The organism is Nitrospirota bacterium (genome assembly GCA_030684575.1).
GTDB lineage: Bacteria > Nitrospirota > Nitrospiria > Nitrospirales > Nitrospiraceae > Palsa-1315.
On record JAUXVD010000008.1, the window covers coordinates 917,694 to 975,364 of the forward strand.

Genomic DNA, 57,671 nt, shown 5'->3' on the forward strand with positions numbered 1-57,671 from the left:
CTCCTGGCTGTTTTTGCAAGTGATCGTCTGGGTCCGCAGGGGGTTGTGTTGCTGCATGATATCTCCGGTCGAGCGCGTGGCGTGGCGGTGCTCTGTGAGGCCATTGCAAGTGCCTATGGATACACATGGGCGGTAGTGGAGGAGGTCCCAGAGGGTCTTGCCGTGTTACGAAGTCGGGGCTGGGACAGTAGGGAATATCACAGGTTCTCGAGGAAGATTCGACGAGGAGTTGTCAGGGTTTTGGTCGGTATCCAACGTCTTGTCGGTCTGGCTCGCGAAGTTCTGCGGAGCGCTAAGCGAAAGGTTACGTCGGCTTGAGTAAGGTGGATTTGGGGGGAAGTGACTCGAGCCATTGTCCTTGTTGCACGCAATGAGATTATCTCGCCTCATACCGGTTCTTTGGCATCGAAGCCTTCAGCCAATTCAAGCCGCCGTCGGTTTGCCGTATAGCAAACCATATTCCTTTCTTTCGATTCATTCAGACCTTTCAGGCTGGGTTCTGGAAGAAGAAGCTGTCGAGTTTCGTCGTATTGCTGAGCGTTTAGGCATTCGAGCGAGATGTAATTATGGTTTGGGTGTCAATGCGGGACAATGTATTCACTATACCTCACAATTTGTGCTTCGCGATCCGCGATACTTCAATACCCGTAACAGAATATCGGTAGACTACTTTCACGGGCTCCCGTCAAGTGCACCTATATTTGCGGAAGTGGTCGCTGCTTTTCGCCGTCATCATCAGGCGCTCACGCGTGTGCGGGTATCCCATTCCCGCATGGAGGAAGTTGTCTTAGCGGCGGGGGTTGAGCCTTCGAAAGTGCATCGCATCCCGATCGGCATCAATCTGTCTTATTTCTCAGTTTCAACGTCGGATCAACGGGTTGCAGCTCGTGACCAGTTGCGATTGCCTGGTTCGGCGGTAGTTGTCGGTTCCTTCCAAAAGGATGGGGTGGGATGGGGCGAAGGAATGGAACCAAAGCTCATCAAAGGACCTGACGTATTTCTCAAGGTGATCGAACGACTGAAATCCAAAGTTCCAGAGCTCCATGTGGTGCTCTCAGGTCCCTCACGGGGCTATATGAAGGCCGGCCTGGAAAAGCTTGGGGTGCCGTACCGTCATCTCCAACTTAAACAGTATGCGGATGTGGGTTTGCTGTATCGGGCGTTGGATCTTTACTTGATAACGTCACGCGACGAAGGCGGACCTAAGGCTATCCTGGAGTCGATGGCCAGCGGTGTGCCCCTGGTCACATCGCAAGTTGGTCAGGCGATTGATCTTGTCCGGCATGGCGAGAACGCTTGGATGGTTGAGGTGGATGACGTGGAGGGGCTGACACATTGGGCTGAGTACGTTATCGCCCACCGTGGATCGCCGCAGGTCTCGCGAGTGCTGGAGTTGGCGCGGCAGACTGCTGCGTCTAACAGCTATGAGCAGCAAATCCCATTGTGGCGCAAGTTCATGACAGGCTTTCTTGCGGGACCTTTGAAAGACAGCTAAATGGTTTCTTGCAAGGGGCACTATTCGTGATGTTTCGACAATGGCCTGAGATCTGTGGAGATGTTCCCTTATCCCTGGCAAAGCAGGGGCGATATCTTGCCCATGGGTTCTGCGAGATTGTTCAATCTATGGGGCAGGGGATTCCAGTCGATCCGGCATCTCTGGACCTTGTGCGGGGAGATATACAAGCTAAGATGAGCGAGGGTGCCTCGCCACTGCGCGTGTATACGTACGCTGTGGCTAGGCAGGTTTTGGCGGATGTCCACGTTGTACCTGGTCCCGTCTGTGATCTTGGTTGTGGTTCTGGAGGACAGAATCGGTTGTTTGAAATAGCAGGTAGGGACTCGTTTTACGTCGGTGTCGATATCGCGCGGCACGCAGCCTGGACATCACAGATGAGTTCGGCGCACTCGTGCCAGTTTATTCAGATGGCAGCAGAAGATCTTGGGCTGGCGTCGGATAGCCTTGCATTTACGTTTTCTTCCAGCGCGTTGGAGCACGTGCCTGACATTCACCGGACGAGTAGGGAGTTAGCCAGAACGATGCGGCCTGGTGCACAGGGACTCCATATCGTCCCCGGCGTGTGGTCGTTGATGTTGTACCTCTTCCATGGCTATCGTCGGTTTTCTGCCGGTGGATTAGTTGATCTGTTTCAGCGCGCCGGTTTGCAGGTCGAACATATTTGGTCACTTGGCGGAATTCCCTCGTTCCTACTTCATGCGCTTTGGATCACCGGGGTAGAAACGATTCTTGTACAGCGGGTGTTTCATCTGAAGATTCAGCTGCGGAAAGGCCGCCCGCTTCGCTTCTATCGCTGGCTGCTGGCCTGGGCTCTCCGCCTGGACCCTTTCCTGCCCTTTGCCCCAGCGGGGTATGCCGTTCTGGTGCGTAAATTGTGAGCATAAGCTGAATGTCGTGGATTTCGATTCTTAAGAGGGTGATTCCCCCGGCCGTTCGACGTCGCTTAGATTGGTTGCTGCGGCCACTCTGGGCCCTGCCGCGGTGCATTGTTATTCTCCTGGGGGAGTGTCCTCGGGGGGGAAGGGCTCAGGTCTTTTACGGGCATGGGCGAATCCCCGACCCGCACGACCAGATCCATGGCGGGTTAGTCAAGTTCCAGCGCATGCAGGATGAGTTTCCTAACTCTCCGCGCCGATTCAACGTCCTGTATATGGTGAGCAGTCGCATGCCCTATGGGGGCGAGTATGTGGCTTGGTGTGCGAGAAAGAAAGGCATGCGGATAGTGTGGAACCAGAATGGTGTGGCCTATCCCAGCTGGTATGGCCCTGGATGGGAACAGATCAATGCTCCGATGGCTCGCCTGCATGCGGATGCGGATTACGTGTTTTACCAAAGCCAGTTCTGCAAGCTTAGCGCGGATCGTTTCCTTGGTGAGCGCCGGGGGCCATGGGAGATTCTCTATAACTCGGTGGATACGAAATTGTTTGCACCGGCTGCGTCGGACCCAGACCCTGACCAGTTGGTCTTGCTACTGGGCGGCACCCAGTATCAATACTACCGGCTTGATTGTGCACTCCGCGTATTGGCGTCCCTTATTCGGCACGGAATAAAGGCGCGGCTACTAGTTACCGGTCGATTGAGTTGGATGCTGAATGAAGAGGAGGCAGGTCGTCAGGCGGAGGAGCTCGTCAAGCGCCTTGGATTGCAAGGGCGAGTCCGTTTTCTAGGTCCGTACACCCAGGTGGATGCGCCGTCAATTTTCAGGCAAGCTCATATCTTGCTGCACACCAAGGTCAACGATCCGTGCCCGGGGTTGGTGGTGGAGGCCATGGCCTGTGGGCTTCCGGTCGTCTATTCGAGTAGCGGTGGGCTCCCAGAGCTTGTGGGAGATCAAGCTGGGGTCGGTGTGTCGGCTGAGTTGGATTGGAATCGGGATGTTCCTCCAGATTCCGAGAGTATGGCCAACGCAGTTGTGCATGTTGTGCGAAATCGGGATCGCTATGCTCAAGCAGCGCGCCGACGGGCGATGGAGCGATTCGACCTGCAGCCGTGGCTGGCCCGCCATCGCGAAGTATTTGCTACGGTCCTCAGATGAAGAAAATCACTCGAATCGCCATGCGCATCTTGTTGATGCTTGACAATGTTGTGAGTAAATTGATCAACCGTCTGGCAATTCCGTATGACGGCGGGGTACACGTGAAACATCGCTTGATGCGATATCATGACTTTTTCGTCAACAGGATTACACCGGGCGAGCGGGTCTTGGATATTGGCTGCGGATATGGAGCCGTAGCCTACTCTCTTGCAACGAGGGCCGGAGCTCTTGTCACGGGGATCGATCTCAATGAGGTAAATGTTGCGAAGGCCAAGGGCCGGTTCCATCATCCCAATCTTACGTTTGTTCACGGCGACGCCAGGACGAACTTGCCGTCTGGTCCGTGGGATGTCCTTGTGCTCTCTAACATTCTCGAGCATATCGATCAGAGGGTCTCTTTTCTGAGGGAATTGCAACAGGGGTTGCGCCCGAATCGAATGCTCATTCGCGTGCCGATGATCGATCGGGACTGGCGGGTTCCGCTTCGAGAAGAACTCGGAATGTTTCACTTTGGTGACGCAACGCATTTCACTGAGTACACAGCTGAAAGTTTCGAGAAAGAAGTGATTGTGGCTGGGCTCTCAATTCATCATGTGCAATACAATTGGGGAGAGATTTGGGCTGAAGTTGTACCATCGACATTTCCCGATGCCCTTAGCTCGAGGCCAATCTGATGCCCGGTGTGACAGTTCTTATGCCTGTTTATAATGGTGAACGTTTCCTCCGTGAGGCGATCGAGAGTATTCTCCGGCAAACGCATCGGGACTTTGAATTGCTCATCATCAATGATGGTTCGACGGATCGGTCTCGAGAGATCGTTCTGAGTTATGACGATCCGCGAATCACTTTCGCTGAGAATGCCAAGAACCTTGGACTTGCGTTGACTTTGAATGTCGGGCTTGGGTTGGCTACGTATGAATTAGTTGCCCGGCAGGATGCCGATGATATTTCTCTTCCAGAGCGGCTTGCCGTGCAGGTCCATTTTCTCGAGAAGAACCCTGACGTGGTGCTAGTGGGAACACAAGCGATGATTATCGATCAGCAAGGTTTTCGCAAGGGGCGAGTGCTGGACCGTGCCTGCACGCATGATAGTATCCGGTGGGACTTGCTATTCGATAACAGTTTTACGCATTCCTCAGTTATGTTCAGGCGCTCGACGATCGTCCAATTGGAGGGGTACGACAGTGCTTTCCGCTATTGCCAAGATTATGCGCTCTGGACGCAGGTCGCGCGCCATCACCGCGTCGCCAACATAGACCGATGCTTAGTGCAGTATCGTGTCCATCCGTTCGACCGCATGTCCGACAAGTTGAGAGATTTGATCGCGGACGAGAATCGTCTCATTATGCGCGGGTACATCGCCGATATCCTGGGCAATGGTTCGGTGTCAGAATTGGAGCTGGATGCCATGGTGAACATGCGGCTCGCCTTTGAGCGCCGATGGATTCGATCATTTCTCATTCTCATTGCGCGCTTTATCGATGCATATCAATCAATGAGCCCTTCTTCGAGCTTTAGCTCGGACTTTAAGCGGACGGTTGCGCGCCGGTATGTGAGGGCAGCCTACAAGGCGTGGGCTTCACGCCCCTGGTATGTCTTGGCCGTACTTGCGCCAGCATTGGGGCGATATCCTGTGATGAGGGTGACCGCCCGTTGGTTTGCCAATTTGCTGTGGAGTAAGGCAGGTGATGTTTGTAGGTATCTTGTAGGGAAGCCCCGCGTGGCATGCGTCCCTAATTGCAGACCGGGTGCGGTTGAGCTTTGATAGGTGCAAGGAAATTTAGTCGAACGATTCAGGGACGTACTCTATGATGAAAAGAGCGCTGATTACGGGGATCACCGGCCAGGATGGATCGTACTTAGCCGAACTTCTGCTTGATAAGGGATATGAAGTCCATGGCATCGTAAGGCGAGTTGCCATTGAGGATCCCGTTCACCGTCTGTGGCGGATTGCCCACATTAAAGATCGCCTTCATCTTCATCCGGCATCGCTGGAAAGCCTGCCAAGTCTCTATCGAGCACTTGAGGAGGTTCAGCCTCACGAATGTTATCATCTCGCTGCACAAAGCTATGTGGCCTATTCGTTTGAGGACGAATTTTCAACGCTTAATGCCAATATCAATGGGACACACTATCTCTTATCTGCGATTCGTGACCGAGTCCCGAGCTGTCGATTTTACTTTGCCGCTTCTAGTGAAATGTTTGGAAAGGTTCAGCAAACTCCGCAATCTGAGGACACACCGTTTTATCCTCGTTCGGCATACGGGATTTCAAAAGTTGCAGGGTTCCATCTGACGAGAAATTATCGAGAGGCCTACGGTATCCGTGCCTCTTGTGGAATTCTTTATAATCATGAATCTCCGAGGAGGGGATTTGAGTTCGTCACGCGAAAAATCACCTCACATGCGGCGAGAATAAAGCTTGGTCTCGCCAAGGAATTGCACCTTGGGAATTTGGATGCCAGGCGCGATTGGGGGCATGCTCGGGAGTACGTGCGGGCCATGTGGCTGATGCTTCAGAGAGACGAACCCTCGGATTATGTGATTGCAACAGGTCAACAGCATTCAGTAAGAGAATTTGCTGAAATGGCTTTTGCTTTGGTAGGCCTCGATTATAGGGACTGTGTGAAAGTAGATCCTCAATTTCTTAGGCCGGTTGATGTGGAAACGCTTCTTGGAAATCCTGCAAAGGCCAAAAAAGACTTGGGCTGGTCTTCTGAGTGCTCTTTCCAGGAATTGGTTCGTGAGATGGTAGAGGCAGACGTTAAGTTGGTTCAACGGGAAGGTACAGCAATGTAGGGTTTGTGTCCCACCGAGAGCTTCCGTTTTTGTTCGGGCGTTGAGCCCGATGCTCCCCCCCCATCATCCAATAGGATAATCCTCAGATACTTCATATTTCGCTGTTTATTATGTGTGGAATAGTAGGAATAATTGGGCCGCCTTCTAGTAATCCAAAATCTGCGGTGATTGGGATGAACAAAGTTATCCGGTATCGTGGGCCTAACGATGCCGGAGTCTGGTGCGATGCTGTCTGTGGTGTGGCACTTGGGCATGTAAGGCTCGCTGTCTTAGATTTGTCACCTGAGGGACGTCAACCGATGGTGTCTTCCAGCGGACGCTATGTCCTTTCCTACAATGGCGAGGTTTATAACTTCGCTACTCTACGGTTTGAGCTGGAGTTAGCCGGCTCGAAGTTTCGCGGACGTTCGGACACGGAAGTCATGCTCGCCGCTTTCGAGGAGTGGGGCCTTGAGAAGTCCTTACGGCGATTCGACGGCATGTTTGCCTTCGCCCTCTGGGACCGCGTTGATCGGCAACTGACCTTGGCGCGCGACCGTTTGGGCGAGAAGCCGCTGTATTACGGCTGGTGCGGTGAATCCTTCCTGTTTGGATCAGAACTCAAGGCCCTGTGTGCTCATCCATCGTGGCGCGGGGATATCAACCGGGAGGTGCTTGCCAGCTACATGCGATATGGCTATGTGCCATTACCCCATTCAATTTACCTTGGAATCTCTAAACTATTACCGGGGACGTGGTTCAGAATTTCCGCTGATGATCCGCCCGGGCATATGCCCTTGCCCGTAACGTATTGGTCGGCGCGTGAAGTCGCAATGCAGGAGCCGCTTGCTGATCTTTCTGATGCATCGGCAGCGGATGCGCTCGATGCCCTGCTGCGCCAGGCAGTGGGCAGACAGATGATTTCCGATGTGCCCATCGGGGCGTTCCTGTCTGGAGGGATTGACTCGTCTACCGTCGTCGCCTTGATGCAGTGCCAGTCTCCACGTCCTGTCCGGACATTCTCTATCGGGTTCAGTGCGTCTGATTATGACGAGGCGCGCTACGCGAAGTTGGTCGCGGCGCATCTGGGTACGGATCACACGGAGCTGTATCTGTCTGCAACAGAAGCGTTGGACGTGATTCCGCGACTGCCGGAAATCTACGATGAGCCGTTCGGCGATTCATCTCAAATCCCGACTCATCTTGTGGCCGCGCTCGCACGCAAGCATGTGACCGTCGCTCTTTCTGGCGATGGCGGAGACGAACTATTCGGTGGCTATAACCGCTACTTTTGGGGACGATCGATCTGGAACCGCATCGGTCCGGTGCCACAAGGCATGAGGTCCGGAGCCAGCAGGCTGATGACGACCTTGAGCCCTGTGGCATGGGATCGTGTCGGCAAGTTACTCCCGAGGGGCCTGCGACAACCGACGTTGGGGGACCGTATCCACAAGCTGGCGAGCGTGATGGATGTCGATGGCCCGGACGAGCTATATCGTCGACTCGTGTCCCTGCACCGGGAACCAGGCTCGTTGATCGTCGGTGCCAATGAGTCGCCAATTTGGGCTGATGCAGAGGCTGCCGCCTTCACCCGAGGCGACTTCACCGAGCGGATGATGTTTCACGACCTTGTGGGGTACCTCACCGACGACATACTGACCAAGGTGGATAGGGCTGCCATGGCAGTGAGCCTGGAAACCCGCGTGCCAATGTTAGACCATCACCTTGTCGAGTTTGCGTGGCGTCTGCCGTTATCTATGAAGATTCGCGATGGACAGGGTAAGTGGCTACTACGCCAAGTGCTTGACCGTTATGTGCCGCGCGAGTTGATCGATCGGCCCAAACAGGGCTTCGGAGTTCCACTCGATGCATGGCTGCGCGGACCCTTGCGGGAGTGGGCCGAAGAATTGCTGGATGAGCACCGCCTGCGTCGCGAGGGGTACTTGCATCCTGCACCCATTCGAGAAAAGTGGAACGAGCATCTTTCAGGTAGACGGAATTGGCAGTATTGGCTATGGAACGTTCTGATGTTTCAGGCTTGGCTCCCCGCAAAGTAATCGTCGTGAATAATCTTTCTATAAAAAGACAGCTGACGAAGTATCAGCGCCTGATCGTTATGGGCATGGTTTCAGCCCTGCTGCTGTTAATGGCCTTCTCGATGTCCGGCATCGAGAATGTCTTGCAGCGGCTGATCAGTATTTCTCCAGCGGCCTTAGCCGGCATCCTGGTCCTATTGATCGCCAACTTGTTTCAGGTGACCTTCCGGCTATGGAGGGTACTGGCTCATTTTGGGTTTCCACTGTCCTGGAATGTCGCCTTCCGTGCCAGTATTTCTGGCCACCTGGCTGGGTTGTTCGTTATCTCGTTGTTCGGGCAGGTGTTGGGGCGTCAGGCAATATTGCGAAAATATGGTGTGCTGCCAGTAGTCATTGCCAGTTTGTCCGCTTACGAGCGTGCGTTGTTAGCCCTCATCAGCGGGATCCTGGCAATGTTCGGAGAGACCTTCTTACTGGGGCCATCGGTTGTTGCTGATTTTTTTCGCCTGATGCCATTCGGTGAGATCGCTATTGTTGCAGTGGGTGGGGTGGCCCTGAGTTGGTGGCTTGGACGCTCAGGATTCGAGAGGAGGGTTGCCGCACGTATTCGGTCCTGGTCGGCATTCTCGTGTTTGTTGGAAAGTGCGGGGATAACGCTAATCAGTCAATCCCTGGTGCTGGGATCTTTTGTTGTTGGAATACAGGCGGTCCACCCAGGACTCGATATCCTGCCGTTGTTCGCCGCCGCTGCCGTGATCAGCTTTGCCGCCAGCATTCCCATCACCGTAAACGGCTGGGGGATACGGGAAGTGGCGGCCGTATACGTGCTTGGAGGGTTAGGGATTTCTGCTGCCGATGCTGTCGCGGTTTCGGTATTAATTGGGCTTTGTTCCACCATAGTCATTGTTGCTGCCTCGCCCTTTGTCTTGAAGAAGAGGACCGATACGGATTCAAGTGTCGCCGAGTCTTTGCCGATGATTGAGCCGGCGCATGAAGTCGAGAAAGCGTCTGCCTGGATTCTGGCTATGGCAACGGCGGTGTTGGTGTTCTTCCAGGTGCATGCTGAGCTTCCCGGATCGCTAGGACCCATCAATTTCAACTTAGCGGATCCTTTCGCAGTTCTTGCTCTGGCTGCCGTCAGCATTCATGCCCTATTCGTTCGTCACGCTCCTGTGTGGCGGGTTCAGAGCTTCAACGTTATTCTGGTCTTAATCAGCGCAGCATTGCTCGTAGCTTTTCTGCGAGGGGCATTAGAAATCGGTGTGACGCAGTGGGCACTTGCCGGTCGGGTATTTGGCTGGCTGGTGTTGCTAGGCTATATTTCTGCAGGCTATTTGATGGTGGTGTATGCCGGTGCTCATGGATTGCGTCGCTTGAGCGAAACTATGATTGCAACAGGGGTTGTGGTCGTAGTGCTGCAAATCATCTTGCGTCTTCTGGTGCAGGGTGGCTGGCTTGAAAAAAATTCTTCCGCGGGAAATTTTGAAGGTTATGCTGCCAATCGTAATGCATTTGTTTTTCAGATGCTGGTATGCGTTGCGCTCGTTCTTGCATATTCGTCTGTGCGTGCCAGGCATCGAACTATAGGGTACGCCCCCCAATGTATATCTAGCCCTATGTGTAGGTGGTCCTTCTCACATCTGTTCCCCTCGCTTCTTGGCGTAGTACTGGTGGGTGTCATTTTGAGCGGTTCGCGGGCAGGATGGCTTGTCTGCGTGGTCATGCTTCTTGCTGCGTGGATTGGTCGGCTCGCAGACCGCCACGTGATGGTCTGGGGGCTGATATGCGCCATAGTCTTCTGGGGCATGATGTTGATCGGTGGCGCGATTCAGGGGGGAGCATTCATGGATATTATACTCAAGGGTAGTGCGATCCAAAGCGCGATCTCAAGTGAAGGCAGCGGGCAAGAGCACCGGGAGAGTATGGCTCGAGCATTGGAGTTGTGGCTACAGTCACCGGTTATGGGTGCAGGGTTGGGTATCTTTATTGAAAAGAGTCCCGTCTGGTTCGGGCATCCTCTTGTGGTCCATAGCACACCTCTCTGGATACTAGCCGAATTTGGGATGGTTGGCGCGTCGGTATTCGGTTGGGCGTTCTTTATGGTGGCGAGATCCGCCTTCAAATTTGATGCAAAGTCGTCTGCCCACCGGGCCTTAGGGCTGCTCCTGCTTAGTTTTGCCGGATTCTGTTTAGTGCATGAGATTTTCTACCAGAGAATATTCTGGTTGGTACTCGGAGCGATGCTGGCGTATCCAGGCAGGATGGGCGGATTGCCACAGGAGCTTAAACGTCAAGGAATTCATATTGGTACTCGAGAAGAGGCAGCTTTGTTTTCACCAGGTTTTGATGCTCAGGCGGGACGGGTTAGTGTCGGAGTGGACCAAGGAACTATTCTGCGAGAATCGTCTGTGCTCGAGGGTTAGCTATACCTGGAACCAGTTTGCGAAATATGGAGCAAGAATTTCTGATGGCGGCGGAATTGAGAGTATCCGCTAGAGATCACTCCGATGCTTCAAGCGGGAACCGTCGCTAATGTCACGCACGACTCGTCTTTTATTTCTTGTTACAGAAGACTGGACCTTCTGGGAGATTCGTCGTGATCTCGCCCGCATCGCGCTCGATGCTGGGTACGAGGTGACGATTGCCACGCGCGTGACTGCCCATGCCGAGCGTATTCGACAAGAAGGCTTTTGCCTTGTCCCAATCAGAATGCTGAGGGAGAGTCGAAACCCGCTCAGGGAGTTGTTGACGTTTCTTGAATTGGTACGGATCTATCGCCGAGTCCGTCCGCAGATTGTCCAGCATGTAGCGATGAAGCCTGTGCTCTATGGCTCGTTCGCTGCGTGGGTGACTCGTATTCCCGCCGTGATCAATGTCTTTGGGGGGTTGGGCTACGCGTTTACCGATCGGCCACAGGAAACCTCCCTTCTTCGTTCCATCTTGCAGCGGGGACTCAGGTGGGCTATTGCACTGAGTCGATCCATCGTGATCGTGCAGAATCCTGACGATCGAGATATGTTGGTGCAGGAGAATGTTGTAACTTCGTCACAAGTTCGTCTGATAGTTGGGTCTGGCGTCGATGTTCAGCGATTTGTGCCGGTCGATCCCCCAGCCGGTGATCCCATTGTCATGCTGGTGGGGCGGATGTTGTGGGATAAGGGAGTCGGAGAGTTCGTCGACGCAGTGGTTAGGTTGAAACAGCAAGCCGTGCGGGCGCGCTTTGTGTTGGTCGGACGATGTGATCAGGGGAATCCCACCGCGATTGCGGAGGCGCAGCTTTACCGATGGGCGCAGGATCACGGCATTGAATGGTGGGGGCATTGCGAGGATCTTCCAGATGTGATCGGTCGTGCGACGTTGGTGGTCTTGCCGTCGTATCGCGAAGGCCTTCCCAAGGTATTATTGGAGGCGGCCGCATGCGGGAAAGCGGTCATCGCGACGGATGTGCCAGGTTGTCGTGAGGTTGTTCAACATCAGAAAACTGGCCTGTTAGTCCCAGTGCGAGACCCTGTGGCGCTCGCGAACGCGATCGCGAGTCTTCTCACCAACCACGAGCTACGAGCTGCCATGGGTGCCTCCGGGCGCGAATTCGTTGTGCGGGAGTTCTCGAATGAGAAAATCGGGCGACAGTTTCTTGATCTGTATAAAGAATGTCTTGGCCTACAGGGGGCGCGTCAGTAATCCGGATGAAGAAATTTGTCTAATACAATGATGATTGCATTTTTTTCTGTGACGGTGATCGTTGGTTTCTTTTCGTGGTGGTTGACCGGATGGCTTGCCGGGCCTGATTCCCCTATAGTGTCACTGGATCATCCAAACCAGCGGTCACTCCATCTGACGCCAATACCAAGGACTGGCGGGGTCGCCATCATGGGGGCTCTCTACCTTGGGGTGCTGACTTTGGGACTATGGGGATGGATCCGCTCGTCACCCGACGAGTCTATGCCGAGACTCGTCTCGACCGGGTGGCCTATCGTCATGACGACAGGTGTGATCAGCCTTGTGTCATTCATGGACGACCGGCGTGGTCTTCCGATTGTGATACGGCTTGGGGTTCACCTCCTGGTTGCAGCTCTCCTCGTGATCGGTGCAGGGTTGGTGATTCCCTCTATAGCCGTTCCCTCCCTCGGGTTCATCAAGCTGGGATGGATCGCAGCTCCCTTTACGGTTGTGTTTCTCGTCTGGATGGCTAATTTATACAACTTTATGGATGGAATGGACGGGTTTGCCGGCGGTATGACGGTGATCGGCTGTGGCTTACTCGGGTATTTGGGCTGGCAGGCCCACCATCCTTTGGTTTCTGTGCTTGCAACCGTGCATTCTGTGGCGGCGGCGGGATTTCTTGTCCATAATTTTCCTCCGGCGAAGATTTTCATGGGCGATGTCGGGAGTGTGTCCACAGGCTTTCTTGTGGCGGCATTGACTGTTCTCGGATGGCGCGACGGAGTTTTTGATCTCTGGGTTCCGCTTATCGTATTCTCACCCTTTATCCTTGATGCTACCGTGACGTTGGTACGGCGGGCCCTTCGTCATGAAAAAGTATGGGAGGCCCATCGGGATCACTATTATCAGCGATTGGTATTGATTGGGTGGGGCCATCGACGGACGGTCTTAGCAGAATATGGATTGATGGCTCTGTGCGGAGGCTTGGCGCTCTGCTATCAGTATGCATCGGAAGAGTGGCGGCTCGTCGTTTTGGGGTTCTGGGCGATGTTATTTTTCTCCCTAGCCCTTGCGGTGCAGGGCGTTGAGCAACGGAGACAACCGCTCGGATTTTGAAAGCATATCGGTGCTAGTGAATTCATTATTTGCCATGCCGGCATCCGGGCGCGTACCGAAGCTGGATGCCATTCTCCGTTTCGTGTTGGTCGTGTATATTGCAGTCCTTCCGTTCACGCCACTCTTCCGCGTGGAGCGAACCGGATTTCTTGTCCTCCTGGGTTTGCTGGTTTGGTGGTGTGTTACGAATCGGCATCTATTCTATTCCCGGACACCGTACGATATGCTCCTGCTCGCGTTTGTTGCCTGGGTCGGGCTTACGATCCCGTTTTCCGTCTCTCCGTTTTATAGTGTGCAGGAGTACGGAAAGTTACTCCAGCAGATGCTGGTCTTTTACGCGGTGATCTATTTCTTCAAGGGGCGATTCTATCGACAGGTTCTTTTAGGTCTGGTCGGGGTCATGGCCATCATTGTCGCCGGATATGGACTTTCTCAGTTCAATCTCAATGATGCTCAGTTGGTGCATTCTTTTCTTCCTGCTGAAGTATGGCTGACCACATTTCTAATCATGGTCATTCCTTTTGGGTTAGCGCTGGCTTTAGGCGAGGGGCCTCCAGAAATACGAATAGGCAGTGCCGTTGTTGTCGGAATGATGACGGCCTGCTTGCTCGCCACTCAATCTCGCGCAGGGCTGGTTGCCTTTGTGGCTGAGCTTTGGGTCATTGTTTGGTTCATTCGATCGACTCCCGCCAAGGTCGTCACAGCGTTGACGACGGGTTGTGCGATTGCCGTTGTCCTGATAGTTTTCAACGCAAACACAATCCCCTCGGCCGATATAAGCGCCGATATCACAAGCTCGATTCCTGTTAAAAAAGGTTTTTCATCTGTGTTTCACCGGTTTGATATTTGGGGCTTCACCTTGTCTGAGATCGCCAAGAATTGGTTGGTTGGGATTGGATATGGGAACCATAGTTATCTTTTGCTCTATGGCCAAGACAACGAAGTTGTCCTGCCTGGGCATGCTGCCATCACACAGTCAGGGACACACAATATATTTCTTTATCTGGCGCTTCATGTCGGGCTCCCAGGGATGTTGCTGTTTGGGTGGTTCTTTGTTCGGGTCGTTCAGACGACTGCTGCAGAATACCGACAAGCTCAGGATTGGCTGTCGAAATCCATTCTTGTGGGGTCAGTTGTCAGTGGCCTGGGGTTGATTGTCCGTCTACAGTTCGATCAAATGTTTATTGGGACGTTGGCCATGCTCTTCTGGGTGCTTTTGGCGATGGCAGTTCTGAGTTACCCGTCATACAATCAAGTAACTGAAGAGATTCGAGCCTGAAGGCGTGAAGCGTCAACGGAGGTCTCGTTGGCGAATCGCATGCTTAAGGTGAAGAAGAGGCTATGCAAAAACTCGTGATCGCGCTATTCCATCGTCTCGTCGGTCGCTATGGGCTATTTATGCAGCGGTATCGATCAGTTCTTGTGGTCTGTACTCAGCTCGGGCTTATTGCTGTGGCGAATGTGGCAGCCTTTGCCCTCCGATTCGAAGGGGATATTCCCCTCGACCAAGTGCGACTGTTCTACAGTGGCCTCCCCCTCGTGTTGGCCATATATTCGATTGGTCTTGCCGTATTTGGTATTCAGCAAGGGCTGTGGCGTTATGTCGGCCTCCATGATTTAGCCCGCATTTTCTGGGCCTCCGTCATCAGCGCAGTAGTGTTCTTCGGTGTTGTTCATGGTCTACTCGGGTGGGTGGCGTATCCCCGCTCGGTCATTATTTTGACGAGCGTGCTGAGTGGACTCTTTCTCGCCGGCATCCGGCTGGCTGTTCGCTGGTTCCGTGAATGGCTTCGAGTCTTAAGCCCCTCGGCTAGAAGAGTCTTGATTGTTGGAGCGGGCCATGCCGGAGAGTTGTTGGTGCGGGATATGTTGAGCGACGGGAACTCGCAGTACCGGCCGGTAGGTTTGGTGGACGATGATCCGATCAAGCGCAAGATGAAGATTCATGGCGTATCGGTGGTGGGGGCTATTGAAGATATTGCCGGCCTGACGCGAGGGCTTGTTGCGCATGAGATCATTGTGGCGATTCCATCGGCGTCGACCGCCCTGAAGCAGCGGATTCTTGCCGCAGCAGAAGGGTGTAAGGTTCCCATCAAACTTTTGCCGAGTGTGAAGCAGCTGTTGGCGAACCCTGAGGCACTGAGGCAGGTTCGACCGATGAGCCTGGAGGATCTTCTCCAACGTGAACCTATTCAGATGGATCGGCAGGAGTTGAATCCCTTGCTCGAAGGGAAACGAGTACTTGTGACCGGTGCAGGGGGGTCGATCGGGTCTGAGCTCTGCAGGCAGATCGCTCGATATCATCCATCGACATTGATCCTCTTTGAGCGTTATGAGAATGGGCTGTACGCATTAGATCTTGAATTGCGAAGGCAGTTTCCGACACTCACGATTATTGCGGCGGTGGGAGATGTCACCGTCCACGACCGGGTGATCGAGGTGTTGCGGCAGACGGACCCGGAGCTTGTCTTTCATGCTGCTGCGCATAAGCATGTGCCCTTGATGGAGCTGAATCCGAAGGAGGCCGTCCGCAATAACATTTTTGGAACCAAAGTTGTGGCTGAGGCTGCTTTGGCTTGTGGCGTGGATCGATTTGTGCTGATTTCCACCGACAAGGCGGTGAATCCGACCAGTGTCATGGGCGCCACAAAACGGGTAGCCGAAGACCTGCTGCAGAGACTGAGTTATAGCGGACAGACAAAATTTACGGTGGTCAGGTTTGGGAATGTGCTGGGCAGTAACGGCAGTGTGGTCCCTTTGTTTACGGACCAGATCCGAAGAGGTGGGCCGGTTACGGTGACCCATCCTGAGATCAAACGTTTCTTCATGACGATTCCTGAGGCGGTGCAATTGGTGCTACAGGCCAGCCTGTTGGGTCGGGGCGGTGAAGTGTTTGTGCTGGATATGGGGGAGCAGGTCAAAGTAGTCGATTTGGCTAGAAATATGATTGTGTTGTCCGGTCTTGTGCCTGACCAGGATATTCAGATTGAGTTTAGCGGGTTACGGCCTGGGGAAAAATTATACGAAGAGCTCTTTGACGCAACTGAGCAAGTGGAGCCTACGTCGCACGCAAAGATCCGGCGTGCCATCAGTCCACAGGCGATTCAGTCTGATCGTCTCGATCGAGCGATGGCTCATCTCGAAGCTGCCCTGAGTCATGGCGATGACGATGAATTGATTCGCCGACTCAATGAGGCTGTCCCAACCTATACTCCAATGTCGGCTCGCAACGCTGTACATATTCATTGATCTGCGCTGCCCTGTCTCTCGATTTTTCCGGTTGGGGACAGATATGGGGACAGATATATGTGGTGCGGTTCATCTCTGCGCCTACTCCAGGATGAGGGCGGCGGTCATATTTGCTGACTTATTTGTTTTCTTTTATCTCGGTTTTTGGTGTGCAGAGTTAGGCAAGGTTAGTAAGATGGCACAGGTCAATAGATAGGACTCATACAATGGTGCAACGGACATCAACGAAAAAAATAGCTCAGCCTCGGAAGGTCTCACGTACGTTGCTCAGGCAGATCCGTCTCTTTGCCACCGATGTCGATGGTGTCCTGACTGATGCAGGCATGTACTATGCTGAGTCCGGCGATGAGTGGAAGAAGTTTAATACGCGTGACGGTATGGGGATCAAGCTGCTGCAAAAGGCCGGGATCATCACCGCTATTGTCACGCAGGAGCGGACGAAGTTAGTCGCACGGCGTGCTGAGAAGCTCACGATCCCCGAGCTGCACCAAGGGGTGCTGGATAAGTTGTCGCTCGTCCGCGAGATGGCGTCACGTTATGGACTCACGCTCAGCCAGGTTGCTTACATCGGGGACGATATTAACGATCTCGAGACGCTCAAGGCGGTGGGATTTTCTGCCACACCGGCCGATGGAATGCCCCAAGTTGCTGCAGTGGTTGACTATATATGTCAGAAGAAGGGTGGTGAGGGGGCGGTTCGGGAAATCATTGAGATGATTTTAGCAGCTCAAGGCTCAACGTCCAAAGTTACAGCATCAGGAAAGCGCACATAGGGCAGGAGATTCAGGGTATGGCTTCTCTCACACGGCGAACATCGAACCTCGAACAGGATAACCACCTCTATCCCGTGATCATGGCAGGTGGAAGCGGCACCAGGTTTTGGCCGCTCAGCCGACAATTGTTTCCCAAACAGTTGCTGCGAATTATGGGAGATGAAACGCTGATTCAGCAGACCATGCGCCGGGTGGTCTGTGCGTCGGCACCCAACCGGGTGATGATCTCCACGAATCCGGCTCAAGCAGAGTCCATTCGCGGCCAGTTGGGTGAATGGAAAGATGCGCTTGCAGATAATTTTGTACTTGAGCCGGAAGGGCGCAATACCGCTCCGGCCATTGCCTTGGTCGCCTTAGAACTGGTTCGTCGGGACCCTGACGCGATTATGCTAGTGGTTCCTGCTGATCATATCGTGAAGGGTCAGCGAGCATTTGATGCGGCGGTCTCGTTGGCGGCGACGCTGGCGAAGCAGGACTATTTGGTGACATTCGGTATCAAGCCGATTCGTCCTGAGACTGGTTACGGCTATATCAAGCCCAACCGGAATGTCACATTGGAAAAACAGGGCATACTCAAGGGGCACCCGGTCAGCCGGTTCGTTGAAAAGCCTAATGCCGCCAAGGCGGCACAATATCTCAAGGCGGGGGACTATTATTGGAACAGCGGCATGTTCATTTGGCGTGCGGCAGCGATTCTTGACGAGATTAAGCGTCACCAACCGGCCCTCTATCGTGGGATCGAGCAGATCGGCCAATTGATCCAGACCGGAGCATCGAGGCAGGCGATCGACGATGCCTACCGGATGCTCAAACCGGTCTCGATCGATAACGGTGTGATGGAGCAGTCGAAGAGAGCCGCGATCGTGCCCGTGGCTTTTCAATGGTCTGACGTCGGGAGTTGGGGAAGTTTGGATGAAGTAGCGTCGAAGGATAAGGCCGGCAATGTCCTGGTCGGTCGTGTCGTCGACATCGATAGCCATCGGTCGATTGTGTACGGGGATCGCCGCCTCGTGGCAACGATCGGGCTCACCGACATGGTGGTGGTGGATACGCCTGACGCCACATTAGTCTGTCCGAAATCCCGTGCGCAAGATGTGAAACAGCTGGTTGAGATTCTCAAGAAGCAGAAAGCGCCGGAACATCTGGAGCATCTCACCGTGCATCGGCCCTGGGGGTCTTATACGATCCTGGAAGAGGGATCGGGTTATAAAGTGAAGCGGGTGACGGTGAAGCCGGGAGGTCGTCTCTCGTTGCAGATGCATCATCAACGAAGCGAACATTGGGTGGTGATCACGGGGACGGCACGAGTGACGAGGGGTGACGAGGTGTTCGATCTCAAAGTTGGACATAGTACAGAAATCCCTGTTGAAACCCGTCATCGTTTGGAAAACCCCGGTCAAGAGACCCTGCATATCATTGAAGTGCAGAACGGGCCTTACCTTGGGGAAGACGACATTGTCCGGTTTCAGGATGATTATGGGCGGACGCCAACATCGTGATGCGTGGAGCGCCAGTGTCGCGCATCTCTTGATCCTCATCACCCATCACTGATTACACATCACAGAGGTATACATGGGACTCTTTCGCGAATATGATTTGCGCGGCATCGTGGGGCAGGAGCTCACCGATTCGATTGCGGAGCAGGTCGGACGTGCCTATTGCACTTATGTCAAAGACCGTGGGGTCAAGACGATTTCAGTCGGGCGCGATGGTCGACTCAGTTCGCCTGGTCTCTTCGCGTCCCTTGTGCGCGGGCTCCTCGCCGGTGGCCTGAACGTCGTCGATATTGGTATTTGCCCCTCGCCGCTGGTGTATTTCTCGCTGTTTCAGCTGCCGGTTGACGGCGGTATCATGATCACCGGGAGCCACAATGCGGCTGAATACAACGGATTCAAGATTTGCGTCGGGAAAGAAGCGATTCATGGAGAAGAGATCCAGGCGCTGCGAGTAGTGATGGAGGCAGGCGCGTTTGTCTCAGGCGTCGGAACCTTGTCGGAACATGCCATCATTCCTGACTATCTGGCCTATCTTAAGAAGAGTTTCGCGCATGTCAACGCCAAGCGCCTGCATGTCGTCATCGACTGCGGAAACGGTGTCGCGGCGTTGGTGGCCAAGGAGGCGTTGGAGCTCTTGGGCTGCCGCGTCACTGGGCTCTATTGCGACCTTGATGGGAGATTCCCGAATCATCATCCCGACCCCACAGTCTTAGAGAATCTTGACGATTTGATTCAGGCGGTCAAGCAGCACAAGGCCGATGTCGGGATCGGCTACGACGGAGATGCCGATCGTATCGGGACCATCGATGAGCAGGGGAACGTGTTATGGGGCGATCGCCTGATGGTGGTCTACTCGCGCGATATTTTGGCTGAAAAACCCGGGAGTACCATCATCTCCGAGGTCAAATCGTCGCAGAGTCTCTATGACGATATCGCAAAACGAGGGGGACGCCCGATCATGTGGAAAACTGGTCATTCCCTGATCAAAGCGAAGATGAAAACCGAACAGGCGGTGTTGGCCGGTGAAATGTCCGGGCACATGTTTTTTGCCGATCGGTATTTCGGGTATGACGATGCAATTTACGCCTCCTGCCGACTGGTGGAGATTCTGGCCAAGACGACTCAGCCACTCTCTGCCTTGGTCGCGGATCTTCCGAAGACGTCTGTTACTCCAGAGATTCGAGACGATGTGTCCGACTCCATCAAGTTTCAGTTAGTCAAACATGTGCAAGATCGCTTGGCAGCCTGTATGAAGAGCCGTGAGCCCCTTGGCCCTGCCAAGTTGGTGATTCGCGATGTGGTCACCATCGATGGGGTCCGCGCCATATTCGAGGATGGATGGGGGCTGATCAGAGCTTCGAATACCCAGCCTGCCCTCGTGTTGCGTTTTGAAGCTACCTCGCCGGAGCGGTTGGCCACGATCCGCGCAGTCGTCGAAGGCGAGCTTAAGGCGGCCAAGCAAGCTCTTGGCTGTTAGCAGGATGCTGAACCCCCCCCGCCAGCTTCGTTCTCGGCTCATCGAAATCCTCAACGTACCCCTGAGGGTACACCTCCGGTTTCGATTCGCCTGCGGCCTTGCCGGACGGGCTTTTTGAGCATCCTGGAGGGCGTTTTCTTCCTGCAGCGTATCGACCACGAGACGTAATGACTTCGCATCAACCTCCACGGGCTCATCAGCGGGGTGATTTGCTGCTCCAAGCTACTTTCTTGCGTGTCTGGATTTTCCTCGCCTGCCTGATCCTGGGAGCCATGAGCAGCGTAGTCTCCTGGGCTGGGACTGGCGATCTGCCTACAGTACGACCCTTCCAAGTCGGAGAACAGCTCACCTTCGACATCTCTTGGCTGAATATCACCGCAGGCACAGCCGTGATGGCAGTCAGTGGTGCCGGCACGGAAGGGGATCAATCGCTGGTGAAATTGGTTACCACGGCGCAGTCGAGGCCGGCGATCACCAAGTTCTTCCCGGTAGACAATCGGGTGGAGTCATTACTGGATCCCGCCAGGCTACTGCCGGAGCATCTGACGTTTAAGCGACGAGAAGGGAAAAAGAAAGAAGATATCGAGTACACCTTTCACCAGAAAGAGGGGAAGGTCACGGTAGTCAAAGGGGGGACTACCGAAATCTTGGACATGCCCCCTGGCACACAAGACGTCATTTCCTGCCTCTACAATACGCGCAGTGCATTGTCGCTGCAGCCAGGTACATCGCTGACGATGAACGTTTATCACGATAAGAAGAACCGCAAGGTGGAGGTACGGGTCGAGGAGATCGAAACAGTCAGCGGACCCTGGGGTACGGTTGAAACGGCCCGTCTGTTGGTCGTCATGCCGTTCCAAGGCCTTTTTCTTAACCAGGGCAACATACGGGTCTGGTTGACTAACGATGCACGGCGCATTCCGGTTCGAATGAAGGCCAAAGTTGTCATCGGGTCGATTGTGGCGGATCTCATCAGTGGATGGCAGGCCTCGGAAGCAGCCCCATAAAGAGAACCAGCCTTTCGTTGCCCGCCCTCTTCAAAACGGTTATACTCGCCTCGACTATGGGACAGTTTCCTCTTACTTTAAGCAGCTTTATCAGTCAGCACCCGATTGAGTCTTCTGGGGCTACGGGAGATTTCTCCTGTCTCCTGGGCCAGATCGGCTTGGTGGGAAAACTGATTACCCGAGACCTTCGACGTGCAGGGCTGATCAATATCCTGGGAACGACCGGCGAAGTGAATGTGCAGGGGGAGACGGTTAAAAAACTGGATGAGATTGCGAACGAGACATTCCTGCAGGCCTTTCGCCAGAGTGATGTGGTCTGCGCATTGGCGTCGGAGGAGATGGAAAAGCCAGTCCTGCTCCCTGGGAATTGGCCGCAGGCCCAGTACATGGTGTTGTTCGATCCGCTCGATGGCTCATCCAACACGGACTGCAACATGCCGATGGGTGCGATTTTCTCCATCGTGAAATGTGCAGATAAAGATCGGATGCCGACGGAGGATGACCTCGTCCGCAAGGGAACAGAACAGGTGGCTGCCGGCTATCTCCTGTTCGGCTCAAGCACCATGTTGGTCTATACGGTTGGACAGGGGGTTCACGGGTTTACATTAGAGCCTGGCATCGGCGAATATCTCTTGTCTCACGAACAGATCCGTATTCCTGCCAGGGGCAAGGTCTATGGCGCAAATGAAGGCAATTATCATAAGTGGACGACGGGGACGAAGAAGTACCTGGACCATGTGAAGGTTCAGGATAAAGCCACGGGGCGGCCCTACAGCGTCCGGTATTCCGCCTGTTTGGTCGCCGATGTACACCGGATTCTCCTCGGGGGAGGCATCTATCTTTATCCAGGCGAGCTGGACAAGCCGGAAGGGAAGCTCCGATTATTGTACGAAGCCAATCCGTTGGCATGGGTCGTGGAACAGGCAGGGGGGAAGGCCAGCACCGGCACCATGCGTATCCTCGATGTCGAGGCTAAGCAACTGCATCAGCGGGTGCCATTGATCATCGGAAGTCCGAGCGATGTGGGCGACGCAGAGGCATTCATACAAGGTAGACGGTAACCGTGTCGACTGAAACTATCCAGGTCGATAGGCTGAAGGTGTTCAGGCTGAAGTGTCCGGATCTCAGGACTTCAGCCTGTGCCTGGAGCCGTCAGCCTGAACACCTGAGCAGGCCCTCACGAATAACGCATCACGTTTCATGAATACACCGGAGGACAGACATGGCTGATCGCGTACAAGAGATTTTGAGCTGGTACAGCAGCGACAACGTGGGCACACAAACCAATATCGCCCGGCTGCTGCGCCATGGCAAATTGGCGGGGACAGGCAAGCTGGTGATTTTGCCCGTGGATCAAGGGTTCGAGCATGGCCCGGCCAGGAGTTTCGCGGTCAATCCTGCTGGGTATAATCCCCTCTATCACTTTCAGCTGGCAATCGATGCAGGCTGTAATGCCTACGCTGCGCCGTTGGGGTTTCTCGAGGCCGGGGCGAGCCAGTACGCGGGACAAGTCCCGCTCATTCTGAAACTCAACAGCCACGATTCGTTACATGATGACAAGGATCCGATGCCGTCAGTCACCGGAAGCGTCTCGGATGCCTTGCGTCTTGGTTGCGTGGCGGTAGGGTTCACAATCTACCCTGGGTCTTCGCACTGCAACGCCATGTATGAACAGTTGCGCGAGATTGCCGCGGATGCCAAGGACTGTGGGTTAGCCGTCGTTGTGTGGTCGTACCCCCGGGGGGCAGGACTGAGCAAGGAAGGAGAGACCGCCATCGACGTGGTGGCCTACGCAGCGCAGATCGCGGCTCAACTTGGCGCCCATATCATTAAGGTCAAACTTCCCTCAGCGCAGCTTGAACAGGCTGCAGCCAAGAAGGTGTACGAGTCGGTGAAGATTCCAATCACCACGCTGGCTGAGCGAGTGAAGCATGTGGTGCAGAGTTCGTTCGATGGCCGCCGGATCGTGATTTTCTCCGGAGGGGCCAAGAGCGAGGACAAGAATGTGTTTGATGAAGCGCGCGCGATTCGCGATGGCGGTGGGTTCGGTTCCATTATCGGGCGGAACTCGTTCCAGCGTCCCAAATCGGAGGCGATCACGTTTCTCCATACCATCATGGGGATCTATTCCGGCGAGGGCAAATGAAGAGTCGGCCTGGTTTCACGTGCGGCGTCAGTCTGTCGCTTGAGGGATGAAGGATACATGGTACCTATGAAGTCACGTCGGCCCGGGCTCGTTCCGTTCATTTTGATCGCCGTTGGGATCATCATTGGAGTGGTGGTGGCGTCCGATATGGGATGGCTTCCGAGCGGCACCGCCGGGCCCGACCAGATTCCAGCCCCGTTCGTTCGCCCGGTGGCCACGGCTCCACAGTTGCCGCTGGCCGGAGGGAGCGGCAAAAACTTCGTCGAGATCGCAAAATCGGTCAAGCCGGCGGTCGTCAACATTGCGGCGACGAGAACGGGAAAAGCCGGAGAGAGCCCTCAATCCTCGCCATTTGACGATCCCTTCTTTCGAAGGTTCTTCGGAGACGAACTTAAGCGCGATATCCCGAAGGAACGGAAGGAACGGGGACAGGGGTCCGGGGTCATTGTGGATCCCAGCGGCGTGATCATTACCAACAATCATGTGGTGAATAAGGCCGACGACATTCGCGTGGTGCTGTCCGATAAACGCGAGTTTAAAGCCAAGTTAATCGGGACGGACTCCAAGACGGACATTGCGGTGATCAAGATCGAGGCCACGGGGCTATCGCCGATCGCCTGGGCGGATTCCGATCAATTGGAAGTCGGCGAGTTTGTGCTGGCGGTGGGCAGCCCATTTGGCCTGACGCAAACGGTGACGATGGGCATCGTCAGTGCGGTTGGGCGAGCCAGCATGGGGATTGCCGAATATGAAGACTTCATCCAGACCGATGCCGCGATTAATCCAGGCAATTCAGGCGGGCCGTTGGTCAACATTCGTGGCGAGTTGGTCGGTATCAACACCGCCATCTTCAGCCAGAGTGGCGGGAATATGGGGATCGGGTTTGCCGTGCCCAGCAATATGGCGCGTTCGATCATGGACCAACTGGTCGGTACAGGAAAAGTCGTGCGCGGATGGCTGGGAGTATCCATTCAAGACCTGTCTCCTGAGTTAGCGGCACAATTCGGCATCACGGAAACAAAGGGTGTGCTCGTCAGCGATGTGATGGACGACAGTCCTGCAAAGAAGGCGGGGTTTGAACGAGCCGATGTGATTGTCGAGTTTGACGGGAAGACGATGGATTCGCCGACGCATTTGCGCAATGCCGTGGCGCAAACCCCTCTGGGGAAAAAGGTGCCGATTAAGCTGATTCGAGACAAGAAGTCCAAGGTGCTCGAGGTCACCATCGTCGAGCAACCGAAGTCCATGTCACAGCCTGGTGCAGAGGAGAATGCGGAGTCGATTGCGCCGACAGGGGTGCTGTCGGATCTTGAGGTGCATGAACTGACAGAGGAGTTGACGAGTCGGTACGGGATCAAGTCGAGCGAGCGAGGCGTCGTGGTGACGCGCGTGAAGCCCGGCAGTACGGCAGAAGATATGGGCGTGCGTGAAGGCGACATGATTCTGGAGGTGAATCGAAAGGCTGTGACCTCGGTGAAGGTGTATGAGCGGGTCATGTCAGGCCTTTCCAAAGATCAAGCGGTCCTCTTATTAGTGAAGCGACAGGGCCGATCCCTTTATCTCACGCTTCGGCCCTAAGGACCGTTCCACCCTGCCTCGTGAGGGCAGGACATGTGCCGGGAGGTGAAGGTATGGTATCGCGAGCCATATTCGTCCTTCTCAGTGCCTTGGCCGGGATGGTGCTGTTCTTGAGAGCCGAGCCGGCCAATGCGTCCTATTGGTTGTACGGAGTCGGCATCGGGGCCCTCACGGGTGGGTTGATCGTCGCCGGAGAGTACGCGTTACGCAACTTATCATTCGGCATTATTGTGGGAGGAACAGGCGGCTTAGCCATCGGGCTGTTGCTCACCGGATTAGTCGAATGGGTCGGCGGTGAGATCTTCGATGTTCAAACCTTCCTGTTTCATATCGGCGGGCTGGTGTTTCTTCTCGGGCTGCCCTATTTAGGGCTCGTGCTTGGTGCGCGGTTCGGGAAGGAGAAGTTCCCGAGCTCGGAGCAGAAGTTCTTCGAATTATCTGGTTCGACCGTCTGCCCAAAAGTGCTGGATACCAGCGTGATTATCGATGGGCGGGCGGCGGACCTCTGTGAAACCGGATTTCTTGAAGGTACCTTTCTCGTGCCGCATTTCATCTTGGACGAACTCCAGCACATTGCCGACTCGTCCGATTCGCTGAAGCGTGCTCGAGGCCGGCGCGGCCTCGACATCCTCAACAAGATTCAAAAGATGGTCGGCGTCGATGTGCGGATCATCGACGAGGATTTTCCTCACATCAAAGAAGTCGATGCAAAGTTGGTCGTGCTGGCAAAAAAGATGAATGCGAAAATCATCACCAATGATTTGAACTTGAATAAAGTGGCCGAGCTGCAAGGGGTGCGGGTCCTGAACATCAACGAACTCTGCAACGCACTCCGTCCTGCCGTCTTGCCGGGAGAGACTATCCGGGTGTTTGTGTTGAAGGAAGGGAAGGAAGCCAACCAGGGTGTAGCCTATCTGGACGACGGGACGATGATCGTCGTCGATAATGCCCGGCGCTCGATTGGGCGGAATGTGGATGTCGTGGTGACCAGCGTGCTGCAAACGACCGCAGGACGCATGATCTTTACCCGCCTGAAGGAAGACACCGAGCGAGAGGAGTTACAAGTCGCTCGTGGCTAAACGCGTTGTGGCGGTCGTTCCTGCAGCCGGCAAAGGGCTGCGGATGGGTGGCGCCGTTCCCAAGCAGTTTCTTTCGTTGGGCGGTGAGCCCATTGTGGTGCATTCCCTTCGGGCGCTCCAAGCTGCTGCCTGCATCCACGACATTATTCTCGCCGTGCCGTCAGCCGATCTCGACTATTGCCGCAACGATCTCGTGGTCCGGTACGGATTCACAAAGGTCACCAAGATTGTACAGGGCGGCAAGGAGCGTCAGGACTCGGTTCGGCTTGGGCTGGATGAGGTGTCTGAGGAGACGGAGATCGTACTGGTCCATGATGCGGTTCGGCCGTTTGTGACGGTGGCGATGATCGAGGACGTTGTGGCGGCAGCCCGCCAACATGGGGGAGCTATCATTGCGCTCCCCATGCGGGATACGGTCAAGCAGGTCGGGCCCGGGCATCTCATCCAGCGGACGGTTGATCGGCAACCCCTCTGGTTGGCTCAGACGCCGCAGGCCTTTCGAATGGATTGGCTGCGAGAGGCACACCGAAAAGCCAAGGTGGAAGGGGTGCCAGCCACAGACGACGCATTTTTGTTCGAGTGGATGGGCCATCCGGTGGTGGTCGTCGAGGGGAGCGGAGAAAACATCAAAGTGACGCGGCCGGAAGACCTGGTGATTGGCGAAGCCATTCTCGCGTCCCGGGCTGCCGTGCGATCTGGAGGGCTGGCATGACGAAGATTCGTGTGGGGTGCGGGTACGATGTGCACCCGCTCGGTGCAGGGAGAAAATTAATCTTGGGCGGGGTCGAAGTCCCACATTCGAAAGGTTTGCTGGGACATTCCGATTCCGACGTGCTCGTGCATGCGGTCTGCGATGCCCTGCTCGGCGCGATGGGGGAAGGTGATCTGGGCCGGCATTACCCGAGTTCCGATCAGAAGTACAAGGGGATTTCTAGCCTGAAGCTGCTTGAAGATGTGATGGGGAAGCTGGCGAAGAAAGGGTATCGGGTCGTGAATGTCGATACGATCATTGTGGCACAGGCTCCCCGGTTGAGCGCGTTTCTGGCTGCCATGCAACAGCAGATTGCGCAGGTGATGGGGATTGAGCCTGATCTGGTGAATATCAAAGTGAAGAGCGGCGAGGGTCTCGATGCTGTCGGGCGCGAGGAGGGCATGCAGGCCCATGCGGTCTGTTTGATTGAGGCCTTGTGATCGTCGTAGGATAGACACACCATGCTGAAAGCCATTCGACAGGACCTTCAGGCCGTATTCGATCGGGACCCTGCGGCCACGAGCCGCCTTGAGGTCATTTTTACCTATGCCGGATTTCATGCCCTCCTCATCTTTCGTCTCGCGCATTGGTTGAAGTGTCACGGCGTGCCATTTGTTCCGCGAGCCTTGTCCCAGTTGGCGCGTTGGCTCACCGGCATTGAAATTCATCCTTCGGCCAAGATCGGTACTGGGTTTTTCATCGATCATGGGATGGGTGTCGTGATCGGCGAGACGGCTGAGGTTGGAGACTACGTGACCCTGTTTCAGGGCGTGACACTCGGTGGAACGGGCAAGGAGCGTGGGAAGCGACATCCGACAGTGGGGAATCATGTCGTCGTCGGAGCCGGGGCCAAGATTCTCGGTGGGATTACGATCGGCGACAATGTGAAGATCGGTGCCAACTCGGTTGTGCTGAAAAACGTCGCGGCGAACTCTACGGTTATTGGTGTACCGGCTCGCGTGATTAAAACGCAAGGCGAGCGGCTACCCGATGCCACCATGGACCACATCAACCTCCCTGACCCCGTCAGTGACCGGCTCTTAGCACTCGAACAGGAGCTGATCGACCTTCGCACGAAGTTAGAGAATCAAGAGTCCCCCCGCCTGTTCTAGCGGGATGCTGAAACAGTCCTCCAGCATCGTTCTCGCTTCGTTCAGACCCTCAACGTACCCCAAGGGTACGCCTCGGCCCTTCACTCGCTGCGGCCTTGCTGGACGAACTGTTTGAGCATCCCGAAAGCCAAATTCCCATCAAAATGAAATGTAGTACGCTTCGGTCAATCACTGAAGCGAGGCGTGTTGCTTTGCGAGTTGGTGCATGCGGAGGAACGGTGGCGCGGTCCAGGTGGACCGCGCCAGATAGTGAGATGACGAGTTAGTTCGACAGACAGGTACTCATGAATTTCTTTCGCTCTTCGCCCTTGAGGCTCTGCTCGCCCGCTTCTTTGTTGCAGGTCTTCATCTTATTCTGCTGAGTCCCACCTACCTTCTCCGCTTTTGCCGGTTTTGCCGAGAGGCATTCTTTCATAAACGCCTTCCGTTCATCGCCTTTCCCTTCACCCAATCCCTTCGCCGTCGCGTCTGCATTGCACGTCTTCATTTTGTTTTGCTGAGCCGGCGCCGCGAAAGCAAACGGCGCGATGCACAGTCCGGACACAAAGAAGGATACCACCGCGAGGCTGGATGTCTTCGTCATATGCATCTCCTTTGGTGAAAGTGGGGATGGGAAACGACCGCATCATAATAGCAAATATTCAGCGCACTGTCTTTGGGAATGTCGGGCAATTCACCTAGAGTCCACGCGCCGACTCAGCCCTATTACTCGTAATCCACGTGCATGAGACAGAGACCATGAGGTGGGGCAGTTCGGCCTGCGGCAGATCGATCTCTGGCCCTCAGGACCTCCGCGAGACTGTCGGCGGGCCGTTTACCCAGTCCCACGTCGACGACCGTTCCAACCATTGCGCGAACCATGTGCTTCAGAAACCGGTCGGCGTAGGCTTCAATCAGAATCTGGTCGCCATGGCGAATGACCGAAAGTTGTTGCAGATGGCAGATGGGGTTGGTGTTGTCCGTCAGGCTACCCTCGAAGGAGGAAAAGTCCTGTGTCCCGATCAGCGCGGTGGCAGCCTGCCGCATGGCTGCCTCATCCAGCGGGCGGTAGATATGCCAGACAAACGCACGGTCGATGGCAGGTTTGGCTGAACGGTGGAGGATACGATAGGTGTAAAGCTTACCGCGTGCGCTATGTTGTGCATGAAAGTGGTCGTCCATGAGGGCAGAGGCACGAACGGCAATGTCTTTCGGCAACACGGCATTGAGCGCCCGCATCCAGTTGGTTGCCGTCCATTCCAGCCCCGTACGAAAACTGGCGACCTGTCCGAGCGCATGGACGCCGGAGTCGGTGCGGCCTGCGCCGATCACGGAGACCGTGGCTTGACTAACTTGTTGGATGGCCTGCTCGATGGCCGCTTGGATCGTGGGTTGGTCTGGTTGGCGCTGCCACCCGGCGTAGCCGGTACCGTCGTATTCAAGGACTAACTTTACGGTAGGCATGGAGGTCGCAAGGAAGGCGGCGTGGAGATCATCGCTCGGACAGCTTTGCAGAGGTGAGGAACGATTTCACACTATCTTCCAGCGCTTCCGCGACGCGTGTGGTGAAGAGGTTGGTTCTGAGCAGCTCCTCTTCAGACGCATTTGAGATAAAGGCGATTTCTGCCAGGATGCTGGGCATGCTGGTGTAGCGGAGCACGTAGAATGGCGCTGTCTTCACGCCGTGGTCGACGAGGGGATAATGTCCGTTCAGATTCGTCACCATGGCTTCCTTGGCCATCCAGGCGAGTTCGAGGGACGCTTCGATCTTCTTCGCCGTCAAGAGATCGGCGACGAGATATTCCCATCCCACTCCGGTGCTGTTCAGCGGGGTGCCATTTTCACGGGCCGCGACTTCGAGCGCCCGTTGATCCTTGGCCTGCCCGAAGTGGTAGATCTCAATTCCCTTTACGGAGCGTTGAGGGTGCGAATTGACATGTATCGAGAGGAAGAGATCCGCATCCTGCCCATTGGCAAACTTTGCCCGGTCTTCCAATTCAATGAACTGGTCTCGCTCACGGGTCATGAGCACGCGGATACCTGCATGCTTGCTTAAGAGATCGCGCAGTTTGAGCCCGACTTTGAGTGTAATGTCTTTTTCTTCCGTCCCGCGCTGTCCATGGGCGCCAGGATCTTTCCCTCCATGGCCTGGATCGATCACGATGGTCTTAAAAGACTTGGCTCGTGGCTGAACCGGTTGAATGGGCACGGGAAGCGGAGGGGCCTGCTCTATCGGCGGTTCGGTCGCTTGAGTCGGCAGGGTTTCCCTGGGCGGCACGACATCGATGACAAGCCGTGGAGGATTGGCGAGCGTGGTCACGGTATAGCTGTGGAATAAACCGGCCGGGAGGGAGACTTCAACCGATCGTTGAGATGCTTGCGTGATGATAAATGGCTTTGCCAGCCTGCCGGTTGCAATCTTCGTCTTCGCTGAAGGACTCAACGTGGCGTTTGGAATCGTGATGGTCACGCCTTCAGCCTGGAGGAGGGGATGTTTGCTGGGACGAGCTTTCGCGTCGAGATCGAGGACAAGTCTGGTCAATCCCGGTGAGATGGCCGTTCGGAGGTTGCGAATCGTCGTCAGGCCTGGGAGACGTGGCGCAAGTCGTATTTGAGAGGACTGCGTCCGTTTAGCCTTCGACGGAGATTCATGCTGGGCCTCACTCGTTGCCGCAACGGCATGACCTGGCTGGTACAGCGTAATGGCAAGACTTGGGAGGACGAAGAGTCCGGCCAGAAAGATGAGGGTGAGGATGCGCCACGGGGCTGATCGCATGGGTGTTCGCTGCCTATGAAGGGATATAGAGTTTTTTCTCAGATGCGGGAGTCGTTGTCAAGGGGATTGCCCGTCCCAACATCTATTCGAGCGGATTGACAGCGGGCGGTACGGGCAGTAGGGTCTTTGGCATGGCGCTTCACTTGATCGTGGATGGCTACAATTTGCTGGCTCAGACTGGCCGGATCGGCGGAGCAAGCATGCATTCTGAAATAGCACGCGAGGCCTTCTTGCGCGATTTGGCAGCCTATCGCCAACGGAAGTCCCATGCGATTACCGTGGTTTTTGATGGTTGGCAACAGGGTTGGGGGACGGAACGGCGCGAGCATCGGTTGGGGCTTGAAGTGATTTTCTCTCGGCGCGGAGAGAAAGCGGATCAGGTGATCCAGCGTCTGGCCGCTGAGTTCGGATCCGATTGCGCGGTGGTGAGTTCCGATCGTGAGATCGTCGACTTTGCGAGGGCGCAAGGCGCGTTTGTGATGAAGGCTCAGGAATTTGTCGTGAAATTGCAGAGTCTGTCGAGCGTACCTGGTGCATCCCTGCATAAAGAATTGGATACAGGAGAGGACTTGCGACCGAAGCGAGGTCTGGAGAAGCGAGGGAATCCCAGAAAGTTGCCCAAGGCCCAGCGGCAGCGCAGCCGGCAGCTCAAGCGATTTTGAACAGGCGTTTGGCGTTGTCGGTCGTGATGCGTCCGATAGTTTCGACCGACATGCCCGGCACATCGGCATGCAACTCCGCTAGTTTGTGCGCAACGAATGACACATAGGCCGGTTCGTTTCGTTTTCCTCGGTGCGGCATCGGCGTCAGGTAGGGGCAGTCGGTTTCAATGAGCAGCCGGTCCAATGGAGCCGTCTTCGCGATGTCTCGGAGCATCGTCGCGCTCTGAAATGTGAGAATCCCGGAGAACGAGAGGTAAAATCCTAAATCCAGCGCATCCTTCGCCAGCCAGGCATCCCCTGAGAAACAGTGAAATACCCCGCCGATCTCCGAGGCCTTCTCTTCTTTCAAAATTGAAATCGTATCGTCCTGGGCTTCTCTGGTGTGAATGATCACCGGAAGCTTCAGTTCGCGAGCGAGCTGGATTTGTTCGCGGAACCGTGCGCGCTGTTCCTCTGGCGAGGAATGGTTGTAGTGGTAGTCGAGGCCGATCTCGCCATAGGCAACCACTTTGTTGCTCTGAGCCAGACGACGAAACTCGTCATACCAACCATCGAGAATATGTTTCACTTCATGCGGATGGACGCCGATGGAGGCATAGACGGAGGGTTGTTGTTCGGCCAATGACACGGCCGCCTGGCTGGTCGCCAGATCGCAGCCGATGGTGACGAAGGCCTCGACGCCGGCTTCCCTGGCGCGGGCGATCATCGCATCACGATCCTCATCGTAGCGGGCATCGTCCAGATGGGTATGGGTATCGAAGAGCATACAGGTCTTTCAGGAGAGCGTGGATCGCTCTGAAGGCAGAGGTTTGGCTAGGCTGGTTTGGCCGCGATCGTGTTGGCCAGTTCATTCAAGAGGGCTTCGGTCTCGTCCCAGCCGAGGCAAGCATCGGTGATGGATACCCCGTGGGCGAGGGAGATGCCTTGTTTCCAGGTTTGTTTGCCCGGGTGAAGATTGCTTTCGATCATCAGGCCCATGATGGATTGGCGGCCTTCACGGAATTGCTCGATCGCATATCGGGCGACGAGGCTTTGGCGCTTATGGTCTTTGCTCGAGTTGTCGTGCGAGCAGTCGATCATGACGGGGCGGGCGATGCCTTCCCCGGCCACAGCCGCTTCGGCTTTGGCCACATGCTCGGCGTCGTAATTGGTTTTTCCGCCACCGCCGCGGAGGACGATGTGCCGGTCCGGGTTGCCCGTCGTCTTGATGATCGACGTTTGGCCCTCGGCATTGATCCCGAGGAAGTGGTGCGTGGCGCGTGCGGACGTCATGGCATTGACCGCGACTTGCAAGCTGCCTTCGGTTCCATTTTTAAAACCGACCGGCATCGACACACCGCTGGCAATTTCCCGATGAGTTTGGCTTTCCGTGGTGCGGGCCCCGATGGCCGTCCAGCTGATCAGATCGGCGACGTACTGAGGACTAATGGGGTCGAGCAATTCTGTGGCGCAAGGCATGCCGGATTGGTTGATTTTGAGAAGAATCGATCTGGCCAGTTCCATGCCGGTGGCGATATCGCAAGTGCCATCCAGGTGAGGGTCGTTGATGAGACCTTTCCAGCCGACCGTCGTTCGAGGTTTCTCGAAGTAGGTGCGCATCACGATCAGGAGTTGATCGCGCAACGCATCGGCGACCGGCTTCAGCTTGGCGGCATATTCGTAGGCGGCTTCCGGGTCATGGATCGAGCAGGGGCCGACAATGATGAGCAGGCGCTCGCGGTCTTGCCCATGGAGGATGTTCCGGATGGCCGTTCTGGTTTCCACCACGAGTGCCGCGGCCTGATCGGTAACCGGGAGCTTGGCTTTGATTTCGCGGGGGGAAGGCAGCGGTTTGATTTCAATGATATGTTGGTTGTCGAGAGGTCTCTGCATGGTTCCGCCTTTTCACCTGGGAGGCATCTTCTATGGCCCGGAGTCCAAAGGGTGATAATATGAGCGCTGGAATGGATAAATATAGCGAATATTCCAGGAAATATCCACAGGATGAGGCATTTCACCCGGTCGAAACTAGAAAGGTGCCTGAAGTCAGTCGTTTGACAAGCCTCAAAGGCCTATGATACTTAGCTCGCCCCGATGATTCTTCCTACGTCCATACTGCGTTTGCCCAGCATCCTACGGGGTGCTGTGGCGATCGGTCTTGTTCTGCTCTTGCTGGCCATTGCTCCGTTTGCCGTGGCGCAGGACGTTCATCACGAGTTGGCGGCGGCCGATCACGATGGGCACGAGCATTCCGATACCGACCTCTGTCAGTGGGTGCAGCATCATGCCGCTAGCTCTCTCGACGTCGGCGCGCCGCTTCTCACGGCTTGTGACCTCGTTGATGTATTAGCGCTTCCGGCTGACTCAGTTCTTCTTTCGTTCGAACTATCCACTCCTGGTCCTTCTCGCGCTCCTCCCTGCAGCTAATCACGCCGACTCACTGTGCACTACCCTTCGACGGCTGTCGTCGATCAGCCTGTTCAGGGGGTGGGGCGCCTTATTTTTATGTGATTACTGGAGGCTTCATGCGACCGATCGGTTGGCTTTTCATTATTCGTGCGGTCTGTCTCTGTGCCGGTCTCACGTTTACTCATCAGGGTCATGTCGTAGCGGCTGAGCCCAATCTGATCACCGGATCTGTTCAGAATCAGGATCTTCGGCGAGTGGGTCAGGTGCTTGTCGAGGTGAAGGATCAAGAAGGATCGTTGGTGACGACCGGCGTCTCGAACGATGCCGGTGAGTTCAGCATTCCCGTTCCTGCCGATGGCACCTATTCGCTCAGTGCCGTACAAGATACCTATCGCAGCGAATATGTCGTGCTCAAGATCGGGACCGAGGTTCCCAACCCCATTACGCTAACCCTCTCTAAGACGAGGGAGATCGCACTTGAAGTATGGTCGCCCCTCGTACCGATTCAATATAAAGCGTCGAGCGAAACCTATTCGGTCAGCCGAAAGGACATTGAAGAATTGCCGCGTGGCAACAATGTCGAATTGCACGATGTGCTGGTGACGATCCCGAGTGCCGCCTATGGCGCGCTCAAGCAGGTCCATATCCGGCAGGAGCATGCCAATATTCAGCTTCGAATCGACGGCGTGCCGATTCCTGATACCGTGTCCAGCGCCTTCTCCGATGTGATTTCGCCGCGGGCCTGGGAACGGGCCGACATCATTCTTGGAGGCATGGAGGCGCAGTATGGCAACAGGACGGCTGCGGTCCTGGACATTACCACGAAGAGCGGCACCAAGCCTGGGTTCGGATCCGCGCAAATGTTCGGCGGGTCGAACAACACGGTCAATCCGTCGTTCGAATATGGGGGCACGATTGGCGAGAAGTTTCGATACTATGTGCTGAACAGTTATACCTCGACGAATCGCGGGATCGAACCGCCGACGCTGGGCCATTCTATTTTTCACGGGCAAAGTGAGCGGAATCAGACATTCATCCGTGGCGACTATCAGCACAATAATTCGAACAACTTCTCGTGGGTGTTTTTGAATTCCGTCGCGAAGCATCAAATCCCCACGTCCCCGAATGGAACACTCGATCCCAGCGGACAGATGCTGCCGCTCCTCCAAGCGAGCCGGCCAGGATTCACGCCGGTGGCCCCTCAGGCCATCGACGAAAATCAAAAGGAGAATAATCAATATGGGCACATGGTGTGGCGGCACGATGTGAATAGCAGCAACTTCTTCAGCCTCTCCGGGTATGTCCGCCATACCAGAGCCACCTTTCGAACGGATCCATACAACGTCCTGGCGTACACAGCCGATCCGACTGAATCCTTTTCCGCCGGTAGCCAGGATCGGAGCGCGTATTCGAGCGGAGTCCGACTGGATCACACCTACATGCCAAGCAAGGAGCATGTAGTCAAAGCCGGGTTCCAGATCGACCGGACGCAGGCCGTGAACAAGACGAGACTGTTCACCTTTGCAGATGACGGGGCGGGCAATCCAACCGGAGATGTGCTGAGCCTCAATGCGGACAATCGGCTGATCGGCTGGCGCCAGGAATTCTGGGTTCAGGATCAGTGGAGCCCGAACGATCGGTGGACGTTCAACCTCGGCGTGCGAGGGGATGCCGTGCAGTATCTTCGAAACGAAGGGCAGATCAGCCCGCGGGTCGGGGTCACCTACAAGGCCGATCGGGCTAATGTGTTCCATGCCTTCTACGGACGGCAATTTACGCCGCCGAATCTCGAAGCCATTTCCTTTGCGAAGCTCAATACGGCCGGGACAAAGGCGGCGCCGGAAGATACGACGAATAATACGGTTCGAGCCGAACGGGCCCATTACTTCGAGGCCGGTAGCTACCATGCGCTCTCGCGTTGGGCGACGTTGGAATTGACCGGGTACTACAAGCTTGCTAATTTCCTGGCGGATGCGGGCCAGTTCGGCACCACGCCTTTGTTGAACTACTTTGCCTTCGAACGGGGCTGGACCAGAGGCATCGATGGAGCCTTGAAGCTTCAACTCATGGATAACGTAACAGCACGAGGGAACGTGGCTTGGGGGCAATGTAAAGGATATGGACTGCAGTCAGGGCACTTCCTGCTCGAAGCGACCGAGATTCAGGACATCAATTCAAAGGGCGGGATAAATTGCGATCACCAACAGACCCTGACGAGTTCGGCCGTGGTCGCCTATCGCTTCTTGGAGCGGACGACGCTCACAGGCCAGATGTTGTTTTCGTCGGGGTTGCGGGCATCGGAAGAAGGCGGCAAGACGAATTCCACCCATAGTCCCTCGTACACGACCTACAACATGTCCCTCACACACGTGATTTCGCTTCCCTGGGACGGGCAGAAGTTTCTCGTCGGGTTCGATGTCGTGAATTTGTTGGATCAAAAGTATTTCATCAATCAGGGAGAGGGGAACATCGGATTGGGCGTGTCTCACGCCGGGATGCCGAGGTCGTTCTTCTTCCGCGGCCAATGGTTCTTTTAACCAGATGCCGAGCCAGGTCACCAGCGTCGTTCTCAGTCGCCCGTCTCCCTGCGGCCTCGTTGCCTGGCCTGTTTGAGCATCCGGCAGTGATAGGGTAGGATGTGCATATGATGAGATTATGTCTTGCGATATTCTTCGCGGTAACGTTGGCCGGGCCGGTCGCTGCATTTGCGGTAGCCGGTGACGAGGCGACGCATGCGGACGATCACCATGAAGATGTGCTGGAGCTGCCCGAGGTTCATGTCCATGGACTGCCGCTGAATAAGGACCAACAGCTTGGGCCGGTTCCCAAAGCGACACCTTGGCCGGCCATTCCGCCGGCCTTGGACGGCAAAGAACTCGACGATTGGATGAAGGCCCGCATGTTGGTCTCCAAAGATGCGACGGTGACCGTCGTAGTTTTGGAACCGGCCAAACATCGGGAACTGACCATCGCCGGGATGGCTGCCCTGAACAAGTGGACCTTCGATCCCCAGATGAAAGGTGATGAGCCGATCGATGGGGAACTGACCGTGAGGATCCATTTTCGCACGAGATAAGTGCTGGAAGGCTAGGGGCATGAGGCATGTGGCGAGAGGCAATCAGGTGAAGCAGGCAATCCCTCACGCCTCACGCCTCGTGCCTCTGTCTGCCGGTACCCTATGAGCTGGGACGAATCGTTCTTTCGTGCCATCAATGGCCTCGCCGGTCAGTCGGCTTGGGTCGACCACGTTGCGCTCTCTCTTTCCAACTCAAGCCTGTTGTGGGTTCCCGGCATCCTGTTGGTCTGTTATTGGTTGTGGCTGTCCTGGCGCGAAGTACTGTTGGGTGCGCCGGTCCTGGCAGCGACGATTGGGATTGCCGATTTTCTCGGCGCCCGTCTGAAGCATCTGGTCGCGCGGCCGCGCCCCTGTATGTCGCTGCTGGACATTCAGCATGTGGAAGCCGCTTGCGGAAAAGTGTTCAGTTTTCCCTCGAATCACGCGATCAATACCGCAGTCGCCGCGGCGTTCCTGCAGGTTCTCTATCCCCGTTCAGGCTGGGTGAGTTGGCCGCTGGTCGGACTGGTTGGCCTCTCGCGAGTCTATATCGGGGCGCACTATGTCACGGATGTGGTGGGAGGCTGGGTGATAGGTGGATTATTGGGGGCCGGCGCTGCCTGGCTGCTTTTGCGTTACTCCCGTTTCCGTTCCTAGCAGGATGCTGAAAATGTCCGCCAGCTTCGTTCTCGGCTTATCGAAATCCTCAACGTACCACTGAGGGTACGCCTCCGGTTTCGACTCGTCTGCGGCCTAGCTGGACGAACGTTTTGAGCATCCTGAAGAAACTCTGGCATCCTGCGTGGTTTTCTTTCAGCCCGCTAGATTTCCAAGCAGTCCAATAATTTTGCTTGGCAGCTTTCCACATCATAGCCTCGTCCAATCAGCACAATTGCATGGTTCGGTTCGTCGAGCAGGGTAATCGGTGCAATGGTGGCGTTGCCTGGCGGGGCATATTGAAATTCTTGCAGTTCAGGCCCCTTGGCAAAGCGGAAGAAGCCTTTCGCCCGTTCAAGCTCCGGGGGCAGCGCCTTCATCCAACTCAGGAACCGGACGAGATTCAACGGGCCTGGCAGTCGAACCGTCGTGGCGATGGGATGGTATGAGGCTCGTTTGTTCGTCGGGGCTGATCGCGGTACGCCGAATTCCACATTGACTGTCGGCGCCGGCGACCTCCGCGTGATCGGTTCGAGCAGCGCTGAGGGGTCGACTCGGGCATGGCTGGTTTCCCAGACCCGTGCGTAGGGATTCTGCGTGACGATTGCGGCCTTGAAATTCTCCCAATGGCCGGCGACATAGAGATCTTTTTTGTTGAGGATCAGTTCGTCAGCGCAGCGGATCGCCTGGGAGGTGACGAATCCACCCATACTCTCCCGATCGGTGGGGATGGGATGCAGGAGGGCGATGACTTTTTCCAAATGTGCGAGCCTCGCGGTGTAGAGGTCGGTGACACCATCGATGACTTCGGCTGGATCGGCCATGCCGGAACATTCGAGGATGATCACATCCGATTCATAGTCCCGCACCAGTTGGGCGATCCCCCAGGACAAGTCTTCCTTCGTATCGCAGCAGACACAGCCGCCGGCGAGGTTCATGACTTGTTCGGCAATGGTGCCTGCACGAGGGCCGTCGATGCTCACCTCGCCGGCTTCGTTCATCAAGACGCCGGCCCGTTTGCCCTGACTTTTCCAATGTTCAAGGAGCCGCATCAAGAGCGTGGTTTTTCCTGCTCCGAGTGAACCGCAGAGGATATAGAAGGGGATAGACATATTCATTCCTGGTTATCGAAAGGCCCTGCAGACATCGTGACCTACATACTACCGGCCACAAGGGATTCTGAACAACTCAATGATGGTGGGTGAGGGCTTCGAGCTCAGGATGCTGCGCGGCGAGTTTGGTCAGGTCGCAATGGACGTCGTCGGGGTCGCAGCAATGCGTTTCCACTTGAATCGTCATGTGTTTGATCCCGAAATCGGCGGTAATCCGGTCGTGGATCGATCGCAGGAGCGTATTCGTCAGGGTGGAGTCATCGCCGTCGGTCAGCACATGGCAGGTGAGCATGATGAGGCGGGGCTCTACGGCCCAGATATGGAGATCATGCACATTCTTCACACCGGGCATAGACTCGATCGTTGTGGCGACGTGAGACGCACTGATCGTGGGCGGCGTGGATTCCAGTAATACGTCGAGGGATTCTTTGAACAGCGGCCAGGCCCCATGGAGAATGGCGCCGACGACGAGGAGACTGATGAGCGGATCGAGCACCGTCCAGCCCGTCAATAAAATTGCTCCGCCGCTCAGCACGACACCGAGCGAGACCCAGGCATCGCCCAGCATGTGCCAAAAGGCGCTGCGGATGTTCAGGTCATCTTTCGCGCCATGCTGGAGTAGCAACGCGATGCTGAGATTGGCCACAAAGCTTATGGCCGCAATGCCCATGATCCACCCGCCATCGACGGAGACGGGATGCAGTAACCGCTTGAGTGCTACGAGGGTAATGCCGATCGCCGTCAGCACGAGGATAAACGAGTTGAGAAATGCGGCAATCACGCCGGCGCGGTGATAGCCGAACGTGCGCGTTTCGCTGGCCGGCTGCCTGGTGAGAATGTGGGCATACAGCGCCAGAAAGAGCGAGCCCTGATCGACGAGATTGTGGCCCGCGTCGCTCATGAGCCCGACGCTGTCGAGCAAGAAGCCGCCGATGAATTCAGCCGTGATGATCACGGCGTTCAGCGCTAGCGCGATATAGAGACGCGACCGCAAGTGTTCGAAGGAGACGAGAGAACTCATGGCCTAGTGTCGCATGGCCCATGAGACAGGGCAAGCATCCGGGCGAGTTGGAAATGCGGTGTACTACCGTACTGATTGAGCGGCAGTGAACTCCAGAAAGTATTGGCGTGGCAGGAAGCTGTGCTCCCGGTCGAGCCGATATCCTGCGTCGGTCAGTTCTTTGACGATGGTCTCACGAGAGACGAGATGATGTTTGGGGAACCCAAGCTTGCCTGATCGCTCATCGGGGTAAAAATCGATAATGCTGATGCGGCCTCCCGGCTTGAGCGACGATGCGAGGTCGCGGAAGTATTTGGAGCGGTCGTCAAGATGATGGATGGTATTGCAGATGAAGAGGAGATCGACGGATTCGAACGGCAGTTTCGGACTGTCCGATCGAGCCAGGATAAACTCCGCTGTATAGGGCACGTGCATATGCACGATGCTTTCTTTCGCATAGGCCAGCATCTCCGGCTCGACGTCCACGGCATAGACCATTCCGGTCTCGGTCACGGCTTCGACGAAGCGGCGCGTGAAGTACCCTGACCCTGAGCCAAGATCGGCGACCGCCATGCCGGGTTTCAACCTGAGCGCCTCTACTATCTGGGCCGGTTTCTGGTCGCGATCGCGCTCGGTACTATCGAGGTGTTCCAGGTATTGTTTGATATCGTCGGGGCGGCGGTGCTGGTCTTGGGCTATCGCTGTCCCGGCAAGGAGCACAGAGAGGCTGGCCACGAGGATCAGGTTCTTATTCATGGTTACCGGCTCCTCGGTGGTAAACGTTCGCTGAGCACAGGAAATTTTGCTTGGCCGATACCGAAGTTTCCGTTCGAGGGATCAGCCGCTACGACGCGCAGGGTGATCCCGTCCGGTGCATCAGTCGGGAGGGGGACGAAAAACGGGGCTTCGAAGCGCGCCCGGTCGCTATTGTAAAACAGCTGGAGCCGTTCAAGAACTCGCTCTCCGATCATCAGCTCACCATAGATGTGGATTTTCCGGGAGTCCCAGTCCCCGTGCGGGCGAACAGGCGCTCCAGACAGGGTTCGGACTGATGCGCGCAGGGTCACATCGTTTCTCGCGATCAATGACATGCCTGGTTGAGGATGTTCGATTTGGACGATGTAGCCGTAGAGGTGGAGGACGATCCCGTCGTTGGTCGTGTCTTGCCCGGGCACGAGCCATACGGTCGTCGACGCGCGCTGGGACGATGCGGGGTAGGCGAGCGGCCCTTCCGCGGTCACCTCAACCAGCGTGGGACGGAGCAGGTCGAAAGTTGCGGAAAACGCTGCCGCGGGTCGGGAGCTATAGTGCGGCTCCTCCATGAGCCGAGGCGTCCGCATAATTTGATTCTGGTCGCCGGCATCGCCCTGCTGAATACCGGTGGCCAGGATCTGTTTGGTGGCCACGTCAGTGATCGTGACGCGGGCGTTTCCGACCTCGCGGCCGAGGACCATCGACCCATGGCTCACGACTCGAACCAAGATCGTCGTCGATTGGGGCTCGTTCAAATGGAGATCGGGAGGGGGTTCTCCTTGAGCCTGGGTCGCGAGGCAGGGGAGGGGCATCAGCGCAGCACTACAGAGAAGCAGAAGTTGGATTGTGGCAACTGCCCGGTTCATTTCACCTTGGTGCCGGGGTCAACTTCCTCAAGGATGGTGGCCAAGCCACGGACTTCGCTGTCTCCTGCGGCCAGGACCATGCCTTGCGATTCGATGCCCATGAGCTTTGCCGGCTTGAGGTTGGCGACGATGATGATCATTTTGCCGATCAGGGCTTCGGGCTCGTACTTCTTGCCGATGCCTGCGACGATCTGCCGCTGCTCAGCGCCCTCTCCTAGACTGACTTGTAGCTTGAGCAGCTTCTCTGATTTCGGGACGCGCTCGGCACTGAGGACCTTCGCGGTCTTGAGCTGAATTTTCATGAAGTCATCGATGGTGATCTGCACCGGAGCGGGGGCCTGTGGTGCGGGGCTAGAGGCGATGGGCGTCGGAGATGGCTGTGCGGAAGTGGTTGGCGTGGGGGTTGCTGCTGTCGGTTGTTGGGGAGTGGTTACGTCGCTCACGGGTTTGACTCCTTGTGGTTTTGATTCGATGCGAGGAAAGAGGCCCGGGCCTTTGCAGATGTTGACCTCAGCAAGCGGCGTTTCCCATTGATAGGCCATGTGCGGTATTGGTTTTGAAAAGTCGAATGACAGGCCGAGTTGCTGGGCGAGTTGTCCTGCCGTGTGGGGCATGTAGGGATACATGAGTACAGAGAGCAACCGTAGCGCTCTCGCGGTCGTATTCAGCACGGTGTCGATGCGTGGTTGGTCCTCAGGATTCTTTGCGAGTTTCCAGGGGGCAGCCTTATCGATGTATTCGTCACAGAGGCCGATGAGCTCCCAGATGGCCTGGAGGTTTTCGCGAAAGGCGAGCGCGCGATAGCCCTGATCGATTCGTTCAGGGAGGCCTGTCGCTGTGGTGGCAATTTTGGCTTCAAGTTCTGAAATGGCCGGCGTTCCTGCCGTAGGAATGGTGCCGTGGGCGAACCGTTCAATCATCGTCAATGTTCGGCTCAACAGATTGCCGATTCCATTGGCCAGGTCGCTGTTGATGTTGGTCACCATTGCCGATTGCGAAAAGTCGCCATCCTGTCCGAACGGGACCTCTTTAAATAAGAAGTATCGGAACGCGTCGGCGCCGAATGCATCGATCATCTTATTGGGGTCGACGACGTTGCCGCGGCTCTTCGACATCTTTTCGCCATCGACCGTCCACCAGCCATGCGCAAAGATCGTCTCCGGTAGAGGGAGGTTCAGCGCCATGAGCATCGTGGACCAATAGACGGCATGGGTGGTGAGGATGTCCTTCCCGACTAAATGGACGGATGCCGGCCAATATCGATCTTGAGACGGAGTCGGGGGCAGATATTCTAATCCGGAGACATAATTGACCAAGGCGTCGAACCAGACATAGGTGACGTAGTCCTGGTCGAAGGGTAACGCAATGCCCCAGGAGAGCCGTGACTTCGGTCGCGAGATCGAGAGGTCCCCGAGCTTCTGGGTTGTGAGAAACCCCAGCACTTCATTCCTGCGCGACTCAGGACGGATGAAGTCTGGATGTGACTTGATGTGCTCGATTAGTTGTTCCTGATATTGCCCCATCTTGAAAAAGTAGTTGTGCTCGCTAATGCGTTCGACCGGTCGTTTGCAGTCCGGGCAGAGGCCGCTCTCGACATCCTTTTCAGTCCAAAACCGCTCGTCAAACGTGCAGTACCATCCGGTATAGTCAGCCTTATAAATCAGTTGCTTATCAAAGAGGTCTTGAAGGTATCGTTGCACGACTGACTTGTGTGGGGCATCGGTCGTTCGGATGAAGGCATCGTTCGAGATATTCAGCCGTTTCCAGAGGTCCTGAAACTGGGGTGCCAACTTATCGCAATGGGCCTGCGGGTCGATGCCGGCCTTGGCTGCGGCCTGCTGAACTTTTTGTCCATGCTCATCGAGCCCGGTGAGAAAGAAGACGTCCCGTCCTCGCAGCCGCCAATACCGAGCAAGGACGTCAGCCGCTACGGTGGTGTAGGCATGCCCGATATGTGGCACGTCGTTGACGTAATAGATTGGCGTGGTGATGTAGAAGTGATCGGGGGTACTCATGGGGCGTGACAAAAGATATCAGGTAATAAACGGCGAAAGCTAGATTGATAGAGGGACGGACGACAGGGCGACCGCGTCGCGCAGGCGGAGCAGAATCATTTCCAACGCCATGTGGAGATTGAGGTGCCTGGTCGCGCGTTGCTCGGTCATTTCAATTTCACGGAGCAGGTCCAACAGCAAGTCGGTGTTGGCCTGTTGGGCGTAGGCTTCCAATGTCGCAAGATCGTCAAGATAGAGCAGCTGGTCGCGGTCTCCTCCGACTTGAATCAGGACGAGGTCGCGGATCCAGCGGGCCAGCCAGGCGAGTATGTCCTGGGCGCGGTCGGCTTTCGCAATCGCTTCCGCCGAGGTCAGGATGGACCCGATCGATTGCAAGGATTCTGGGCGGACCAAGTTCACCAGTTCCTGTTGACGCGCGCGCGTGTCTTTCACCTCGGCGGTCAGGGCTTCCCCGATGCGGCCTTCGCTGATGATGGCGAGGAATCGCGCATCCGCGGGGGGGATGTTGCCTGTCAGGATGAGCGCGGCTTCCACTTGTGTGCGAGCCGGTGTTGTAAAGCGAAGGGCCTGACAGCGCGACCTGATGGTCGCCGGGAGGGCGGCGGGGCGGCTCGAGATGACGAGGAAGAGACTATGGGCTGGTGGCTCTTCCAGTGTTTTGAGGAGCGCGTTGGCCGCGCCGATGGTCATGCGGTCGGCGTCATTGATCAGGCAGATTTTCCGCTCGCCGATGAGCGGACGGTACATGATCTGATGTTCGATGTCGCGGACTTGCTCGATCTTAATTTGCCTGGTGGCCTGTTCCGGGTCCGGCTCGATGACGAAAAAGTCCGGGTGCGTGCGGGCTTCGATCTGTTGACAGGATCGGCAGGTGCCACAACTGTCGATCCCTTCCGCGACAGGAGGCTGTTCACAGTTGAGTGCTTGCGCCAGACGAATCGCCGTCAATTGTTTCCCGATCGCCTCTTCACCGTGGAACAGATAGGCATGCGCCAATCGTTGATGGGTGACGGCAGCCTGCAGCAGTGCGATGGATTGTTGATGTCCGATACAATCGCGAAAGGGCATGTTAGCTCCGGCGGCGTGGCGGGCGACCTTGTCGAGTCATCCAGCCTAGCACGATCTCGGCGAGCTCGTCCTGGACATCTTGCACGGGCCGATTGGCATTCACGATGGTCATGCGGCGAGGTTCTTCGGCTGCGAGCGTCAAAAATCCCCGGCGCACCTTTCGGTGAAAACGTTCTGTCTCACGGTCTAGCCGATTCTGCGCTCCATGATCAGCTCGCCGCCTGGCCAGGCCCACGGAAATCGGGAGGTCGAGGACGAGGGTGAGGTCCGGCGTGAGTCCGTTGGCCGCGACGGCGTTGGCCGCCCGCAACCACTGAAGGTCGAGGCCCCGTGCGTATCCCTGGTAGGCCAGCGTGGAATCGGAGAACCGGTCGCAGAGCACCACGGTGCCACGTCGTAATGCCGGCTCGATGAGATGGGTAACATGTTGATGTCTTGCCGCGAGGACCAGCAGGGCTTCGGTTTGAGGTGTCACGGGGTCCTGCGATGAGGCGGTGAGGAGGATCTGTCGAATCGCTTCGGCGGTTGCCGTGCCACCCGGCTCTCTGGTTTGGAGCACGCGATAGCCCGCTTGAGTCAGCACGTCAGCGAGGTGACGGATTTGGGTGCTTTTCCCACTGCCTTCGACCCCCTCGAGCGTAATGAAATGACCGTGCGTCTTCGGCCTCTTTGTCCCCATCGTGTCGGCCCCATCGCCAGTGAAGAAAACGGGCCGGATGGTATTCCAAGTTGTTGAAAATAGCAAGAAAAGGCTTGCGAGGCCCTCGTAGATCTCTGTATGATGACCGCCTACGTCCATCGGCCATATGTATGCTGAAAACCTCGCTAAAACGCTACTTTCTGACGGGTCTGCTCGTGATCATCCCCATCTGGGGAACCGTCCTCATTTTGAAGACCCTGTTCGTGGCCGTCGATGGCATTCTGGGGGATCTCCTGGTCCGGCTGGTGCCGAGTCATTATGTGCCAGGGCTGGGGATTCTGGCGTTGATCCTGTTGGTTTTTATGGCCGGGCTGTTCGCCACCAACTTTATGGGTCGGCAAATTGTAAAATGGTGGGAGGAGTTCCTGAATCGTGTGCCGCTCGTGCGGGGCATCTACTCGACGTTAAAGTCCATGATGGACATTGTGTCGTTCTCTGATCAGCCCTCATATAACCGCGTCGTCCTGATTCAGTTTCCCAAAAATGGCCATTATTGCTTTGCCTTTGTGACGGGTGTGACCAAAGGGAGGATGCAAGATCTTGCGCAGGAGCCGCTGATCCACGTGTATGTGCCGACGTCCCCGAATCCGACGTCTGGTTATTTCCTCTTGGTGCCGGAGCATGAAGTCACCGCTGTTGATATGACTGTTGAGGAGGCGATGAAGCTGATCGTTTCAGGTGGGCTCTGCTCTCCCTCCTCTTCCATGGCATCGGCGGTGACGGCTGCGACGAAGCAGGGGATGGTGAAACAGCCCGAAGTGGGAGTGCCGATTGGATGAGCCGTTCACGAACCGCTGAAGTCTCGAAAAAGAAACAGCCGATTGCCATGAACCGGCAGGGAACGATCGCCGGTCTTGCCGTGGTCGTCATGGCGGCCGGGCGTGGGACACGTATGAGGTCAAAGCAGGTGAAGGTGCTGCATCCAGTGGCAGGCCAGGCGATGGTGCTCTATTCGGTGGGGCTCGGATTGCGCGTCGCAGGGGATCGCGTGGCAGTCGTGGTGGGGCATCAGGCCGATGAGGTTCGGCAGGTCATCGACTCCGCGACGTCAACAGTGAAGAGCGGCTCCTCAGTGGCGATTGTTGAGCAGCGTGAGCAATTAGGGACAGGCCACGCGGTCTTGCAGAGCCGTTCGGCATTTGCAGTGGGCAAACGGGGCGCCCCATCGAGCTATCTGATTCTGAACGGCGACACGCCGCTGCTTCAGGACAAGACCGTACGCGAGCTCCTGCGTGTGCATCAGGCGGAACGAGCGACCGTGACTATTCTGACGGCGGTCCTTGAGGACGCGAGTGGCTACGGGCGAGTCGTGCGTACCCATTCGGCCGAGCGGGCAGTCTCTCGTATCGTCGAGGATCGTGATGCCAACGACGGGGAGCGGGCGATTCGCGAAATCAACGTGGGGACCTATGTGGTCGACGGGGAGTTCCTTTTCAGCGCGTTGGAAAAGCTCGACCCGAGCAATGCCCAAGGGGAATATTATTTGACGGATATCGTCCGTCTCGCTGCGGAGCAGGGACGGCCTGTGGCCGCAGTGGTCCTCGACAATCCCGACGAAGGGCTTGGCGTGAATACGCGCCGACAGCTTGCGACAGCTGAACAGGTGGTGCGGCAGCAGATTCGTGAACGATGGCTCGATGCCGGGGTGACGATGATCGATCCGGCTTCAACCTGGATTGACGCGACGGTCACGATTGGAAAAGACACCGTGCTCTATCCCAACGTAACGCTCGAAGGCACGACGGTCATCGGGGAAGATTCTGTGCTGCGTTCCTACAGCAGGCTGACGAATTGTACCGTTGGTAATCGTGTGGAGATTCTCGATCATTGCTTGTTTACAGACTCTCAAATTGAAGACGACGCACATCTGGGGCCCTTTGTTCATCTGCGGCCCGGTGTGGTGGTGCGGAAGAAGGCGAAGGTTGGGAATTTCGTCGAGATGAAGAAGACCGATTTGGGCGAAGGATCGAAGGCAAACCATCTGAGTTATCTGGGAGACGCAACAATCGGAAAAGGGGTCAACATTGGCGCCGGCACCATCACCTGTAACTACGACGGCGTGCACAAATTTCAGACCGTGATCGGAGATGGGGTCTTTCTCGGCAGCGATACGCAGTTGATCGCGCCGGTAACGGTGGGGGCGAGAGCCATCATCGCAGCCGGCACGACGGTGACGCAGGATGTGCCTGCGGATGCATTGGTGATTGCGCGGGTGCCTCAAGTGAACCGGGCTGGGTGGGCTGCGCGCCGACGGGTGTTGGCGATGCAAGCTCAGGTTGGCCCCGTATCGTCGTCACTGTCGACGAAGAGTCTTCCCAAGAACCAGTCGAAAAAGCGGAGGTAGATCACTCCTATGTGTGGAATTGTCGGATACGTGGGCGATCAAGAGGCGGTCCCGATTCTCATCGGCGGCCTCGCGAAGCTAGAGTATCGAGGCTATGACTCGTCCGGCGTTGCGGTGTTGCAAAGCGACAAAATCGAAATTCGGCGCACGGTCGGTAAACTGGTCAATCTTCAGAAGTCGCTGAAGGAAAAATCCCTCAAGGGCACAGAGGGAATCGGCCATACGCGATGGGCGACGCATGGGAAGCCCTCAGAGCAAAATGCCCACCCACACCGCTCGAAAGGCTGCGTGCTCGTGCACAACGGCATCATTGAGAACTATCAGCCGCTGAAACAGCAATTAGAGAAAGAGGGCTACAAGTTCCATTCAGAAACGGATACGGAAGTCGTCGCCCATCTGATCGATAAGTATCTCCAGCAGGGTATGAAGCTGGCCGAGGCCGTGCGAGCCGCCACGAAGGATGTGCGGGGGAGTTATGCGCTGGCAGTCATTTCGGAGCGGGAACCGGGAATCATGATTGCGGCGCGCTCCGGATGCCCGCTGGTCGTAGGCAAGACCGCCAAGGCATCCTTCGTTGCGTCCGATGTCATGGCGATGCTGGCCCATACCCGCGACGTGACCTACCTCGAAGAAGGCGATGTGGCAGTCGTAACGGCGAGTGAGATCCATTTCACCGATATCGAGGGACGTCCCGTTAAACGGAAAGCGACCAATATTACGTGGGATGCCTCTGCGGCAGAAAAGAGCGGATTCCCGCATTTTATGTTGAAAGAGATTCACGAGCAGCCGCAGACGATTCTCGATACCATGCGCGGGCGTTACTCGTATGAAACCGGTGAAGCGGACCTGCCGGATATCGGATTAACGCCGAAAGAATTTGCCGCCGTCGGCCGGATATGGATTGTCGCATGCGGTACGTCGTGGCACTCGGGCCTGGTGGGGAAGTACCTATTGGAGGAGATGGTCCGTACCCCGGTGCAGGTCGATATCGGCAGTGAATTCCGCTACCGCGACCCGTTGGTCGAGAAGGACGATCTCTTCATCACAATTTCGCAGTCAGGCGAGACCGCCGACACATTGGCTGCGGCACGTGAGGCGAAGGCCAAGGGCGCGCGTATCGTCTCGATCGTGAATGTTGTGGGCAGTACCCTGGCTCGCGAATCGGATGGTGTGCTCTATACCCATTGCGGACCCGAAATCGGCGTGGCCTCGACCAAAGCCTTTACCGCGCAGCTCACGGCGTTGTATATGCTGGCGCTGCACTTGGGGCGTGTGCGAGGAACCTTATCGGTTGCGGACGGCAAGGCCTGGCTCGACCGTCTTGTCTCGCTTCCGGCGTTGGTCGAGCAGGTGCTTGGGCGCGAGGCGGAGATCGTGGCGATTGCCAAACGGTATTACAAAAAGCGGAATTTCTTGTTCCTTGGCCGCGGGATTAATTTTCCGATTGCGCTCGAAGGCGCACTCAAGCTGAAAGAGGTGTCCTATATCCATGCGGAGGGTTATGCCGCAGGAGAGATGAAGCATGGGCCGATTGCGCTCATCGATAAGGACATGCCGGTGGTGGTGTTGGCACCGAGGGATCGCCTGTACGAAAAGACCGTGAGCAATCTGATGGAAGTGAAGGCCCGGCATGCACCGGTCATCGCGTTGGTCGCGGAAGGCGAGCGGGAGCTGGGGAAGATCGCCGATGCGGTATTCACGATTCCTGACACGCACCCCTTGCTGTCGCCGATTCTGTTCACGATCCCCCTGCAGCTCCTGGCGTATCATATCGCCGTGTTGCGGGGGGCGGATGTGGATCAGCCGAGAAACCTGGCAAAAAGTGTGACGGTTGAGTAGCAGGATGTTGAAAATCATCCCCAGCTTCGTTCTCGGCTTGGCAAAATCCTCAATGTACCCCGGAGGGTACACTTGCGGTTTTGCCGTCGCCTGCGGCCTTGCTGGAGGATGATTTTCAACATCCTGCGGGATGGGCAAACGGAGGAACATGGAAATTACGAAACAGGAAGTTGAGAAGGTCGCGAAGTTGGCGCGGCTGGAGTTGACGGATGTCGAGAAGGCGGCGTTCACGAAACAGCTGAGCCAGATCCTTACGCATGTAGAGACGTTGAAGCAGTATGACACTACAGGAATTGAGCCGACGGCGACAGTATTGGGGCAAGTGAACGTGTTTCGTCCCGATGACGTGCGGGCGTCCCTATCCATCGAGCGGGCGGTGGCCAATGCGCCGGAGTCGGCCGACGGGTTCTTTGTGGTGCCAAAAATTATTGAAGATCGACAACCCCTTTAAGCGAGGTTTGAATGCTCAGGCAAATGTTGCGGTCAAAGATTCATCGGGCCACGGTGACGGAGTCCTGCCTCGATTATGAAGGCAGTCTCACGATCGACGAGGATCTGATGGAGGCAGCGGGGATTTTGCCCTATGAGGCGATCGTCTGCTCGAATTTGAATAACGGCGAGCGGTTCATGACCTATGCCATGGCGGGCAAGCGTGGCGCAGGTGAGATTATCCTCAACGGGCCGACGGCGCGGAAAGGTGCGGTGCGTGATCAGATCATCATCTTCTGTTACGAGTATTATTCGGAGGAAGAAATCAAGCGCCACCTGCCCAAGATTATCCAAGTCAATGAGAAGAACCGAATCGTTCCAGGGAAGACAAAACACTGATGTCGCTTCATAAACTCTCGCTCTACGAGCTCCATAAAAAGTTTACCGCCGGTGAAGTCACCGCGACGGAGATCGTTCGCGCCTATGGATTGCGGATCGGCCAGGTGGAGTCCAAGGTGAAGGCCTATATCACGCAGGCCAAAGACTCGGTGGTGGCGCAAGCGAGCGCGCTCGATGCGTCGCTGAAAGGGTGGCGCAGGACGTCGCCGATGATGGGGATGCCGCTGGCGATCAAAGATAATATCTGTACCGAGGGTGTCCGCACGACGTGCGCGTCCCAGATGCTCGGCAATTTCGTCCCGCCATACGATGCCACCGTCATTGCAAAGTTGCGCGCTCAGGGATACCTACTCCTTGGAAAGACCAACCTCGATGAGTTCGCGATGGGCTCATCAACAGAAAATTCGGCCTTTGGACCCAGCCGCAACCCCTGGAACCTGCAATGTGTTCCAGGGGGATCCAGCGGAGGATCGGCCGCGGCGGTCGCGGCGGATGAATGTGCCGCGGCGTTGGGGTCTGATACCGGCGGGTCGATCCGGCAGCCGGCGGCATTTTGCGGGGTCGTGGGCCTCAAGCCGACCTATGGGCGGGTCTCCCGGTACGGATTGATTGCGTTCGCCTCTTCGCTCGATCAAATCGGACCGATTACGAAAGATGTGATGGATTCAGCCTTCCTCCTCGGCGCGATCGCCGGTCACGATCCGTTGGATTCGACATCGGCTGATGTTCCGGTGCCGGACTATCTCAAGGCGCTCAAAAAGAAAGACCTCAAGCGGCTGAGGGTCGGTGTGCCGGTCGAGTTTTTTGCGGAGGGGTTGGACCCTGACGTCGAGCTGACCGTGCGGGCGGCGATCCAGGAACTGAAAGCACTGGGTGGGGAAATTAAGGAAATTCAGTTACCGAGGACGGACGCGGCGGTGGCGACGTACTATGTCCTTGCCACGGCTGAAGCCAGCTCAAATTTAGCCCGCTATGACGGAGTGAAGTTCGGGCTTCGCGCCAAAGAGACCAAGGACCTGCTTGAGTTGTATATGAAGACGCGGCAGGAAGGCTTTGGACCCGAGGTGAAACGACGGATCATGCTGGGAACCTACGTCCTTAGTGCGGGATATTACGATGCCTATTATGGCAAGGCGCAAGCGGTGCGGACATTGATTCGCCAGGATTTCGAGGCAGCGTTTCAGGACGTCGATCTCATCGTGACGCCTGTGACTCCCACGCCGGCATTCAAGTTCGGCGCGAAGGCGGATGACCCGCTCCAGATGTATCTGTCGGACATTTTCACCATTTCGGTGAATCTCGCTGGTGTGCCAGCGATCTCGTTGCCCTGCGGATTCAGCCGGGCCGGGTTGCCCATCGGGTTGCAGTTGATCGGTCGGCCGTTCGAGGAAGAGACGCTGTTGCGAGCGGCCTACGCCTACGAACAGAGTACGCAATGGAAAACGAAGAAGCCGGTGATACGGTAATCATGGTGACAGGTCAGAACGTGACAGGGAACCCGGTTCGGTCTCTTCAGGTATTACGTTTTACGCCTCACGGCTCACGCGCGTTGGAGGTCTTATGACAATCGTTGATGTGGCTGCGATTCTGGTCGCAGTAGTCTTTGCGCTGTTGGTGGGCTATCTCGTGCCTGTGCTGATTCAGGTTCGAAAGACCATGGCGGAGTCCGAACAGCTTCTGGCTATCATGAAACGGGATTTTCCGTCGCTGATCAGTGAGCTTCGGGTGATGAGCGGGAATGTGAACGATCTGGCGGAGCAGGCTCGCGGGGGGGTGGAGCATGCGACCGTCCTCTTGCATGCGGTCGGGGAGGTCGGGGAGTCGGTGCAACATATGCACGATGTCGTGAGGGGCTCAAGTGGATCGCTGCTGGCCAATGTTTCCAGTGTGGTCGCAGGATTTAAAGCGGCGACCCAAGTCATGAAGGAACGGTTTCGAAAATGAGGAGGGCATCATAATGGCGGACGATAGGGGATCGGCAGCGGCAGTGGTTGTGCTTGCATTTTTGACCGGCGCAGCGTTGGGCACGGTTGCGGCGTTATTGCTGGCTCCACAGACCGGACGGGAGTCGCGCGAGCAGCTGCGTGGGTATGCCCGTCGGGCAGAAGGTAGTCTTCGAGACCTGGCTGATCGCGCAGGCGATGCGTTTGAAGAGGTCGTGGAGGAGGGGAAGGAATTTGTGGAGTCGAAGAAATCAGTTCTGCGCGACGCGTTTGAAGCCGGTCGGGATGCCATGCGGCGCGAGCGTGATCAGTTGCGTGGGGAGGACCGAGGCTAAGCGATGGTCTACGAAGTTGTGATCGGGGTGGAAGTGCATGCGCAGCTACGGACGAAGTCCAAGCTGTTTTGCGGTTGTGGGACCATATTCGGGCTCACGGCCAATAGCCAGACCTGTCCCTTGTGTTTGGGGCTCCCTGGCACCTTGCCCGTGATTAACCAGGCGGCAGTTGAGATGGCGGTCCGTGCGGGCTTAGCGTTGAATTGTACCATCGCAGCGAGCAATCTCTTTGCACGTAAGAACTACTTCTACCCCGATTTGCCCAAGGGCTATCAGATTTCGCAATACGAGGCGCCGATTTGCGAGCATGGCTGGATCGAGGTTGCAGGGAGTGACGGGCCGAAGCGGGTTCGTATCCGTCGCGCCCATCTGGAAGAAGATGCGGGGAAGAGCGTTCATGTCGCCGGCTCGAATGGGAGTCGCGTTGATTTGAATCGGGCGGGGACACCGCTGTTGGAAATTGTGACGGAACCGGACTTGCGGTCGTCCGATGAAGTCGTGTCGTACTTGAAAGGCCTCCGCGATGTGTTGATGTATCTTGAGGTCTGCGACGGCAATATGGATGAAGGGAGTTTCCGCTGCGAGCCGAACCTCTCGCTCCGTCCGTTGGGCCAGAAGGAATTCGGAACGAAGGTCGAACTGAAAAATATCAATTCGTTCAAGTTCGTGAAGGATGCCGTTGAATACGAGATCAAGCGCCAGACGAAGGTGCTGAACGAGGGCGGGAAAATCAATCAGGAGACCAGGCTCTGGAATCTCGAGCGCGGCGAGACAGCGGTCATGCGCTCGAAAGAAGAGGCGCACGACTACCGCTACTTTCCCGATCCCGATCTGGTGCCGCTTAAGCTCGATAAAGAATGGATCGAGGGTTGTCGCAAGCAGGTCACTGAATTGCCCGCAGCGAGAATGCAACGATTTGTCAGCGAGTTTACGTTGTCCGAGTACGATGCCGGCCAATTGACCGCAACGAAGGCGGTGGCCGACTATTTTGAAGCTTCGGTGAGGTTGTTCAATCAGCCTAAGACGGTGAGTAATTGGGTGATGGGTGAGCTGACCAGAGAACTGAATAACTCCGGAACCGATGCCAGCGCTTCGCCGGTATCACCTGAACGGTTGGTCGGGTTACTCCAGTTGGTCGAGCAGGGGACGATCAGTCTGAAAGTCGCACGCGAAATTTTCCCAGAGGTTTATCGTAGCGGGAAGTCGCCGGAACAGATCGTTCAAGAGAAGGGCCTCATCCAAGTATCTGATGAAGGGGCGCTCGACCAGATCATCGGCGACGTCCTCGCGAAGAATCCGACGCAAGTGGCGCAGTTCAAAGAGGGGAAACAGCAAGTGCTGGGATTCCTTGTCGGTCAGGTGATGAAGGCGAGTGGCGGCAAGGCGAATCCGGGGATGGTGAACGAGCTACTCAAAAGGAAGTTGGCGGGGTGAGGGGGCAAGGGTGTGACTGTGGGCGGACAGGCTGCTCAAAAAGGCAGCCAACGAGGCCGCAGACGAGAGAAAACCGGAGGCGTACCTTCGTGGTACGTTGAGGATTTTGTCGAGACGAGAACGAAGTTGGATGTCTTTTTCAGCAGCCTGAGAGGAAGAGTATGAGCGCGATTCGAGAGATTAAGGGACGGCAGATTTTGGATTCACGAGGGAATCCGACGATCGAGGCGGAGGTCACGCTGGAGAGTGGTGCGCGTGGGCGGGCGGCGGTGCCGTCAGGAGCCTCGACCGGCGAGAAGGAAGCCATCGAATTGCGCGATGGCGACAAGAAGCGCTGGATGGGAAAAGGCGTCTCGAAGGCGGTCGCCAACATCAGCAAGCTGATCGCGCCGGAGTTGTTAGGGAAGGAAGCGTTCGACCAAGTCGGTATCGACCAGGCGATGATCGATCTGGATGGTACGAAAACCAAAAGTAAGCTCGGCGCCAACGCGATTCTCGGCGTATCGCTGGCCGTGGCGAAGGCGGCGGCGGTCGAAACAGGCCAGCCGCTTTACCGATATCTTGGCGGGACGAATGCGCGCGTGTTGCCGGTGCCGCTCATGAACATCATTAATGGCGGGGCGCATGCCGACAATCGGCTGGATTTGCAAGAGTTCATGATCATGCCGGTGGGGGCGCCGAGTTTCAGCGAGGCGTTTCGGATGGCGACCGAGGTATTTCATACCCTCAAGTCGTTGCTGAAGAAAAAAGGCTTGAACACGGCCGTCGGTGACGAGGGCGGGTTTGCCCCGGATCTCCAATCGAATGAAGAGGCGCTGAGCCTGATCATGCAGGCCATCGAGGCGGCCGGCTACAAACCAGGACGGGACATCGCTCTCGCATTGGATTGTGCCGCCAGTGAACTCTACGAGAAGGGGCGGTACCTCCTTGAAGCTGAAAAAAATCCTGAGCGCTCCTCCGAGGAGATGGTCCTGTACTACGGAAAGCTCGTGGATCGTTATCCGATTCTTTCCATCGAAGATGGGTTGAGCGAGTTGGATTGGAAGGGCTGGAAGATGATGACGGAGAAGTTGGGCAAGAAGGTCCAATTGGTCGGGGACGATATTTTCGTGACCAATGTGGAAATTTTTGCCAAGGGGATCAAGGAAGGGATCGCGAACTCTATTCTGATCAAGCTCAACCAGATCGGCACGTTGACGGAAACGTTGGAGGCGATTGAGCTGGCGAAACGGTCAGGTTACACGGCGATCATCTCGCATCGATCGGGGGAGACAGAGGATACGACGATTGCGGACGTGGCGGTTGCGACCAATTGCGGGCTCATTAAGACCGGGTCGCTGTCGCGAACGGACCGGGTCGCGAAATACAATCAGTTGCTCAGGATCGAGGAAGAGCTTGGCTCCAACGCTGTCTATCGGGGGCGTGAGGCGGTGCCGGGGCGATAGGGATGCTGCGTATACGATGATGATTATTAAGCAGAACCGTGGACGGCAGTGGCTCGATTGGCAACGTCGCATGATGACGGGCGCGCAGTATGTCGGAGGCGCCGCTTGTCTGCTGTTGCTGGTTGCCCTGGTGTTCGGTGACATGGGGCTGCCGCGCTATTTGTCTATGCGTGAGCATGCCCAGCAGTTGGACTCGGACCTTCAGGAGTTGCAGCGGACGGCCCGCACGCTTCGAGGAGAGATTGATCGTCTGGAGCACGACTCCTCGAAGATCGAACAATTGGCGCGAGAACAGCTCGGCTACGTTCGCAAAGGTGAAACCGTGTATCAATTGGTTCCAGCACCATCACAGGAGCGGCCACGCCCGTAACACCATGAAGTTTGGCACAGTCGCGATCATTGGACGACCGAACGTCGGCAAGTCGACCTTGCTGAATCAATTGCTCCAGCAGAAGGTGGCGATTGTCTCGGATAAGCCGCAAACGACGAGAACCAGAATTCTTGGGGTCGTGCATGCGCCGGGTGCGCAGATTGCGCTACTCGATACGCCGGGCTTGCACAAGCCGCAACATCTGCTCAATCGGCGCATGGTTCGCACCACGGTCGACACGCTGGAGGAGGCCGATATCTTGTACGTGTTGATGGACACGACAAGTTCGCCTGGTCCCGGCGATCTCTTGGTGATCGATCATGTGAAAGGGGCGATCAGGAAGCGTCCTCGCCCGGTGATCTTGGTGCTGAACAAGGTGGATCTGGTCAATAAGCTGAAGCTGTTGCCGGTCATGGAGAACTACGCCAGATTATATGCATGGACGGACGTGGTGCCGGTATCGGCTGAAACTGGCGATAATGTCGATCGATTGTTGTCGGTGACCGTGGCCCATCTTTCAGAAGGGGATGCGGCCTATGATGCGGAGACCGTGACGGATCAGTCCATGCGGACGCTGGCGGCTGAAATCGTTCGCGAAAAAATTCTGCATCAGACCTACGAAGAAGTGCCCTACTCCGTTGCTGTGGAGGTCGACGAGTTTGTTGAGGAGGGGAAGCTGGCGCGTATTAGTGTCACGGTGCTGGTCGAGCGAGACTCTCATAAGGCGATCTTGATCGGGAAACATGGAGAGCGGCTCAAGTCGGTCGGGACGGATGCGCGGCGTGAGATGGAGCAAATTTTCGGGATGAAAGTGTTTCTGCAGGTGTGGGTGAAAGTGCGGGAGGCATGGCGAGAAGATGAGCATGCCCTCACCGAATTAGGCTACTAGCAGGATCGAGATGTTGCCGACGGAACGTATCACAGAATCGAGTCCAGTGGATCCGCGTTCTCGCTCGGGGGATAAAGATCTCCTCCGCGACGCGTTGCGTGACCAGGCTGATCGGGGGCGGACCAAGTCCGACATCGTGTTGTTGTCGGTGCAACGGCTGTTGCGGCGTGGCGCGATCACCAATCTTGCGAAAATGCTGGGCCGGATGCACCAGGCCGACGTGGCCAAGGTCATTCTGCATCTGTCGTCGCCCAAAGAAAAGCGGGAAGTATTTGAACTGGTGCGGGGCGAGTCGAAGCGCGGCCAAGTCCTGAGCGAACTCGACAGCGACAGCATCAATCAAGTGCTGGCAGACCTTCTGCATTCGGATATCGCCTGGCTGATTAAAGATCTTGGTCCTGACGACGTGGCCTACATCCTCGGTGTGTTGCCGGAGGAACGAGCCACCGAGATTCTTTCGCTCATGCGGACGGAGGACTCCACGGAAGTCGCCGACCTGCTGAAGTATCCGAAGGATACGGCCGGCGGCATCATGACGACGGAGTTTTTCGCACTCCCGGAAGATGCCACGGCACAAGATGCCATCCGCCGTCTCCAGCTGGCGACGGACGCGGAGATGGTGTTTTATATTTACGTGACCGACAAAGATGAGCATTTGGTCGGCGTGCTTTCGCTGCGACAGTTGTTGACGGTTCCTCCCACGACGCCGCTGAAAAACATTGCCACACGTGACGTGATCAGTGTGACGGTCGACATGGACCAGGAGGAAGTCGCCCGCCAGGTGGCGAGTTATAACTTGCTCGCGATCCCAGTCATCGACAAAGACAATACATTGGTTGGCATTATCACGGTCGACGACGTCGTGGACGTGATCCGGGAAGAAGCAACCGAAGACATGCTGAAGATGGCCGGCGCGATCGAGGAGGATTCGGTCTCAAAGTCTTCCAGCTTCGCATCTGCGAAACATAGGCTCCCGTGGCTCTTTACGAATCTGGTCGGCAGTCTATTTTCTGGGGCAATTCTGTGGGAGTTCAGGTATACGATTCAGGAAGTGGTGGCCATCGTCAGTTTTATTCCGGTCATCGCCGCCATGGGTGGAAACGTCGGACTCCAGTCCTCGACCCTCATCATTCGTGGATTGGCAACCGGGCTGATCGCGCTGACGGATGTGCGCACCGTATTTATCAGGGAAATCAAGGTTGGACTCTTGATGGGACTCGCCTGCGGCGTGATGCTGACGATCGTGGGGTGGATTTGGCATCAGGCATTTCTGGGTATGGTCGTCGGCGTGTCGCTGATTATCGCGTTCATGGTCTCGACGAGTATGGCGACGTTCATGCCGATTCTGTTGAAGCGTATGGGGGTGGATCCTGCCGTGGCGGCCGGACCATTTGTGACGACA

54 protein-coding genes (2 of these 54 cut by a window edge) are annotated in these 57,671 nt (G+C 56.1%); 41 read left to right on the forward strand and 13 right to left on the reverse strand.

What is annotated here, in order from left to right:
* The 24 genes from Q8N00_07545 to cysE form a co-directional block, all read left to right on the forward strand.
* Window positions 1–318, forward strand: partial view of a class I SAM-dependent methyltransferase gene (locus Q8N00_07545; protein ID MDP2382644.1) — the final stretch only. It extends 402 nt beyond the left edge of the window; 318 of the gene's 720 nt are visible here — the last part of the coding sequence; its start codon lies off the left edge, out of view; the stop codon is at window positions 316–318.
* Between the two features lie 40 nt (window positions 319–358).
* Window positions 359–1,495, forward strand: coding sequence for a glycosyltransferase family 4 protein (locus Q8N00_07550; protein ID MDP2382645.1), 1,137 nt, complete (start codon window positions 359–361; stop codon window positions 1,493–1,495).
* Between the two features lie 194 nt (window positions 1,496–1,689).
* Window positions 1,690–2,394 carry a class I SAM-dependent methyltransferase gene (locus Q8N00_07555; protein ID MDP2382646.1) on the forward strand — a complete coding sequence of 235 codons (705 nt, stop codon included), beginning with the start codon at window positions 1,690–1,692 and terminating at the stop codon, window positions 2,392–2,394.
* Between the two features lie 224 nt (window positions 2,395–2,618).
* Window positions 2,619–3,551 (forward strand): glycosyltransferase family 4 protein, encoded by a 933-nt coding sequence (locus tag Q8N00_07560; GenBank protein ID MDP2382647.1) that lies wholly within the window; start codon window positions 2,619–2,621, stop codon window positions 3,549–3,551.
* Window positions 3,548–4,225 (forward strand): class I SAM-dependent methyltransferase, encoded by a 678-nt coding sequence (locus Q8N00_07565; GenBank protein MDP2382648.1) that lies wholly within the window; start codon window positions 3,548–3,550, stop codon window positions 4,223–4,225. The genes Q8N00_07560 and Q8N00_07565 overlap by 4 nt, the downstream gene beginning before the upstream one ends.
* Window positions 4,225–5,316, forward strand: a complete 1,092-nt coding sequence (locus Q8N00_07570) for a glycosyltransferase (GenBank protein ID MDP2382649.1) — start codon at window positions 4,225–4,227, stop codon at window positions 5,314–5,316. Before Q8N00_07565 ends, Q8N00_07570 begins: the two co-directional genes overlap by 1 nt.
* Before the next feature lie 43 nt (window positions 5,317–5,359).
* Window positions 5,360–6,349 (forward strand): GDP-mannose 4,6-dehydratase, encoded by a 990-nt coding sequence (locus Q8N00_07575; protein MDP2382650.1) that lies wholly within the window; start codon window positions 5,360–5,362, stop codon window positions 6,347–6,349.
* Window positions 6,350–6,459: 110 nt separating this feature from the next.
* Window positions 6,460–8,385 (forward strand): asparagine synthase (glutamine-hydrolyzing), encoded by a 1,926-nt coding sequence (asnB, locus tag Q8N00_07580; GenBank protein MDP2382651.1) that lies wholly within the window; start codon window positions 6,460–6,462, stop codon window positions 8,383–8,385.
* Window positions 8,343–10,787, forward strand: a complete 2,445-nt coding sequence (locus Q8N00_07585) for a lysylphosphatidylglycerol synthase domain-containing protein (protein MDP2382652.1) — start codon at window positions 8,343–8,345, stop codon at window positions 10,785–10,787. Before asnB ends, Q8N00_07585 begins: the two co-directional genes overlap by 43 nt.
* A 109-nt stretch (window positions 10,788–10,896) precedes the next feature.
* Window positions 10,897–12,045, forward strand: a complete 1,149-nt coding sequence (locus tag Q8N00_07590; GenBank protein ID MDP2382653.1) for a glycosyltransferase family 4 protein — start codon at window positions 10,897–10,899, stop codon at window positions 12,043–12,045.
* Window positions 12,046–12,306: 261 nt separating this feature from the next.
* A complete protein-coding gene (locus Q8N00_07595) occupies window positions 12,307–13,143 on the forward strand; it encodes a glycosyltransferase family 4 protein (GenBank protein MDP2382654.1) in 837 nt (278 codons plus the stop codon).
* 223 nt (window positions 13,144–13,366) lie between these two features.
* Window positions 13,367–14,422, forward strand: a complete 1,056-nt coding sequence (locus tag Q8N00_07600) for an O-antigen ligase family protein (protein ID MDP2382655.1) — start codon at window positions 13,367–13,369, stop codon at window positions 14,420–14,422.
* A gap of 62 nt (window positions 14,423–14,484) precedes the next feature.
* A complete protein-coding gene (locus Q8N00_07605) occupies window positions 14,485–16,392 on the forward strand; it encodes a nucleoside-diphosphate sugar epimerase/dehydratase (GenBank protein ID MDP2382656.1) in 1,908 nt (635 codons plus the stop codon).
* Between the two features lie 206 nt (window positions 16,393–16,598).
* Window positions 16,599–17,165 (forward strand): HAD hydrolase family protein, encoded by a 567-nt coding sequence (locus tag Q8N00_07610; GenBank protein MDP2382657.1) that lies wholly within the window; start codon window positions 16,599–16,601, stop codon window positions 17,163–17,165.
* Between the two features lie 17 nt (window positions 17,166–17,182).
* Window positions 17,183–18,664, forward strand: coding sequence for a mannose-1-phosphate guanylyltransferase/mannose-6-phosphate isomerase (locus tag Q8N00_07615; protein MDP2382658.1), 1,482 nt, complete (start codon window positions 17,183–17,185; stop codon window positions 18,662–18,664).
* A 73-nt stretch (window positions 18,665–18,737) separates the two neighbouring features.
* Entirely contained in the window at window positions 18,738–20,138 is a 1,401-nt protein-coding gene (locus Q8N00_07620) for a phosphomannomutase/phosphoglucomutase (protein MDP2382659.1), read from the forward strand.
* A 167-nt stretch (window positions 20,139–20,305) separates the two neighbouring features.
* Window positions 20,306–21,145 (forward strand): DUF3108 domain-containing protein, encoded by an 840-nt coding sequence (locus Q8N00_07625; protein ID MDP2382660.1) that lies wholly within the window; start codon window positions 20,306–20,308, stop codon window positions 21,143–21,145.
* A gap of 56 nt (window positions 21,146–21,201) precedes the next feature.
* Window positions 21,202–22,206 carry a class 1 fructose-bisphosphatase gene (fbp, locus tag Q8N00_07630; GenBank protein ID MDP2382661.1) on the forward strand — a complete coding sequence of 335 codons (1,005 nt, stop codon included), beginning with the start codon at window positions 21,202–21,204 and terminating at the stop codon, window positions 22,204–22,206.
* 161 nt (window positions 22,207–22,367) lie between these two features.
* A complete protein-coding gene (locus Q8N00_07635; protein ID MDP2382662.1) occupies window positions 22,368–23,291 on the forward strand; it encodes a class I fructose-bisphosphate aldolase in 924 nt (307 codons plus the stop codon).
* 66 nt (window positions 23,292–23,357) lie between these two features.
* Window positions 23,358–24,869: a DegQ family serine endoprotease gene (locus Q8N00_07640; GenBank protein MDP2382663.1), complete on the forward strand. Its 1,512-nt coding sequence runs from the start codon at window positions 23,358–23,360 to the stop codon at window positions 24,867–24,869.
* Between the two features lie 53 nt (window positions 24,870–24,922).
* Window positions 24,923–25,948 (forward strand): TRAM domain-containing protein, encoded by a 1,026-nt coding sequence (locus tag Q8N00_07645; protein ID MDP2382664.1) that lies wholly within the window; start codon window positions 24,923–24,925, stop codon window positions 25,946–25,948.
* Entirely contained in the window at window positions 25,941–26,660 is a 720-nt protein-coding gene (ispD, locus tag Q8N00_07650; protein MDP2382665.1) for a 2-C-methyl-D-erythritol 4-phosphate cytidylyltransferase, read from the forward strand. Before Q8N00_07645 ends, ispD begins: the two co-directional genes overlap by 8 nt.
* A complete protein-coding gene (gene ispF, locus Q8N00_07655) occupies window positions 26,657–27,139 on the forward strand; it encodes a 2-C-methyl-D-erythritol 2,4-cyclodiphosphate synthase (GenBank protein MDP2382666.1) in 483 nt (160 codons plus the stop codon). Before ispD ends, ispF begins: the two co-directional genes overlap by 4 nt.
* Before the next feature lie 21 nt (window positions 27,140–27,160).
* Window positions 27,161–27,811, forward strand: coding sequence for a serine O-acetyltransferase (gene cysE, locus Q8N00_07660; protein MDP2382667.1), 651 nt, complete (start codon window positions 27,161–27,163; stop codon window positions 27,809–27,811).
* Between the two features lie 262 nt (window positions 27,812–28,073).
* Here cysE and Q8N00_07665 read toward each other — a convergent pair whose 3' ends face one another.
* From Q8N00_07665 to Q8N00_07675, 3 genes are all read right to left on the reverse strand, one after another.
* Window positions 28,074–28,394, reverse strand: a complete 321-nt coding sequence (locus tag Q8N00_07665) for a PsiF family protein (protein ID MDP2382668.1) — start codon at window positions 28,392–28,394, stop codon at window positions 28,074–28,076.
* 122 nt (window positions 28,395–28,516) lie between these two features.
* Window positions 28,517–29,254, reverse strand: coding sequence for a tRNA pseudouridine(38-40) synthase TruA (truA, locus tag Q8N00_07670; GenBank protein ID MDP2382669.1), 738 nt, complete (start codon window positions 29,252–29,254; stop codon window positions 28,517–28,519).
* A 28-nt stretch (window positions 29,255–29,282) separates the two neighbouring features.
* Complete coding sequence (locus Q8N00_07675; protein ID MDP2382670.1) at window positions 29,283–30,566, reverse strand: N-acetylmuramoyl-L-alanine amidase; 1,284 nt, start codon at window positions 30,564–30,566, stop codon at window positions 29,283–29,285.
* Window positions 30,567–30,697: 131 nt separating this feature from the next.
* Between Q8N00_07675 and Q8N00_07680 the strand changes: the two genes are divergently transcribed.
* Window positions 30,698–31,228 carry an NYN domain-containing protein gene (locus Q8N00_07680; GenBank protein MDP2382671.1) on the forward strand — a complete coding sequence of 177 codons (531 nt, stop codon included), beginning with the start codon at window positions 30,698–30,700 and terminating at the stop codon, window positions 31,226–31,228.
* Here Q8N00_07680 and Q8N00_07685 read toward each other — a convergent pair.
* The 3 genes from Q8N00_07685 to Q8N00_07695 form a co-directional block, all read right to left on the reverse strand.
* Window positions 31,215–31,994 carry a TatD family hydrolase gene (locus Q8N00_07685; protein ID MDP2382672.1) on the reverse strand — a complete coding sequence of 260 codons (780 nt, stop codon included), beginning with the start codon at window positions 31,992–31,994 and terminating at the stop codon, window positions 31,215–31,217. The two genes, Q8N00_07680 and Q8N00_07685, sit on opposite strands and share 14 nt — an antisense overlap.
* A gap of 47 nt (window positions 31,995–32,041) precedes the next feature.
* Window positions 32,042–33,100: a 3-deoxy-7-phosphoheptulonate synthase gene (locus Q8N00_07690; protein ID MDP2382673.1), complete on the reverse strand. Its 1,059-nt coding sequence runs from the start codon at window positions 33,098–33,100 to the stop codon at window positions 32,042–32,044.
* Window positions 33,101–33,340: 240 nt separating this feature from the next.
* Window positions 33,341–33,493, reverse strand: a complete 153-nt coding sequence (locus tag Q8N00_07695; GenBank protein MDP2382674.1) for a hypothetical protein — start codon at window positions 33,491–33,493, stop codon at window positions 33,341–33,343.
* A 239-nt stretch (window positions 33,494–33,732) separates the two neighbouring features.
* Between Q8N00_07695 and Q8N00_07700 the strand changes: the two genes are divergently transcribed.
* From Q8N00_07700 to Q8N00_07710, 3 genes are all read left to right on the forward strand, one after another.
* The gene (locus Q8N00_07700; GenBank protein ID MDP2382675.1) at window positions 33,733–36,153 is read left to right on the forward strand and encodes a TonB-dependent receptor; all 2,421 of its coding nucleotides are present in this window, start codon (window positions 33,733–33,735) and stop codon (window positions 36,151–36,153) included.
* 107 nt (window positions 36,154–36,260) lie between these two features.
* Window positions 36,261–36,692: a hypothetical protein gene (locus Q8N00_07705; protein MDP2382676.1), complete on the forward strand. Its 432-nt coding sequence runs from the start codon at window positions 36,261–36,263 to the stop codon at window positions 36,690–36,692.
* A 102-nt stretch (window positions 36,693–36,794) separates the two neighbouring features.
* Complete coding sequence (locus Q8N00_07710) at window positions 36,795–37,328, forward strand: phosphatase PAP2 family protein (GenBank protein MDP2382677.1); 534 nt, start codon at window positions 36,795–36,797, stop codon at window positions 37,326–37,328.
* A 164-nt stretch (window positions 37,329–37,492) separates the two neighbouring features.
* On the opposite strand, the gene Q8N00_07715 is transcribed toward Q8N00_07710, so the two are convergent.
* From Q8N00_07715 to tmk, 7 genes are all read right to left on the reverse strand, one after another.
* Entirely contained in the window at window positions 37,493–38,440 is a 948-nt protein-coding gene (locus tag Q8N00_07715) for a GTP-binding protein (GenBank protein MDP2382678.1), read from the reverse strand.
* A 76-nt stretch (window positions 38,441–38,516) separates the two neighbouring features.
* A complete protein-coding gene (locus tag Q8N00_07720; protein ID MDP2382679.1) occupies window positions 38,517–39,461 on the reverse strand; it encodes a cation diffusion facilitator family transporter in 945 nt (314 codons plus the stop codon).
* Window positions 39,462–39,524: 63 nt separating this feature from the next.
* Window positions 39,525–40,196 (reverse strand): methyltransferase domain-containing protein, encoded by a 672-nt coding sequence (locus Q8N00_07725; GenBank protein MDP2382680.1) that lies wholly within the window; start codon window positions 40,194–40,196, stop codon window positions 39,525–39,527.
* Between the two features lie 2 nt (window positions 40,197–40,198).
* Window positions 40,199–41,059 carry a hypothetical protein gene (locus Q8N00_07730; GenBank protein ID MDP2382681.1) on the reverse strand — a complete coding sequence of 287 codons (861 nt, stop codon included), beginning with the start codon at window positions 41,057–41,059 and terminating at the stop codon, window positions 40,199–40,201.
* The gene (gene metG / locus Q8N00_07735; protein ID MDP2382682.1) at window positions 41,056–43,074 is read right to left on the reverse strand and encodes a methionine--tRNA ligase; all 2,019 of its coding nucleotides are present in this window, start codon (window positions 43,072–43,074) and stop codon (window positions 41,056–41,058) included. The genes Q8N00_07730 and metG overlap by 4 nt, the downstream gene beginning before the upstream one ends.
* 39 nt (window positions 43,075–43,113) lie before the next feature.
* Window positions 43,114–44,142 (reverse strand): DNA polymerase III subunit delta', encoded by a 1,029-nt coding sequence (gene holB, locus Q8N00_07740; GenBank protein MDP2382683.1) that lies wholly within the window; start codon window positions 44,140–44,142, stop codon window positions 43,114–43,116.
* Between the two features lies 1 nt (window position 44,143).
* Window positions 44,144–44,821, reverse strand: coding sequence for a dTMP kinase (gene tmk / locus Q8N00_07745; GenBank protein ID MDP2382684.1), 678 nt, complete (start codon window positions 44,819–44,821; stop codon window positions 44,144–44,146).
* A 131-nt stretch (window positions 44,822–44,952) separates the two neighbouring features.
* On the opposite strand from tmk, the gene Q8N00_07750 reads away from it, so the two are divergent.
* The 13 genes from Q8N00_07750 to mgtE all read left to right on the forward strand — a co-directional run.
* Window positions 44,953–45,621, forward strand: a complete 669-nt coding sequence (locus Q8N00_07750) for a DUF502 domain-containing protein (protein MDP2382685.1) — start codon at window positions 44,953–44,955, stop codon at window positions 45,619–45,621.
* On the forward strand, window positions 45,618–47,186 hold the full coding sequence (gene glmU / locus Q8N00_07755) for a bifunctional UDP-N-acetylglucosamine diphosphorylase/glucosamine-1-phosphate N-acetyltransferase GlmU (protein ID MDP2382686.1): 1,569 nt from the start codon (window positions 45,618–45,620) through the stop codon (window positions 47,184–47,186). The genes Q8N00_07750 and glmU overlap by 4 nt, the downstream gene beginning before the upstream one ends.
* A 9-nt stretch (window positions 47,187–47,195) precedes the next feature.
* Window positions 47,196–49,025, forward strand: coding sequence for a glutamine--fructose-6-phosphate transaminase (isomerizing) (glmS, locus tag Q8N00_07760; protein ID MDP2382687.1), 1,830 nt, complete (start codon window positions 47,196–47,198; stop codon window positions 49,023–49,025).
* Between the two features lie 148 nt (window positions 49,026–49,173).
* Window positions 49,174–49,476 (forward strand): Asp-tRNA(Asn)/Glu-tRNA(Gln) amidotransferase subunit GatC, encoded by a 303-nt coding sequence (gene gatC, locus Q8N00_07765; GenBank protein ID MDP2382688.1) that lies wholly within the window; start codon window positions 49,174–49,176, stop codon window positions 49,474–49,476.
* Window positions 49,477–49,487: 11 nt separating this feature from the next.
* Window positions 49,488–49,853 carry an aspartate 1-decarboxylase gene (locus Q8N00_07770; protein ID MDP2382689.1) on the forward strand — a complete coding sequence of 122 codons (366 nt, stop codon included), beginning with the start codon at window positions 49,488–49,490 and terminating at the stop codon, window positions 49,851–49,853.
* Window positions 49,853–51,319, forward strand: a complete 1,467-nt coding sequence (gene gatA, locus Q8N00_07775) for an Asp-tRNA(Asn)/Glu-tRNA(Gln) amidotransferase subunit GatA (protein MDP2382690.1) — start codon at window positions 49,853–49,855, stop codon at window positions 51,317–51,319. The genes Q8N00_07770 and gatA overlap by 1 nt, the downstream gene beginning before the upstream one ends.
* A 94-nt stretch (window positions 51,320–51,413) precedes the next feature.
* Window positions 51,414–51,797 (forward strand): DUF948 domain-containing protein, encoded by a 384-nt coding sequence (locus Q8N00_07780; GenBank protein MDP2382691.1) that lies wholly within the window; start codon window positions 51,414–51,416, stop codon window positions 51,795–51,797.
* A 13-nt stretch (window positions 51,798–51,810) separates the two neighbouring features.
* Window positions 51,811–52,131 (forward strand): YtxH domain-containing protein, encoded by a 321-nt coding sequence (locus tag Q8N00_07785; protein ID MDP2382692.1) that lies wholly within the window; start codon window positions 51,811–51,813, stop codon window positions 52,129–52,131.
* Between the two features lie 3 nt (window positions 52,132–52,134).
* Window positions 52,135–53,565, forward strand: a complete 1,431-nt coding sequence (gene gatB, locus Q8N00_07790) for an Asp-tRNA(Asn)/Glu-tRNA(Gln) amidotransferase subunit GatB (GenBank protein ID MDP2382693.1) — start codon at window positions 52,135–52,137, stop codon at window positions 53,563–53,565.
* A 161-nt stretch (window positions 53,566–53,726) separates the two neighbouring features.
* The gene (gene eno / locus Q8N00_07795) at window positions 53,727–55,010 is read left to right on the forward strand and encodes a phosphopyruvate hydratase (GenBank protein ID MDP2382694.1); all 1,284 of its coding nucleotides are present in this window, start codon (window positions 53,727–53,729) and stop codon (window positions 55,008–55,010) included.
* Window positions 55,011–55,026: 16 nt separating this feature from the next.
* Window positions 55,027–55,380, forward strand: a complete 354-nt coding sequence (locus tag Q8N00_07800) for a septum formation initiator family protein (protein MDP2382695.1) — start codon at window positions 55,027–55,029, stop codon at window positions 55,378–55,380.
* Between the two features lie 4 nt (window positions 55,381–55,384).
* On the forward strand, window positions 55,385–56,269 hold the full coding sequence (era, locus tag Q8N00_07805; protein MDP2382696.1) for a GTPase Era: 885 nt from the start codon (window positions 55,385–55,387) through the stop codon (window positions 56,267–56,269).
* A gap of 46 nt (window positions 56,270–56,315) precedes the next feature.
* A protein-coding gene (gene mgtE / locus Q8N00_07810) for a magnesium transporter (GenBank protein MDP2382697.1) crosses the window boundary here: on the forward strand, window positions 56,316–57,671 show its 5' portion. The gene runs 69 nt beyond the window's last position; only the first 1,356 of its 1,425 coding nucleotides appear in the window; its start codon is at window positions 56,316–56,318; its stop codon lies beyond the right edge, outside the window.

Coding starts and splice junctions, on each gene's coding strand:
- Q8N00_07710 (MDP2382677.1), top strand. CDS start 36,795: ATGAGCTGGGACGAATCGTTCTTTCGTGCCATCAATGGCCTCGCCGGT.
- Q8N00_07730 (MDP2382681.1), bottom strand. CDS start 41,059: ATGAACCGGGCAGTTGCCACAATCCAACTTCTGCTTCTCTGTAGTGCT.
- Q8N00_07570 (MDP2382649.1), top strand. CDS start 4,225: ATGCCCGGTGTGACAGTTCTTATGCCTGTTTATAATGGTGAACGTTTC.
- Q8N00_07685 (MDP2382672.1), bottom strand. CDS start 31,994: ATGCTCTTCGATACCCATACCCATCTGGACGATGCCCGCTACGATGAG.
- Q8N00_07555 (MDP2382646.1), top strand. CDS start 1,690: ATGAGCGAGGGTGCCTCGCCACTGCGCGTGTATACGTACGCTGTGGCT.
- Q8N00_07705 (MDP2382676.1), top strand. CDS start 36,261: ATGATGAGATTATGTCTTGCGATATTCTTCGCGGTAACGTTGGCCGGG.
- eno (MDP2382694.1), top strand. CDS start 53,727: ATGAGCGCGATTCGAGAGATTAAGGGACGGCAGATTTTGGATTCACGA.
- Q8N00_07700 (MDP2382675.1), top strand. CDS start 33,733: ATGCGACCGATCGGTTGGCTTTTCATTATTCGTGCGGTCTGTCTCTGT.
- tmk (MDP2382684.1), bottom strand. CDS start 44,821: ATGGGGACAAAGAGGCCGAAGACGCACGGTCATTTCATTACGCTCGAG.
- Q8N00_07615 (MDP2382658.1), top strand. CDS start 17,183: ATGGCTTCTCTCACACGGCGAACATCGAACCTCGAACAGGATAACCAC.
- fbp (MDP2382661.1), top strand. CDS start 21,202: ATGGGACAGTTTCCTCTTACTTTAAGCAGCTTTATCAGTCAGCACCCG.
- Q8N00_07680 (MDP2382671.1), top strand. CDS start 30,698: ATGGCGCTTCACTTGATCGTGGATGGCTACAATTTGCTGGCTCAGACT.
- cysE (MDP2382667.1), top strand. CDS start 27,161: ATGCTGAAAGCCATTCGACAGGACCTTCAGGCCGTATTCGATCGGGAC.
- Q8N00_07645 (MDP2382664.1), top strand. CDS start 24,923: ATGGTATCGCGAGCCATATTCGTCCTTCTCAGTGCCTTGGCCGGGATG.
- asnB (MDP2382651.1), top strand. CDS start 6,460: ATGTGTGGAATAGTAGGAATAATTGGGCCGCCTTCTAGTAATCCAAAA.
- Q8N00_07725 (MDP2382680.1), bottom strand. CDS start 40,196: ATGAATAAGAACCTGATCCTCGTGGCCAGCCTCTCTGTGCTCCTTGCC.
- metG (MDP2382682.1), bottom strand. CDS start 43,074: ATGAGTACCCCCGATCACTTCTACATCACCACGCCAATCTATTACGTC.
- Q8N00_07610 (MDP2382657.1), top strand. CDS start 16,599: ATGGTGCAACGGACATCAACGAAAAAAATAGCTCAGCCTCGGAAGGTC.
- Q8N00_07750 (MDP2382685.1), top strand. CDS start 44,953: ATGCTGAAAACCTCGCTAAAACGCTACTTTCTGACGGGTCTGCTCGTG.
- truA (MDP2382669.1), bottom strand. CDS start 29,254: ATGCCTACCGTAAAGTTAGTCCTTGAATACGACGGTACCGGCTACGCC.
- Q8N00_07585 (MDP2382652.1), top strand. CDS start 8,343: ATGGAACGTTCTGATGTTTCAGGCTTGGCTCCCCGCAAAGTAATCGTC.
- Q8N00_07620 (MDP2382659.1), top strand. CDS start 18,738: ATGGGACTCTTTCGCGAATATGATTTGCGCGGCATCGTGGGGCAGGAG.
- era (MDP2382696.1), top strand. CDS start 55,385: ATGAAGTTTGGCACAGTCGCGATCATTGGACGACCGAACGTCGGCAAG.
- ispF (MDP2382666.1), top strand. CDS start 26,657: ATGACGAAGATTCGTGTGGGGTGCGGGTACGATGTGCACCCGCTCGGT.
- Q8N00_07690 (MDP2382673.1), bottom strand. CDS start 33,100: ATGCAGAGACCTCTCGACAACCAACATATCATTGAAATCAAACCGCTG.
- glmU (MDP2382686.1), top strand. CDS start 45,618: ATGAGCCGTTCACGAACCGCTGAAGTCTCGAAAAAGAAACAGCCGATT.
- Q8N00_07675 (MDP2382670.1), bottom strand. CDS start 30,566: ATGCGATCAGCCCCGTGGCGCATCCTCACCCTCATCTTTCTGGCCGGA.
- Q8N00_07600 (MDP2382655.1), top strand. CDS start 13,367: ATGCTCCTGCTCGCGTTTGTTGCCTGGGTCGGGCTTACGATCCCGTTT.
- Q8N00_07625 (MDP2382660.1), top strand. CDS start 20,306: ATGACTTCGCATCAACCTCCACGGGCTCATCAGCGGGGTGATTTGCTG.
- Q8N00_07780 (MDP2382691.1), top strand. CDS start 51,414: ATGACAATCGTTGATGTGGCTGCGATTCTGGTCGCAGTAGTCTTTGCG.
- holB (MDP2382683.1), bottom strand. CDS start 44,142: ATGCCCTTTCGCGATTGTATCGGACATCAACAATCCATCGCACTGCTG.
- Q8N00_07560 (MDP2382647.1), top strand. CDS start 2,619: ATGCAGGATGAGTTTCCTAACTCTCCGCGCCGATTCAACGTCCTGTAT.
- Q8N00_07590 (MDP2382653.1), top strand. CDS start 10,897: ATGTCACGCACGACTCGTCTTTTATTTCTTGTTACAGAAGACTGGACC.
- Q8N00_07800 (MDP2382695.1), top strand. CDS start 55,027: ATGATGATTATTAAGCAGAACCGTGGACGGCAGTGGCTCGATTGGCAA.
- gatB (MDP2382693.1), top strand. CDS start 52,135: ATGGTCTACGAAGTTGTGATCGGGGTGGAAGTGCATGCGCAGCTACGG.
- Q8N00_07565 (MDP2382648.1), top strand. CDS start 3,548: ATGAAGAAAATCACTCGAATCGCCATGCGCATCTTGTTGATGCTTGAC.
- Q8N00_07785 (MDP2382692.1), top strand. CDS start 51,811: ATGGCGGACGATAGGGGATCGGCAGCGGCAGTGGTTGTGCTTGCATTT.
- Q8N00_07640 (MDP2382663.1), top strand. CDS start 23,358: ATGAAGTCACGTCGGCCCGGGCTCGTTCCGTTCATTTTGATCGCCGTT.
- Q8N00_07595 (MDP2382654.1), top strand. CDS start 12,307: ATGCCGAGACTCGTCTCGACCGGGTGGCCTATCGTCATGACGACAGGT.
- Q8N00_07720 (MDP2382679.1), bottom strand. CDS start 39,461: ATGAGTTCTCTCGTCTCCTTCGAACACTTGCGGTCGCGTCTCTATATC.
- Q8N00_07770 (MDP2382689.1), top strand. CDS start 49,488: ATGCTCAGGCAAATGTTGCGGTCAAAGATTCATCGGGCCACGGTGACG.
- Q8N00_07605 (MDP2382656.1), top strand. CDS start 14,485: ATGCAAAAACTCGTGATCGCGCTATTCCATCGTCTCGTCGGTCGCTAT.
- gatC (MDP2382688.1), top strand. CDS start 49,174: ATGGAAATTACGAAACAGGAAGTTGAGAAGGTCGCGAAGTTGGCGCGG.
- gatA (MDP2382690.1), top strand. CDS start 49,853: ATGTCGCTTCATAAACTCTCGCTCTACGAGCTCCATAAAAAGTTTACC.
- glmS (MDP2382687.1), top strand. CDS start 47,196: ATGTGTGGAATTGTCGGATACGTGGGCGATCAAGAGGCGGTCCCGATT.
- Q8N00_07695 (MDP2382674.1), bottom strand. CDS start 33,493: ATGATGCTGCACCCACTGACAGAGGTCGGTATCGGAATGCTCGTGCCC.
- Q8N00_07575 (MDP2382650.1), top strand. CDS start 5,360: ATGATGAAAAGAGCGCTGATTACGGGGATCACCGGCCAGGATGGATCG.
- Q8N00_07665 (MDP2382668.1), bottom strand. CDS start 28,394: ATGACGAAGACATCCAGCCTCGCGGTGGTATCCTTCTTTGTGTCCGGA.
- Q8N00_07715 (MDP2382678.1), bottom strand. CDS start 38,440: ATGTCTATCCCCTTCTATATCCTCTGCGGTTCACTCGGAGCAGGAAAA.
- Q8N00_07635 (MDP2382662.1), top strand. CDS start 22,368: ATGGCTGATCGCGTACAAGAGATTTTGAGCTGGTACAGCAGCGACAAC.